Origin of the sequence: Halobacillus massiliensis (assembly GCF_900166625.1) — a bacterium.
GTDB classification, from domain to species: Bacteria; Bacillota; Bacilli; order Bacillales; family Halobacillaceae; genus Halobacillus_A; species Halobacillus_A massiliensis.
Map to the genome: position 1 here is coordinate 2,495,439 of NZ_LT800499.1, position 56,426 is coordinate 2,551,864.

63 protein-coding genes and 1 pseudogene (2 of these 64 cut by a window edge) are annotated in these 56,426 nt (G+C 40.1%); 26 read left to right on the forward strand and 38 right to left on the reverse strand.

Features of this window, described 5'->3' with window-relative positions; translation table 11 throughout:
- Positions 1-96 carry the 3' end of a hypothetical protein gene (locus tag B7E06_RS12440; protein ID WP_082234299.1) on the forward strand. 396 nt of this gene lie to the left of the window's left edge, so the window shows 96 of its 492 coding nt (coding positions 397-492); its start codon lies beyond the left edge, outside the window; it ends in the stop codon at positions 94-96.
- A 111-nt stretch (positions 97-207) separates the two neighbouring features.
- Positions 208-786 (forward strand): YhcN/YlaJ family sporulation lipoprotein, encoded by a 579-nt coding sequence (locus tag B7E06_RS12445; protein WP_082234300.1) that lies wholly within the window; start codon positions 208-210, stop codon positions 784-786.
- A 28-nt stretch (positions 787-814) separates the two neighbouring features.
- Here B7E06_RS12445 and B7E06_RS12450 read toward each other — a convergent pair whose 3' ends face one another.
- Positions 815-1,099 (reverse strand): hypothetical protein, encoded by a 285-nt coding sequence (locus B7E06_RS12450; protein ID WP_082234301.1) that lies wholly within the window; start codon positions 1,097-1,099, stop codon positions 815-817.
- 119 nt (positions 1,100-1,218) lie between these two features.
- On the opposite strand from B7E06_RS12450, the gene B7E06_RS12455 reads away from it, so the two are divergent.
- A complete protein-coding gene (locus B7E06_RS12455) occupies positions 1,219-1,422 on the forward strand; it encodes a YlaI family protein (RefSeq protein WP_082234302.1) in 204 nt (67 codons plus the stop codon).
- A gap of 60 nt (positions 1,423-1,482) precedes the next feature.
- Here the strand turns inward: B7E06_RS12455 and B7E06_RS12460 are convergent, their stop codons facing one another.
- The gene (locus tag B7E06_RS12460) at positions 1,483-1,863 is read right to left on the reverse strand and encodes a YlaH-like family protein (protein WP_082234303.1); all 381 of its coding nucleotides are present in this window, start codon (positions 1,861-1,863) and stop codon (positions 1,483-1,485) included.
- A 144-nt stretch (positions 1,864-2,007) separates the two neighbouring features.
- Between B7E06_RS12460 and B7E06_RS12465 the strand changes: the two genes are divergently transcribed.
- Positions 2,008-2,187, forward strand: coding sequence for a DUF5325 family protein (locus B7E06_RS12465; protein ID WP_082234304.1), 180 nt, complete (start codon positions 2,008-2,010; stop codon positions 2,185-2,187).
- A gap of 81 nt (positions 2,188-2,268) precedes the next feature.
- Positions 2,269-2,988: a potassium channel family protein gene (locus B7E06_RS12470; RefSeq protein WP_082234305.1), complete on the forward strand. Its 720-nt coding sequence runs from the start codon at positions 2,269-2,271 to the stop codon at positions 2,986-2,988.
- 89 nt (positions 2,989-3,077) lie between these two features.
- Here B7E06_RS12470 and B7E06_RS12475 read toward each other — a convergent pair whose 3' ends face one another.
- Both B7E06_RS12475 and B7E06_RS12480 read right to left on the reverse strand, forming a co-directional pair.
- Positions 3,078-3,884, reverse strand: a complete 807-nt coding sequence (locus tag B7E06_RS12475) for an inositol monophosphatase family protein (protein WP_082234306.1) — start codon at positions 3,882-3,884, stop codon at positions 3,078-3,080.
- Positions 3,885-3,976: 92 nt separating this feature from the next.
- A complete protein-coding gene (locus tag B7E06_RS12480) occupies positions 3,977-4,165 on the reverse strand; it encodes a hypothetical protein (protein WP_082234307.1) in 189 nt (62 codons plus the stop codon).
- A 179-nt stretch (positions 4,166-4,344) separates the two neighbouring features.
- Here B7E06_RS12480 and B7E06_RS12485 point away from each other — a divergent pair, with 179 nt between their 5' ends.
- Positions 4,345-4,974, forward strand: coding sequence for a YktB family protein (locus B7E06_RS12485; protein WP_082234308.1), 630 nt, complete (start codon positions 4,345-4,347; stop codon positions 4,972-4,974).
- Between the two features lie 26 nt (positions 4,975-5,000).
- On the opposite strand, the gene B7E06_RS12490 is transcribed toward B7E06_RS12485, so the two are convergent.
- Together B7E06_RS12490 and B7E06_RS12495 are read right to left on the reverse strand one after the other, a co-directional pair.
- On the reverse strand, positions 5,001-5,273 hold the full coding sequence (locus tag B7E06_RS12490; protein ID WP_082234309.1) for a UPF0223 family protein: 273 nt from the start codon (positions 5,271-5,273) through the stop codon (positions 5,001-5,003).
- Between the two features lie 16 nt (positions 5,274-5,289).
- Entirely contained in the window at positions 5,290-6,246 is a 957-nt protein-coding gene (locus B7E06_RS12495; RefSeq protein ID WP_082234310.1) for an NAD(P)H-dependent flavin oxidoreductase, read from the reverse strand.
- Between the two features lie 120 nt (positions 6,247-6,366).
- Between B7E06_RS12495 and B7E06_RS12500 the strand changes: the two genes are divergently transcribed.
- Positions 6,367-7,833: an aminotransferase class I/II-fold pyridoxal phosphate-dependent enzyme gene (locus B7E06_RS12500; protein ID WP_082234311.1), complete on the forward strand. Its 1,467-nt coding sequence runs from the start codon at positions 6,367-6,369 to the stop codon at positions 7,831-7,833.
- Positions 7,834-7,870: 37 nt separating this feature from the next.
- Here the strand turns inward: B7E06_RS12500 and B7E06_RS12505 are convergent, their stop codons facing one another.
- Positions 7,871-7,984 (reverse strand): GapA-binding peptide SR1P, encoded by a 114-nt coding sequence (locus tag B7E06_RS12505; RefSeq protein WP_082234312.1) that lies wholly within the window; start codon positions 7,982-7,984, stop codon positions 7,871-7,873.
- A gap of 215 nt (positions 7,985-8,199) precedes the next feature.
- The gene (locus B7E06_RS12510; protein ID WP_082234313.1) at positions 8,200-9,012 is read right to left on the reverse strand and encodes a polysaccharide deacetylase family protein; all 813 of its coding nucleotides are present in this window, start codon (positions 9,010-9,012) and stop codon (positions 8,200-8,202) included.
- Between the two features lie 517 nt (positions 9,013-9,529).
- On the opposite strand from B7E06_RS12510, the gene B7E06_RS12515 reads away from it, so the two are divergent.
- Together B7E06_RS12515 and B7E06_RS12530 are read left to right on the forward strand one after the other, a co-directional pair.
- Complete coding sequence (locus B7E06_RS12515; protein ID WP_082234314.1) at positions 9,530-11,056, forward strand: glycine betaine uptake BCCT transporter; 1,527 nt, start codon at positions 9,530-9,532, stop codon at positions 11,054-11,056.
- A 1,085-nt stretch (positions 11,057-12,141) separates the two neighbouring features.
- On the forward strand, positions 12,142-12,534 hold the full coding sequence (locus B7E06_RS12530; protein ID WP_082234317.1) for a hypothetical protein: 393 nt from the start codon (positions 12,142-12,144) through the stop codon (positions 12,532-12,534).
- A gap of 48 nt (positions 12,535-12,582) precedes the next feature.
- On the opposite strand, the gene lpdA (B7E06_RS12535) is transcribed toward B7E06_RS12530, so the two are convergent.
- Positions 12,583-13,992, reverse strand: a complete 1,410-nt coding sequence (gene lpdA, locus B7E06_RS12535) for a dihydrolipoyl dehydrogenase (protein ID WP_082234318.1) — start codon at positions 13,990-13,992, stop codon at positions 12,583-12,585.
- Between the two features lie 3 nt (positions 13,993-13,995).
- A pseudogene (locus B7E06_RS12540) lies at positions 13,996-14,697 on the reverse strand (dihydrolipoamide acetyltransferase family protein); the annotation flags it as partial.
- A 584-nt stretch (positions 14,698-15,281) separates the two neighbouring features.
- On the opposite strand from B7E06_RS12540, the gene B7E06_RS12545 reads away from it, so the two are divergent.
- Positions 15,282-15,674, forward strand: a complete 393-nt coding sequence (locus B7E06_RS12545) for a hypothetical protein (protein ID WP_082234317.1) — start codon at positions 15,282-15,284, stop codon at positions 15,672-15,674.
- Positions 15,675-15,722: 48 nt separating this feature from the next.
- On the opposite strand, the gene lpdA (B7E06_RS12550) is transcribed toward B7E06_RS12545, so the two are convergent.
- The 5 genes from lpdA (B7E06_RS12550) to B7E06_RS12570 all read right to left on the reverse strand — a co-directional run bounded on the left by lpdA (B7E06_RS12550) (position 15,723) and on the right by B7E06_RS12570 (position 21,597).
- Positions 15,723-17,132, reverse strand: a complete 1,410-nt coding sequence (gene lpdA / locus B7E06_RS12550; protein WP_082234318.1) for a dihydrolipoyl dehydrogenase — start codon at positions 17,130-17,132, stop codon at positions 15,723-15,725.
- A gap of 3 nt (positions 17,133-17,135) precedes the next feature.
- The gene (locus tag B7E06_RS12555) at positions 17,136-18,449 is read right to left on the reverse strand and encodes a dihydrolipoamide acetyltransferase family protein (protein ID WP_082234319.1); all 1,314 of its coding nucleotides are present in this window, start codon (positions 18,447-18,449) and stop codon (positions 17,136-17,138) included.
- A 27-nt stretch (positions 18,450-18,476) separates the two neighbouring features.
- Positions 18,477-19,454 (reverse strand): alpha-ketoacid dehydrogenase subunit beta, encoded by a 978-nt coding sequence (locus B7E06_RS12560; protein ID WP_082234320.1) that lies wholly within the window; start codon positions 19,452-19,454, stop codon positions 18,477-18,479.
- Between the two features lie 3 nt (positions 19,455-19,457).
- Positions 19,458-20,501, reverse strand: coding sequence for a pyruvate dehydrogenase (acetyl-transferring) E1 component subunit alpha (gene pdhA / locus B7E06_RS12565; protein WP_179134133.1), 1,044 nt, complete (start codon positions 20,499-20,501; stop codon positions 19,458-19,460).
- 442 nt (positions 20,502-20,943) lie between these two features.
- Positions 20,944-21,597, reverse strand: a complete 654-nt coding sequence (locus tag B7E06_RS12570) for a YkyA family protein (RefSeq protein ID WP_245807728.1) — start codon at positions 21,595-21,597, stop codon at positions 20,944-20,946.
- Positions 21,598-21,761: 164 nt separating this feature from the next.
- On the opposite strand from B7E06_RS12570, the gene def reads away from it, so the two are divergent.
- Positions 21,762-22,316: a peptide deformylase gene (gene def / locus B7E06_RS12575; RefSeq protein ID WP_082234323.1), complete on the forward strand. Its 555-nt coding sequence runs from the start codon at positions 21,762-21,764 to the stop codon at positions 22,314-22,316.
- Positions 22,317-22,411: 95 nt separating this feature from the next.
- On the opposite strand, the gene B7E06_RS12580 is transcribed toward def, so the two are convergent.
- Positions 22,412-23,185 (reverse strand): Cof-type HAD-IIB family hydrolase, encoded by a 774-nt coding sequence (locus tag B7E06_RS12580; protein ID WP_082234324.1) that lies wholly within the window; start codon positions 23,183-23,185, stop codon positions 22,412-22,414.
- Between the two features lie 418 nt (positions 23,186-23,603).
- On the opposite strand from B7E06_RS12580, the gene B7E06_RS12585 reads away from it, so the two are divergent.
- Entirely contained in the window at positions 23,604-23,813 is a 210-nt protein-coding gene (locus B7E06_RS12585; protein ID WP_082234325.1) for a DNA-dependent RNA polymerase subunit epsilon, read from the forward strand.
- Between the two features lie 3 nt (positions 23,814-23,816).
- Positions 23,817-25,484 carry a ribonuclease J1 gene (gene rnjA, locus B7E06_RS12590; protein WP_082234326.1) on the forward strand — a complete coding sequence of 556 codons (1,668 nt, stop codon included), beginning with the start codon at positions 23,817-23,819 and terminating at the stop codon, positions 25,482-25,484.
- 42 nt (positions 25,485-25,526) lie between these two features.
- Here the strand turns inward: rnjA and B7E06_RS12595 are convergent, their stop codons facing one another.
- From B7E06_RS12595 to B7E06_RS12630, 8 genes are all read right to left on the reverse strand, one after another.
- Positions 25,527-27,248, reverse strand: coding sequence for a pyruvate oxidase (locus tag B7E06_RS12595; RefSeq protein ID WP_082234327.1), 1,722 nt, complete (start codon positions 27,246-27,248; stop codon positions 25,527-25,529).
- Between the two features lie 136 nt (positions 27,249-27,384).
- Positions 27,385-28,050 (reverse strand): potassium channel family protein, encoded by a 666-nt coding sequence (locus tag B7E06_RS12600; protein ID WP_082234328.1) that lies wholly within the window; start codon positions 28,048-28,050, stop codon positions 27,385-27,387.
- Positions 28,051-29,007: 957 nt separating this feature from the next.
- The gene (locus B7E06_RS12605) at positions 29,008-30,021 is read right to left on the reverse strand and encodes a cytochrome d ubiquinol oxidase subunit II (protein WP_179134134.1); all 1,014 of its coding nucleotides are present in this window, start codon (positions 30,019-30,021) and stop codon (positions 29,008-29,010) included.
- On the reverse strand, positions 30,021-31,382 hold the full coding sequence (locus B7E06_RS12610; RefSeq protein ID WP_082234330.1) for a cytochrome ubiquinol oxidase subunit I: 1,362 nt from the start codon (positions 31,380-31,382) through the stop codon (positions 30,021-30,023). The genes B7E06_RS12605 and B7E06_RS12610 overlap by 1 nt, the downstream gene beginning before the upstream one ends.
- Positions 31,383-31,598: 216 nt before the next feature.
- Positions 31,599-33,431 (reverse strand): ABC transporter ATP-binding protein, encoded by a 1,833-nt coding sequence (locus B7E06_RS12615; protein ID WP_082234331.1) that lies wholly within the window; start codon positions 33,429-33,431, stop codon positions 31,599-31,601.
- Between the two features lie 18 nt (positions 33,432-33,449).
- Positions 33,450-35,204, reverse strand: a complete 1,755-nt coding sequence (locus tag B7E06_RS12620; protein WP_082234332.1) for an ABC transporter ATP-binding protein — start codon at positions 35,202-35,204, stop codon at positions 33,450-33,452.
- A 240-nt stretch (positions 35,205-35,444) separates the two neighbouring features.
- Positions 35,445-35,897, reverse strand: a complete 453-nt coding sequence (locus B7E06_RS12625) for a TlpA family protein disulfide reductase (RefSeq protein ID WP_082234333.1) — start codon at positions 35,895-35,897, stop codon at positions 35,445-35,447.
- A gap of 92 nt (positions 35,898-35,989) precedes the next feature.
- Entirely contained in the window at positions 35,990-36,532 is a 543-nt protein-coding gene (locus tag B7E06_RS12630; protein WP_082234334.1) for a peroxiredoxin, read from the reverse strand.
- A 407-nt stretch (positions 36,533-36,939) separates the two neighbouring features.
- On the opposite strand from B7E06_RS12630, the gene B7E06_RS12635 reads away from it, so the two are divergent.
- On the forward strand, positions 36,940-37,782 hold the full coding sequence (locus tag B7E06_RS12635) for a mechanosensitive ion channel family protein (protein ID WP_082234335.1): 843 nt from the start codon (positions 36,940-36,942) through the stop codon (positions 37,780-37,782).
- Positions 37,783-38,188: 406 nt separating this feature from the next.
- Here B7E06_RS12635 and B7E06_RS12640 read toward each other — a convergent pair whose 3' ends face one another.
- From B7E06_RS12640 to cbpB, 4 genes are all read right to left on the reverse strand, one after another.
- Positions 38,189-39,304, reverse strand: a complete 1,116-nt coding sequence (locus B7E06_RS12640) for an N-acetyldiaminopimelate deacetylase (RefSeq protein ID WP_082234336.1) — start codon at positions 39,302-39,304, stop codon at positions 38,189-38,191.
- 63 nt (positions 39,305-39,367) lie between these two features.
- A complete protein-coding gene (dapD, locus tag B7E06_RS12645) occupies positions 39,368-40,087 on the reverse strand; it encodes a 2,3,4,5-tetrahydropyridine-2,6-dicarboxylate N-acetyltransferase (RefSeq protein ID WP_082234337.1) in 720 nt (239 codons plus the stop codon).
- Positions 40,088-40,152: 65 nt separating this feature from the next.
- Positions 40,153-41,607 carry an MDR family MFS transporter gene (locus B7E06_RS12650; RefSeq protein WP_082234338.1) on the reverse strand — a complete coding sequence of 485 codons (1,455 nt, stop codon included), beginning with the start codon at positions 41,605-41,607 and terminating at the stop codon, positions 40,153-40,155.
- Between the two features lie 99 nt (positions 41,608-41,706).
- On the reverse strand, positions 41,707-42,156 hold the full coding sequence (gene cbpB / locus B7E06_RS12655) for a cyclic-di-AMP-binding protein CbpB (RefSeq protein WP_082234339.1): 450 nt from the start codon (positions 42,154-42,156) through the stop codon (positions 41,707-41,709).
- 257 nt (positions 42,157-42,413) lie between these two features.
- Here cbpB and trhA point away from each other — a divergent pair, with 257 nt between their 5' ends.
- Positions 42,414-43,049: a PAQR family membrane homeostasis protein TrhA gene (gene trhA, locus B7E06_RS12660; protein ID WP_082234340.1), complete on the forward strand. Its 636-nt coding sequence runs from the start codon at positions 42,414-42,416 to the stop codon at positions 43,047-43,049.
- 102 nt (positions 43,050-43,151) lie between these two features.
- Here trhA and fadH read toward each other — a convergent pair whose 3' ends face one another.
- Positions 43,152-43,919: a 2,4-dienoyl-CoA reductase gene (gene fadH / locus B7E06_RS12665; protein ID WP_082234341.1), complete on the reverse strand. Its 768-nt coding sequence runs from the start codon at positions 43,917-43,919 to the stop codon at positions 43,152-43,154.
- A gap of 122 nt (positions 43,920-44,041) precedes the next feature.
- Here fadH and B7E06_RS12670 point away from each other — a divergent pair, with 122 nt between their 5' ends.
- The 4 genes from B7E06_RS12670 to B7E06_RS12685 all read left to right on the forward strand — a co-directional run bounded on the left by B7E06_RS12670 (position 44,042) and on the right by B7E06_RS12685 (position 46,377).
- A complete protein-coding gene (locus B7E06_RS12670) occupies positions 44,042-44,902 on the forward strand; it encodes a metallophosphoesterase (protein ID WP_342743631.1) in 861 nt (286 codons plus the stop codon).
- A gap of 85 nt (positions 44,903-44,987) precedes the next feature.
- Entirely contained in the window at positions 44,988-45,557 is a 570-nt protein-coding gene (locus B7E06_RS12675; protein WP_082234342.1) for an SCO family protein, read from the forward strand.
- A 72-nt stretch (positions 45,558-45,629) separates the two neighbouring features.
- Positions 45,630-46,097, forward strand: a complete 468-nt coding sequence (locus B7E06_RS12680) for a YkyB family protein (RefSeq protein WP_082234343.1) — start codon at positions 45,630-45,632, stop codon at positions 46,095-46,097.
- Positions 46,098-46,161: 64 nt separating this feature from the next.
- Positions 46,162-46,377, forward strand: coding sequence for a hypothetical protein (locus B7E06_RS12685; RefSeq protein WP_082234344.1), 216 nt, complete (start codon positions 46,162-46,164; stop codon positions 46,375-46,377).
- 66 nt (positions 46,378-46,443) lie between these two features.
- On the opposite strand, the gene B7E06_RS12690 is transcribed toward B7E06_RS12685, so the two are convergent.
- From B7E06_RS12690 to B7E06_RS12700, 4 genes are all read right to left on the reverse strand, one after another.
- Entirely contained in the window at positions 46,444-46,836 is a 393-nt protein-coding gene (locus B7E06_RS12690) for a hypothetical protein (protein WP_082234345.1), read from the reverse strand.
- 55 nt (positions 46,837-46,891) lie between these two features.
- The gene (locus B7E06_RS12695) at positions 46,892-47,272 is read right to left on the reverse strand and encodes a DNA alkylation repair protein (protein WP_281249083.1); all 381 of its coding nucleotides are present in this window, start codon (positions 47,270-47,272) and stop codon (positions 46,892-46,894) included.
- A 13-nt stretch (positions 47,273-47,285) separates the two neighbouring features.
- On the reverse strand, positions 47,286-47,522 hold the full coding sequence (locus tag B7E06_RS22240; protein WP_281249084.1) for a DNA alkylation repair protein: 237 nt from the start codon (positions 47,520-47,522) through the stop codon (positions 47,286-47,288).
- Positions 47,523-47,606: 84 nt separating this feature from the next.
- Positions 47,607-47,753, reverse strand: a complete 147-nt coding sequence (locus B7E06_RS12700; protein ID WP_082234346.1) for an FbpB family small basic protein — start codon at positions 47,751-47,753, stop codon at positions 47,607-47,609.
- A gap of 102 nt (positions 47,754-47,855) precedes the next feature.
- Between B7E06_RS12700 and B7E06_RS12705 the strand changes: the two genes are divergently transcribed.
- Positions 47,856-49,013, forward strand: coding sequence for an aminotransferase A (locus tag B7E06_RS12705; protein ID WP_082234347.1), 1,158 nt, complete (start codon positions 47,856-47,858; stop codon positions 49,011-49,013).
- A 104-nt stretch (positions 49,014-49,117) separates the two neighbouring features.
- Positions 49,118-49,639 carry a signal peptidase I gene (gene lepB / locus B7E06_RS12710; RefSeq protein ID WP_082234348.1) on the forward strand — a complete coding sequence of 174 codons (522 nt, stop codon included), beginning with the start codon at positions 49,118-49,120 and terminating at the stop codon, positions 49,637-49,639.
- Positions 49,640-49,676: 37 nt separating this feature from the next.
- Here the strand turns inward: lepB and B7E06_RS12715 are convergent, their stop codons facing one another.
- Genes B7E06_RS12715 through B7E06_RS12725 form a run of 3 tightly spaced genes read right to left on the reverse strand, consistent with a single transcriptional unit; the run spans position 49,677 to position 50,339 of the window.
- Complete coding sequence (locus B7E06_RS12715; RefSeq protein WP_082234349.1) at positions 49,677-49,808, reverse strand: YvrJ family protein; 132 nt, start codon at positions 49,806-49,808, stop codon at positions 49,677-49,679.
- A gap of 58 nt (positions 49,809-49,866) precedes the next feature.
- A complete protein-coding gene (locus B7E06_RS12720) occupies positions 49,867-50,079 on the reverse strand; it encodes a DUF2922 domain-containing protein (RefSeq protein WP_082234350.1) in 213 nt (70 codons plus the stop codon).
- Positions 50,080-50,114: 35 nt separating this feature from the next.
- Positions 50,115-50,339 (reverse strand): DUF1659 domain-containing protein, encoded by a 225-nt coding sequence (locus B7E06_RS12725; protein WP_082234351.1) that lies wholly within the window; start codon positions 50,337-50,339, stop codon positions 50,115-50,117.
- Between the two features lie 482 nt (positions 50,340-50,821).
- Here B7E06_RS12725 and B7E06_RS12730 point away from each other — a divergent pair, with 482 nt between their 5' ends.
- The 5 genes from B7E06_RS12730 to B7E06_RS12750 all read left to right on the forward strand — a co-directional run bounded on the left by B7E06_RS12730 (position 50,822) and on the right by B7E06_RS12750 (position 55,501).
- Entirely contained in the window at positions 50,822-51,322 is a 501-nt protein-coding gene (locus B7E06_RS12730) for a DoxX family membrane protein (RefSeq protein WP_082234352.1), read from the forward strand.
- A gap of 176 nt (positions 51,323-51,498) precedes the next feature.
- On the forward strand, positions 51,499-52,263 hold the full coding sequence (locus B7E06_RS12735; RefSeq protein WP_082234353.1) for a carotenoid biosynthesis protein: 765 nt from the start codon (positions 51,499-51,501) through the stop codon (positions 52,261-52,263).
- Positions 52,250-52,921: a lysophospholipid acyltransferase family protein gene (locus tag B7E06_RS12740; RefSeq protein WP_082234354.1), complete on the forward strand. Its 672-nt coding sequence runs from the start codon at positions 52,250-52,252 to the stop codon at positions 52,919-52,921. The genes B7E06_RS12735 and B7E06_RS12740 overlap by 14 nt, the downstream gene beginning before the upstream one ends.
- Positions 52,922-52,928: 7 nt before the next feature.
- Positions 52,929-54,035 carry a glycosyltransferase family 2 protein gene (locus B7E06_RS12745; RefSeq protein ID WP_082234355.1) on the forward strand — a complete coding sequence of 369 codons (1,107 nt, stop codon included), beginning with the start codon at positions 52,929-52,931 and terminating at the stop codon, positions 54,033-54,035.
- A complete protein-coding gene (locus tag B7E06_RS12750; RefSeq protein WP_245807729.1) occupies positions 54,032-55,501 on the forward strand; it encodes a phytoene desaturase family protein in 1,470 nt (489 codons plus the stop codon). The genes B7E06_RS12745 and B7E06_RS12750 overlap by 4 nt, the downstream gene beginning before the upstream one ends.
- A 12-nt stretch (positions 55,502-55,513) precedes the next feature.
- On the opposite strand, the gene B7E06_RS12755 is transcribed toward B7E06_RS12750, so the two are convergent.
- Both B7E06_RS12755 and B7E06_RS12760 read right to left on the reverse strand, forming a co-directional pair.
- Positions 55,514-56,350 carry a phytoene/squalene synthase family protein gene (locus B7E06_RS12755; protein ID WP_082234357.1) on the reverse strand — a complete coding sequence of 279 codons (837 nt, stop codon included), beginning with the start codon at positions 56,348-56,350 and terminating at the stop codon, positions 55,514-55,516.
- 1 nt (position 56,351) lies between these two features.
- Positions 56,352-56,426, reverse strand: partial view of a phytoene desaturase family protein gene (locus B7E06_RS12760; RefSeq protein WP_082234358.1) — the final stretch only. It continues 1,392 nt past the right edge of the window; the window shows 75 of its 1,467 coding nt (coding positions 1,393-1,467); its start codon lies beyond the right edge, outside the window; the stop codon is at positions 56,352-56,354.

Consider the following 56,426-nt stretch of genomic DNA (forward strand, 5'->3'; position numbering starts at 1 on the left):
CCATTATCGGAAAATGGACCAGTCCACGTCTATTTTAAAGACGAGGGTGAAGCACAGGTACCAATTAAAGGCGTCACACAAATTGTATTTAGCTAATATTCCAGTATAGCCGGTTTTAACCGGCTTTTTTTATTGCTTGCAACTATACAGCTTTTGTATAAAAAGGGTTGAACTCCACAAACTATATAAAAAAGTGAGGGTTCAGCTATGAAATACTTTTTTATATTAGCCGCTCTGTTTGCCCTGACTGCGTGCCAGCAGCAAGAACAGGAATCGCTTTTACAGGAAAGAGAAGGAAATACAAACATGCAGTATGTTTCCAATTCTGACCCTGTAAAACAGGAAAAGAAAAATACTCAGCAGATTGCCAGGCATCTTGCAAAACTGGCAGTTGAAGTTCCTGACGTTAAAGATGCTACCGCCCTTGTTGTCGGTAATTATGCAGTGGTCGGTATTGATGTTGACAAAGACCTCGATCGTTCAGAAGTGGGTGTCATTAAATTTTCTACAGCTGAAGCATTAAAAGACGATCCTTACGGGAAAGACGCATTAATTGTTGCGGATGCGGACGGTGTAGAAAGAATCCGGGAACTTGGCAATAAAATGGCAGAAGGCCATCCTGTAGAAGCCGTAACGGATGAACTGAGTCAAATCGTTTCCAGATATCTTCCCGAAGCTCCTATTCACCGCCAGCCATCCAATCAGGAAGAGAAAACCGAATCTGTTCCTGAAAATGAACAGAACGAGCTGGAAAACATTCAAAAGAAACAGTCTACCGACCAGTAAAATAGAAACAGCTAAATCCTAAGCGGATTTAGCTGTTACTTTTTTCAATAATTTCTCTTTCTTTCTCAGTTAAATCATTATAGTACTGAACTCCGAATTGGGAGCCTTCAGATACCATTTTAGCATTCTCGTGGTTCTGCTCTTCAGGATTTCCAGCCTCTTTTATTGGGAGATCCTCAGATTTTTTAAATTTACCCGGGAGAGCTTTCGTTTTCTCCATAACTTGCTGGCGCTTTCCTTCATCTTTCAAAAAGAAGGCAGCTGTACTTCCGGCTGCTGCTCCAATTGCAGTAATTATCCAACGTTTCTTCAAAAATATCATCCTTCCTTCTGTGCTATATGTAAAAGTGTTCCCCTGAGCGAAATTTTTGAAACATGAAATGCAAATCTGTAAAAATAATGTTATGATTACTGTAAGAAAGAGGTGATCATATGCGAGTAAAATGTGTATTGTGCGATTCTATAGAGAATATTGACAGCTTTAGTTTACAAGCCAAAAGACTTCGCAACCGCAGGATCACCACTTATATGTGCCCTTCCTGCAATGAGCGAATAAAAGAAAAGACAGAAAAACGTATAAGAACCGGCAATTTCAGATTTAACAGAGAAATTAAAAGAGAACATCATTTGTCGTAAATTATATAAATTTCAAATTATATAGAACCCCGGCTGTTTGTTTATATCAGCCGGGGTTTCTTATGCCTGCTCCTGATGTCTTCCAGATCTTTCCTTATGAAGTCGAAGTCTGTAAATCCCTAGAATGATAGCTGCTACAAGCAGACTTTCAGCAATAGGAAGATTTAACCCAAGAATTAAAGTTAAAAGGAAAGTTCCGATAATTAACACCGAATAGACTACGATGTTTTTGACTAAAGGAAGTTTACGTGCAAAACCTAATTTAAATGTAATAATCGCCAGGGCCGCAGTAACTAAGTATAGTAGAAAAAAAGAGCGGAATAGTAAGGCTACTTCCCCCTCATTATTTAAATTTACTTCATTCCCTAAACCTTGAAAGAATATATCGGCAATTGGCCATAGATCTGTCGGTACTTCTATCACAGACGTATTGCTGTTCATGCTGTTCCCCCTTATTACAACAATCATACTCTCCTAATCATACTAAAAATACTCTCTTAATTCCATAGGTACTGGTGATTTCCTGGAAGACCGTTTTCATATGAGATTATTTCCTCTATAATATGTCATAGAGGAGTGAAAGTCATGAAAAACATTAATGGTCGCAATCTTATTTTAGCCTCGATCGTCATCCTTTGTTTTGTTTTTGTCGGGTTTGCTCTCGGTCAGAGGAGCTTTTGGCTGGCCGGTTTATTTTTAGTACTAGGTTTTGCTCTTATGGGGTTAGGGATTTCTAGTAATAAAAAGCAGGAAAACGCTCATTGAGTGATACTTAAACAGCACCTCAATTTAATGAGGTGCTGTTTCGTTTTATTAAATTACTGAAGTAAACGGGCGGTCGATGATATGAAGAAAAAAATTCACATAGTTTATGAATTGTGCATGTTAATACTCATTTTTATTTCTTTGTTCTTTGCTTTCTCAACAAACGAGAACTTCCAGCTTTATGACCGTATAATCTGGATAATTTTCGTAATGGATTACTTAATACATCTATTACGCTCCAGGAAAAAATGGGCGTACATAAAAAGTCATCCGCTCGAGCTCATTGCCATCATTCCGCTTGACTCTATATTTCGCACGGCCCGTTTTGCAAGAGTCTTAAGAGTCTTAAGGCTTCTTTCTATGGGTGCCCACTATATTAAACCCTTGTATGGATTACTCAAAACAAATGGATTAGATAAAATTCTGATGGCAGCTATAATTTTATTGTTTATTATCCCGATTCCTATCATTCTAGTGGAACCAGAAATTAATACATTTCCTGATGCTTTATGGTGGGCGATTGTAACAACGACTACAGTTGGTTATGGGGATATATCTCCCACCACACCTTTAGGAAGAATATTAGCTGTTCTTTTGATGCTTGTGGGAATTGGGATTATTGGTACGTTTACAAGTGCTATTACAAGCTACTTCCAACGCAAGGAAAATCCTTCTTCCCATGAGGATGAGCTCAACAACATTATTATTTCTCTGCAAAAAATTGACCATTTAACAGAAGAAGACCGCGAGCTAATTAACCTCTATATTAAAAGAAAAAAGCACAGTTCCAGCAAACCGTGACAAAAGGCTCCCCTCATCATAATAGTTAAGATGAGGGGAGCCTTCTGTCTTGGATAAGACTCACGGACGGCGGTTGTATTCAGGTATTACTATTTAAGCTCTACAAATTCTTCTACTACTTCGTTATGGATATCAGAATGGGAAGCCATAATGGTTGTCCTATTTAACATATCAATTTCTTCCCCATCGGCTGTAGTAACAATTCCTCCTGCTTCCCGAACTATGATCACGCCCGCAGCAACATCCCATGGCATAAGACTTAATGATAAATACCCATCGATAATTCCTTCAGCTACATAAGCAAATTCCAAGGCTGCCGAGCCGTAGGATCTCGTACTGCGTATTTTTTTAACTAAGTCATGAATGCCGGTATGCTGCACAAGACGGTTTTCAGGAAGCATCCAAGTAGTATTCAAACAAAGAATCGACTGTTCGATTGGTTTTGAATACGAAGAAATATCTAGTTTCTTCCCATCTTTATAAGCCCCTTCACCGTGAAGCGCAGAGTATAAAACATCTTCCATCACATCATAGATCAAACCAATTTCTCCGACTCCATCTTTATATATCCCCACAGAGATGGCAAAATTCCGTTTCTGGTGAACGAAATTCATCGTACCGTCTATCGGATCCACAATCCATACCGTTCCGTCAAGATCTTCAATTTCATCTCCAAACCCTTCTTCACCGAATAAACGGTGTTGAGGAAAATGCGATCTGATTTTTTCTGCAAAAAAACGTTCAGTTTCCTGATCCATTTCAGTGACTAAATCATCGGCATTGGATTTCGTTTCAATCGTTCTTGGCTGATCAATTTTTTCCCTGATCGCAGTGCCCGCATCGCGAATAAATGATTTTGCTGTTTCAAATAGCTGGTTTCTTTCTATATTGTCCATAATCAGGCCGTACTCCTTAGATTTAGATTACTTTTATATTAACAGAAAAAATGTAGCAGACAAAAAAGAGCAACTCATAATCGTTGCTCTTACTATTCTGCCCACTCTACGAGCTGCTTGTGCAATTCATATAATCTTTCTTTACATTTCTTGATCTGATCCTGGTCTTCCGCCAGCATGGCATCATGTAAAGAAACCAATTCATAATCAATTTCCATACGGATTACTGGGAGCCTTTCTTCAGCTTCTCTCTTTCTCAATGCTTCCATGACATGTTTCAATGTTTCTTCCTCCCTTTCTTAATCCTTAGTTATATATATGAGGGTAAGCTACTGAAGTTTCAAATTTGATTACTTATTTATAACCTATTTTTCTGAATATAAAACCTGTCAGACACATTGTTTAAGGTTCTTTGAGGATTATGTTAAAATTCCTATAGACTATTGTAGGAGTTGAAGTTATGAGTCAGTTTACTGGATTTACCCAAAAGGATTTTGACGTTTTCTCTATTTCAGGACTGGATGAGAGAATGGAAGCATTACGGGAAAATATTTCGCCAAAACTTGAAGCCATTGCTTCAGAGCTGGCTCCTGATCTAAGTGTTCAGACGGGTGATGAAATGTTTGTGCATGTTGCCAGGCATGCGAGAAGAACGACGAATCCTCCGAATGATACCTGGGCAGCTGTCGCAGCGAATAAGCGTGGATATAAGAAGCTTCCTCACTTTCAGGTGGGCCTGTGGGGCACTCATGTATTTGTCTGGTTTGCTGTCATTTACGAGAGCCCAATTAAGGCAGAATTTGCTCATACATTACTTAAGAATAAATCTGAAGTTTTGTCATTAGTGCCTGATTCATTTGTCTGGTCATTAGATCATACAAAGAAGGATTCAATACCCCATAAAGAAGTAGATGCAGAAAAGTTTGAAGAAATGGCTGAACGATTAAAAAATGTAAAAAAAGCCGAGATCCTCTGCGGGGTTGAGATTGACCGCAACGATGAAATTTTGCAAAAGCCTGATGAATTTATGGCTCTCTGCAGAAATACTTTTGAAACACTGCTTCCACTCTATCGATTTACCCAAAAATAAAAGCCGTCCCATTATGGGATGGCTTTTTACATTTTGATTTTTTCATTTTTCCCGAGACTTTTTGCTTTTTTGACAGTTTTATAGCAGGAATAGCCTGATTCTTTCTCAAACTGCCCGCACAACTTCTTTTCCTCACTTTTTGAAGGAACTATTTGTTTGAACCGTGTATAGGCTAAAAGAAGTTCGTCCGTTTTCACTGCACCCTCATATGCTTTTTCGACCATAGAGTAGAAATTTACGACATCGATGATTTCTTCCTTTGACCAGTAAATTTCATCAATTGGATAGTTGTAACTCATATATATTTCTCCTTTGTCAGCACCAGGAACGCCGAATATTTTCTGCTTCTGCAATAATTCTCTGAATAAGGTTATGGGCAGAAGGGGCATCTTTTATCCGGCCAGCTACTTGTCCTGCCCATCCAAATCCTTCTGCTTCTGATCCTTCATAAATGTATTTTTTATTTCTTATGCCACTGATGTACTCTTTAAGCCCTTCGTAACCTGGTTCCTTTTTTTCAAGTTCTAATATTTGGTCAGTCCATATATTTTTCAATGCTCTTGCAGGCGCACCGAGCGACCTTTTAATGACTACTGTAGAATTTTCATCCGCTTCGATAAGCGCTTCTTTATAGGCCTGATGAGCATGGACACATTCTTCAGTTGCGATAAATCTCGTTCCCATTTCAATACCTTCCGCTCCAAGTGATAATGCGGCCATAAGCCCTTTTCCATCTCCTATCCCTCCTGAAGCAACAACAGGAATATTTACAGCTTCAGCTACCTGAGGGGTTAATACCATCGTACTGACATCTTCTCTGCCAATATGACCGCCCCCTTCCTGCCCGACTACCATTACGGCTGTCGCACCGAGCTGTTCAGCTTTCACTGCTTGTCTCTTTGCTGCTACGAGAACAAGAGTTTTTATATTCGTACCTTTAAGCATATCAAATATCGGTTTAGGATTTCCTCCCGTAATTGAGATCACAGGAACATCTTCATCAATCGCTGTTTGAACCATCGTTTCAAAAGGTCGTCCGTGCTGACCAATAGCAAAATTCACTCCAAATGGGGAAGTTGTCATTGATTTAACTTTATGTATTTCTTTTCTCAGCTGCTCCTCATTTTCCATACTCATGGCAGTCACTTGTCCGAGTCCCCCGGCGTTGGACACAGCAGCAGCCAGATCACTATAAGCTAAGTGTGCGAGTCCACCCTGAATAATAGGATACTTTATGTTTAATGCTTCTGTTAAACGTGTATTCCAATCCATAAATCCCCCTCCTTTTTTTAAGTGTATCACGAACGATCAGTAGTTTGAAAAGTGCTAGCCACAATCGACATATTCTGCTATAATTCATTTGCTTTAAAGAGAATCGAGAGGTGCCAATACATGAATCAAAATGATACGCCCCTGTTTACGGGGTTGAAGAAACACGCTGAAAAAAACCCATCCCAGTTTCATATTCCCGGTCATAAAAAAGGAAAAGGCATGGATAAGGAATTCGCAGAGTTTATAGGGAACGATGCCTTGTCTATTGACCTGATTAACATAGAACCGCTGGATGATCTCCATCATCCTCATGGGATCATTCAGGATGCCCAAAATCTTGCTGCAGAAGCTTTCGGAGCAGACTATACTTTTTTTTCTGTCCAAGGAACCTCTGGTGCAATTATGACTATGGTGATGAGTGTCTGCCACCCTGGTGATAAAATTATTGTCCCGAGAAATGTTCATAAATCTGTGATGACAGCAATTATTTTTTCCGGTGCAGTCCCGGTTTTTGTTCACCCTGAGCTTGATGAAAATTTGGGGATCTCCCATGGGATTACTCCTGAAGCTGTCGAAAAAGCCTGTGAGTCCCATCCAGATGCCAAGGCTGTTCTAGTTATAAACCCGACTTATTTTGGAGTTACCGCAGATTTAAAAAAAATTGTCGAAATTGCGCACAGTTTTTCTATACCCGTTCTCGTCGATGAAGCTCACGGTGTTCACATTCATTTCCATCATCAACTTCCCGTTTCTGCTATGGAAGCAGGAGCCGATTTAGCGGCAACAAGTGTTCATAAGCTAGGTGGAGCCATGACCCAAAGCTCTGTTTTGAATTTACGGGAAGGTTTAGTTTTCCATGAACGCGTTCAATCAGTGCTGTCAATGCTGACAACGACATCCACTTCTTATATTCTTTTGGCTTCACTCGATACGGCACGCCGTCAGCTGGCGATGCACGGAAAAGAAATGTTGGAGGAAACCTTAAAATTAGCAGATTACGCCCGGAAGTCCATCAACGAAATACAGCTGCTTTCCTGTATTGGTGATGAAATCTTAGGAAGTTCAGCCACTTTTGATCTTGATCCCACAAAATTAATTATCTCCGTTAAAGGGCTTGGGGTAAGCGGATATTTTGTAGAAGGCTGGTTGAGAGATCATTACAATATTGAGGTTGAGCTATCTGATTTGTATAACATTCTCTGCTTAATTACTCCGGGAGATTCAGAAAAAGAAGTGAACCTGCTAGTACAAGCATTGAAACAACTGGCAAATGAAACCGGAAACTTATCGTCAAAAACATCGGCTGTTAAAATTCCGGAAATTCCCCTTCTTGCTCTAACACCAAGAGAAGCATTTTATTCACAGACCGAAACAGTAAGACTTGAAAAGGCAGCAGGAAGGATAAGTGCAGAATTTATTATGATTTACCCGCCTGGCATTCCTATTTTTATTCCGGGTGAAATAATTACGCAAGATAACTTACAATACATTCAGGAAAACTTGGAAGCCGGTCTCCCTGTCCAAGGTCCTGAGGATGACACATTGGCTACCATTCGGGTGATTCAAGAAAAAAAAGCTATACAATAAAAAAAACCGCCATTTGGCGGTTTTTTTATTTTCCGTTTTATTTTTCTGCAGGCTGATTACAAGATGGACATGTACTGTAAAGAGTTGCTACCTTCTCATTGTCGTAATGCTCAATAATTTTCTGACAATCTTGACATACGATTGTACCCATTAGAATCCCACCTTTAAATTATTTGGTATCGCTTTCAATGTAATTACATTTTAATATGACACATTGTATTTTTCAACCCCTTTAGTATAACTTTTTAAAAAATGTGCCATACTAATGAGTTTACTCTTATTACTATATGTCTTTCATTAAGTAAATAAGACCATCTTTTTTTGAGCATAAAAAAGGCTGACAAGATCTCTCGTCAGCCTTTCCACTTATTCAGGGGTTTGTATCAGAGCCGGGTCTAACAATTCATATCCCTTCTCTTTCAGTCCTTTTACAATGTCAGGGACCGCAGCGGCCGTCCATTCTCTGTCATGCATCAGCAGATTTCCTCCTGGACCAAGTAATTCTGTATTGACCATAATGTCTGCAAGAGCTTCAGAATTTTGATACTGAGACTCCCAGTCATAACCATATGTCCAATTCATAACAAGCATACCTTCTTGTTTCGCTACTTCTTTTGAATAATCGGTATTTTGTCCAAAAGGTGCTCTGAAAAATTTAGGCCGTTCTCCGATAACCTCCTCTATTAGATCGTTTAAATTCACTATTTCTTCTTTTTGCTGCTCTTCAGAAAGCTCAAGCAGGGAAGCATGAGTCATCGTATGATTTCCAATTGGGAATCCCATCGAATGGATCTCTTTTAATATTTCCTTTTTTTCTACCGTATCAATAAAATGGCCATTCACAAAAAATATGGCCGGGGCATTTAGTTCTTTTAATTTTTTCGCAATTTCTAAGGAATGCTTATCTGGTGCGTCATCAAATGTTAAAAGCACTACTTGTTCATTCGCATTATGTATCGGAACAAATGTTTCAGACTCCGTCAGTTTATATTGTGGCTCAGTTTCTTTTTCTTCCTGTTCATCGCTGCTTGCTGCAGCTTCTTCGGCTTTCGGTTCTTCCTCCGGCTGCACCTCTTCGCTCTCCATTGTTTCTTCTTTTGACTTTTCCTGTGCATCTTCGGCCTGTGTTCCACAGCCGGCAGCGAACACTAATAACAATAAACATAGCCAATATCTCATCAAAAAACTCCTTTATTTTCTGTATATCCCATATTATAGGTGATTCACCAGACTGATTTCATCGTTTTTTTACTTCTTTTTCTATTTTTTTATTACTTCATTACTTTAGACCTATATTAAATGATTTCCAATGCTTTACTGTTGACAACATGCAAGAGATAGATTTATTCTAATCAAGTCGCATTTTTCAAGGGAATTAAAGCGCTAGCGACTAAAAGTATCCGATAAAATCCCCTATAATTCGACATAATAAAGTTTCATTCTTATTCAGTTAGGTTATATAGTTATTGGTACGTTCTTCTCAGATGACTTGATATATCCCCTTGAAAAACCACGGAAACATTGTCCTTTCTTGGCGCATGAAAGGCAATTTCCTACAAATAATAGTAGGAAGACCTCTAAAGACATGATAAATCTACTCATAATGACGAGAGAGTTTTCAATCATACTTAGATTTGAGAAGAGCAGTGCTTATGGGGAAGATTGAAAATAAAACAAGTAGGAAAGGATGTATGATATGCAGAAAGTAACTAAAGTTTTTTACATTTCTGTAGTAGTAGCTGCCCTTTTCATTATCTGGGGCGTGCTGCCAGAATCACTAGTAGGAGGGGGCAACCTTGCAGATGTTACAGCCAGTATACAAGGCTTTATTACGGATAAATTTGGCTGGTTTTATTTATTGTCTGCTACTGGTTTCCTGATCTTTGCTATCTATTTAATATTTTCTAAATACGGCAAATTAAAACTTGGCGAACCTGACGACGAACCCGATTATCCTTATATTACTTGGTTTGCCATGCTGTTTAGTGCTGGAATGGGGATCGGCTTAGTATTCTGGGGAGCCGGAGAGCCTATTTCCCACTTTCACACACCGCCAGGGGTAGAAACAGCACCTACAAGTGAGGAAGCAGCCAGAGAAGCAATGAAATACAGCTTTTTCCACTGGGGGCTGCACCCTTGGGCCATTTACGCGATTCTGGCTCTTGCACTTGCTTATTTCAAATTCAGAAAAAATGCACCAGGCGTTATCAGCGCTGCTCTTGTACCGCTGTTTGGAGAAAAACGACTTAAAGGACCTTTAGGAACACTTATCGATTTCATCGCGGTATTTGCTACAATCTTTGGAGTCGCTACTTCACTCGGTTTTGGGACACTTCAAATTGCAGGTGGTCTTTCCTTTAGCTTTGAAGGGATAGAAAATACGTTCACCCTGCAGCTTATTATCATTATTGCAGTAACTATTCTATTTATGACTTCAGCCATGACTGGATTGAACAAAGGGATTAAATATTTAAGTAATACAAATATTGTGTTGGCATTACTCCTAATGTTCTTCTTACTGTTTGCAGGTCCTACGAACTTTATTATGGATTACTTTACATCTACTTTTGGTTCCTATATTCGAGATCTGCCGTACATGAGTTTTCGAATGACTCCATTTGCTGAAGACAATACGTGGGTCGGCGACTGGACGATTTTCTACTGGGCATGGTGGATTTCCTGGGCTCCTTTCGTAGGTACCTTTATTGCACGTGTATCTAAAGGACGTACTATCCGCGAATTTATCATTGGAGTTCTTCTAGTACCTACAATCTTTGGTGCTCTATGGTTCTCCGTATTTGGCGGAACGGCTATTAACCTTGAGTTTTTCGGTGGACAAGATATTTATACGGATGTCAGTAATATTGGTGAAGAGGTAGCACTATTCTCAATGCTGCAGCATGTACCGCTTGGTACCGTAATGTCGATTATTGGTTTGCTTTTAATCAGTACATTCTTCATTACATCTGCTGACTCGGCAACCTTTGTATTAGGGATGCAGACAACAAACGGAAGTCTCAATCCTCCATTGATTGTAAAGTTTGTTTGGGGTATTATCCAAGCAAGCGCAGCTGCTATCCTACTATGGCAGGGCGGCCTTGGCGCTTTACAAACAGCAGCGATTATCGCCGCATTTCCATTCACCATTATTATGATACTGTTATGTTTCTCCCTATTTAAAGCATTTCAGGAGGAAGGTAAAAAAGTCGGAATTAAAAAATAAAAGCTTTTAAAAAAGCCTCTCTGGTATAGAGAGGCTTTTTTTGGTTTTTGTAAAGATAACTACAATAAGGTACCTTGTACCCTTTATCTTGATAAAGAGGGTCGGGCCTGGGGAAACAACTCGCTTTCCATGGGCGAACGGTGAGCTTCCTCGGGCTTTTAGCCCTCCGGGATCTCACCCTGTTCTATCCTCCCATAGGAGTCTCGCCATCTCCCCCGGCCCTTTATGTTTTTTAGAGTGACGGGACAGTGGAATAGTGAGGACAAATACGATAGAAAGTTGAAGGGAATTCCCTTGTTCCGTTTCCCTTGATAAAGAGAGGCGGGCCAGGGGAAACAACTCGCTTTCCATGGGCGAACGGTGAGCTTCCTCGGGCTTTTCCGCCCTCCGGGATCTCACCCTGTTCTATCCTCCCATAGGAGTCTCGCCGTTTCCCCCGGCCCTTTACGTTCTTTTGAGTAACGGAACATTTAAGAAGAGAGGATCGATCCCATGAGAGGGCTTATTGAGATTATAGCGTTCCGTTTAAACTATAAAATTTAAAGAGGCTGGGAAATGGCGAGACTCCTGCAGGAAGATAGAGCCAGGGTGAGATCCGCGAGTGCAACGAGCTAGCTCACCGGTTCCCCGCGGAAAGCGAGTCATTTCCTTGCCTCGTTCCTCTTATTTAGTAAACGAAACAGCTCATTCTCTTTATTAAGTAAGAAAGAGACACGGAAATGACGAGCCTCTTTCAAGAAGATAGAGCCAGAGTAAGATCCGCGAGTGTAACTAGCTAGCTCGCAGGCTTACCGTGGAAAGACAGCTGTTTCTCAGCCGTTTTTCTCCTACTCCAAGGCATTTCCCTCTCTAAAATAGCAAAATAAGGCGGCTGACAGTCTCCTTGCTTATAAACGAGCGACAGGATGATTTTATCCCTCCCCTCCTTATCTAACTACCTTTGTTTTTTACAACTGTTTATAGCTTTATAACGAACGGGTTAAACACAACACAATCGCTTATCATGTTGATTACATTTTAATAACATTAAGTTTTTCTGCGGACCATTTTGATACAATCACTCTTGTGAGAAGGAGTGAGCAGAAGTGATGAAGTCTCTCTATTTAGGATTGGGGATTATTACCCTTATTCTTATGACAGGATGTGTATTTAACGACGAGAAGGTGGAAGTTATTAGTGCTGAACCTTCTGATTATAAGATATATTTGTATAATCACTTAGAAGACAAAGAACAGTCGAAACACTACTTGTCAGCTCTGCTCGACTGGAAGCTTAAACATGAAAATAGCGACAATGATACTTTATCTTTTAAAGAATCAAAAATAGGAATTAAAGATATAAAATTTGAGAAGGACCAGCTGCCTGCGTTAGTTATTTCAAAAAATGGAAAAGCGGTTGAAATTATTTACGGAAAACATAGTGATGAAGAAGAAATTCGGGCAACACTTGAACGTACAGTAGTTTCTCATTCAAAATAAAGACTCCTAAGCCATTGCTTAGGAGTCTTTATTTTTTATAGCATTTTTTTATTTTACGATGTGGATAGGTTGTCCCATAGCCACTTCTGCAGCTTCCATCGTGATTTCACCTAGTGTAGGGTGAGCATGGATAGTTAAGGCAAGATCTTCAGCAGTCATACCTGATTCGATAGCCAACCCAAGCTCTGCAATCATATCGCTAGCGTTAGGTCCGGCGATTTGTGCACCGATAACTAAGCCATCCTCTTTACGAGTAATTAGTTTCAGGAACCCGTCACTGTCATTTAAAGACAATGCACGGCCGTTAGCACCAAATGGGAATTTAGAAGCCTGAACTTCATATCCCGCATCTTTAGCTTCCTGCTCAGTGTATCCAACGGAAGCAAGTTCTGGATCAGAAAATACTACAGCTGGAATTCCGAGATAGTCAATTTCAGCATTTTCACCTGCAATTACTTCTGCTGCAATTTTACCTTCATAAGAAGCTTTGTGAGCTAATGGAGGACCATCTACAATGTCACCAATTGCATAGATATTATCAATGCTTGTGCGACACTGCTTGTCGATATTGATGATTCCTTTATCGCTCATTTCAATTCCAAGCTCTTCAAGGCCGATTTCATCTGTATTTGGACGGCGTCCAACAGTCACAAGTACGTAATCTGCATCGATAGTTTTTTCTTCGCCTTTTACTTCATACGTAACTGTTACTCCATCTTCTTTTTCTTCTACGCCTTTTGCCATGGCATTCGTTACAACATCAACGCCTTTTTTCTTAAGACGACGTTTAACTAGTGAAGACATCTGTTTCTCAAATCCACCAAGGATATCCTTAGTACCTTCAAGAATTGTAACTTCCGTATCAAAGTTTGCATAAGCTGTTCCCAACTCTGTACCGATATAGCCACCACCGATGACTACCATTTTCTTAGGCACATCTTCAAGGGCTAAAGCGCCTGTTGAATCAAGCACACGGTCGGAAAATTTGAAATTTGGAATTTCAATCGGACGTGAACCAGTTGCAATAATTGCATTTTTAAACGTGTAAGTCTGTGAGTTTTTATCATCCATTACACGTACAGTGTTTTTATCAACAAAGTAAACTTCACCTTTTACGATGTCTACTTTGTTACCTTTTAACAGGCCTTCAACACCGCCGGTAAGTTTTTTAACAACGCCGCCCTTCCATTCTTGCACTTTAGAAAAGTCAACTGTTGTTTTTTCAGATTGAATTCCCATATCTTCTGCACCTTTAGCGTGCTCAAAACGGTGTCCTGCTTGGATAAGAGCTTTAGATGGTACGCAACCAACGTTTAAGCAAACTCCTCCAAGGTTTCCTTTGTCAACAATCGTAACTTTCTGACCAGTCTGCGCAGCACGGATGGCAGCAACATAGCCGCCAGGACCCGCACCAATTACTAATGTGTCTAACTCGATTGGAAAATCTCCTACTACCATACTTTACGCCTCCATCATAATTAGTTGTGGATCGTTCAGTAAACGCTTGATGTTGTTCATTGCATGCTGAGCTGTTGCACCGTCAATCATTCTATGGTCAAAGCTTAGAGAAATCGCAAGGACAGGAGCTACTACAACTTCTCCATCACGAACGACCGGCTTTTCTGCGATACGACCGATACCTAGAATAGCTACTTCAGGGTGGTTAATAACCGGTGTAAACCATTGGCCTCCCGCAGAACCAATATTCGTAATTGTAGTAGATGCGCCTTTCATGTCATCAGAACCAAGCTTACCGTCGCGAGCTTTAACTGCAAGCTCGTTTACTTCGCTGGAGATAGAGAAGATTGATTTACGATCGGCATCTTTAACAACGGGTACAAGCAGGCCTTTATCAGTATCAGCCGCAATACCAATATTATAGTAGTGTTTTTGGATAATTTCATCTGTATTGTCGTCTAATGACGTATTTAATACAGGGAACTTCTTAAGAGTAGAAACTAGAGCCTTCACTACATAAGGCAGGTACGTTAACTTGATATCCTGCTCTGCCGCCACTGCTTTAAATTTCTTGCGGTGTGAAACAAGTTCAGTAACATCCACTTCATCCATTAGTGTAACATGGGGAGCGGTATGTTTAGAATTAACCATGGCTTTAGCGATTGCCTTACGAATTCCGCTCATCTTCTCACGAGTTTCAGGATATGCCTCANGATTATAGCGTTCCGTTTAAACTATAAAATTTAAAGAGGCTGGGAAATGGCGAGACTCCTGCAGGAAGATAGAGCCAGGGTGAGATCCGCGAGTGCAACGAGCTAGCTCACCGGTTCCCCGCGGAAAGCGAGTCATTTCCTTGCCTCGTTCCTCTTATTTAGTAAACGAAACAGCTCATTCTCTTTATTAAGTAAGAAAGAGACACGGAAATGACGAGCCTCTTTCAAGAAGATAGAGCCAGAGTAAGATCCGCGAGTGTAACTAGCTAGCTCGCAGGCTTACCGTGGAAAGACAGCTGTTTCTCAGCCGTTTTTCTCCTACTCCAAGGCATTTCCCTCTCTAAAATAGCAAAATAAGGCGGCTGACAGTCTCCTTGCTTATAAACGAGCGACAGGATGATTTTATCCCTCCCCTCCTTATCTAACTACCTTTGTTTTTTACAACTGTTTATAGCTTTATAACGAACGGGTTAAACACAACACAATCGCTTATCATGTTGATTACATTTTAATAACATTAAGTTTTTCTGCGGACCATTTTGATACAATCACTCTTGTGAGAAGGAGTGAGCAGAAGTGATGAAGTCTCTCTATTTAGGATTGGGGATTATTACCCTTATTCTTATGACAGGATGTGTATTTAACGACGAGAAGGTGGAAGTTATTAGTGCTGAACCTTCTGATTATAAGATATATTTGTATAATCACTTAGAAGACAAAGAACAGTCGAAACACTACTTGTCAGCTCTGCTCGACTGGAAGCTTAAACATGAAAATAGCGACAATGATACTTTATCTTTTAAAGAATCAAAAATAGGAATTAAAGATATAAAATTTGAGAAGGACCAGCTGCCTGCGTTAGTTATTTCAAAAAATGGAAAAGCGGTTGAAATTATTTACGGAAAACATAGTGATGAAGAAGAAATTCGGGCAACACTTGAACGTACAGTAGTTTCTCATTCAAAATAAAGACTCCTAAGCCATTGCTTAGGAGTCTTTATTTTTTATAGCATTTTTTTATTTTACGATGTGGATAGGTTGTCCCATAGCCACTTCTGCAGCTTCCATCGTGATTTCACCTAGTGTAGGGTGAGCATGGATAGTTAAGGCAAGATCTTCAGCAGTCATACCTGATTCGATAGCCAACCCAAGCTCTGCAATCATATCGCTAGCGTTAGGTCCGGCGATTTGTGCACCGATAACTAAGCCATCCTCTTTACGAGTAATTAGTTTCAGGAACCCGTCACTGTCATTTAAAGACAATGCACGGCCGTTAGCACCAAATGGGAATTTAGAAGCCTGAACTTCATATCCCGCATCTTTAGCTTCCTGCTCAGTGTATCCAACGGAAGCAAGTTCTGGATCAGAAAATACTACAGCTGGAATTCCGAGATAGTCAATTTCAGCATTTTCACCTGCAATTACTTCTGCTGCAATTTTACCTTCATAAGAAGCTTTGTGAGCTAATGGAGGACCATCTACAATGTCACCAATTGCATAGATATTATCAATGCTTGTGCGACACTGCTTGTCGATATTGATGATTCCTTTATCGCTCATTTCAATTCCAAGCTCTTCAAGGCCGATTTCATCTGTATTTGGACGGCGTCCAACAGTCACAAGTACGTAATCTGCATCGATAGTTTTTTCTTCGCCTTTTACTTCATACGTAACTGTTACTCCATCTTCTTTTTCTTCTACGCCTTTTGCCATGGCATTCGTTACAACATCAACGCCTTTTTTCTTAAGACGACGTTTAACTAGTGAAGACATCTGTTTCTCAAATCCACCAAGGATATCCTTAGTACCTTCAAGAATTGTAACTTCCGTATCAAAGTTTGCATAAGCTGTTCCCAACTCTGTACCGATATAGCCACCACCGATGACTACCATTTTCTTAGGCACATCTTCAAGGGCTAAAGCGCCTGTTGAATCAAGCACACGGTCGGAAAATTTGAAATTTGGAATTTCAATCGGACGTGAACCAGTTGCAATAATTGCATTTTTAAACGTGTAAGTCTGTGAGTTTTTATCATCCATTACACGTACAGTGTTTTTATCAACAAAGTAAACTTCACCTTTTACGATGTCTACTTTGTTACCTTTTAACAGGCCTTCAACACCGCCGGTAAGTTTTTTAACAACGCCGCCCTTCCATTCTTGCACTTTAGAAAAGTCAACTGTTGTTTTTTCAGATTGAATTCCCATATCTTCTGCACCTTTAGCGTGCTCAAAACGGTGTCCTGCTTGGATAAGAGCTTTAGATGGTACGCAACCAACGTTTAAGCAAACTCCTCCAAGGTTTCCTTTGTCAACAATCGTAACTTTCTGACCAGTCTGCGCAGCACGGATGGCAGCAACATAGCCGCCAGGACCCGCACCAATTACTAATGTGTCTAACTCGATTGGAAAATCTCCTACTACCATACTTTACGCCTCCATCATAATTAGTTGTGGATCGTTCAGTAAACGCTTGATGTTGTTCATTGCATGCTGAGCTGTTGCACCGTCAATCATTCTATGGTCAAAGCTTAGAGAAATCGCAAGGACAGGAGCTACTACAACTTCTCCATCACGAACGACCGGCTTTTCTGCGATACGACCGATACCTAGAATAGCTACTTCAGGGTGGTTAATAACCGGTGTAAACCATTGGCCTCCCGCAGAACCAATATTCGTAATTGTAGTAGATGCGCCTTTCATGTCATCAGAACCAAGCTTACCGTCGCGAGCTTTAACTGCAAGCTCGTTTACTTCGCTGGAGATAGAGAAGATTGATTTACGATCGGCATCTTTAACAACGGGTACAAGCAGGCCTTTATCAGTATCAGCCGCAATACCAATATTATAGTAGTGTTTTTGGATAATTTCATCTGTATTGTCGTCTAATGACGTATTTAATACAGGGAACTTCTTAAGAGTAGAAACTAGAGCCTTCACTACATAAGGCAGGTACGTTAACTTGATATCCTGCTCTGCCGCCACTGCTTTAAATTTCTTGCGGTGTGAAACAAGTTCAGTAACATCCACTTCATCCATTAGTGTAACATGGGGAGCGGTATGTTTAGAATTAACCATGGCTTTAGCGATTGCCTTACGAATTCCGCTCATCTTCTCACGAGTTTCAGGATATGCCTCACCCGCTGCAGGAGTCTGCTGCTTAGAAGATTCTTCCGTTGTCTCTTCAGCTTTCGCTTCAGAAGGCTGCTCTGAAGCCGCTTCTTTCTGATCTCCGCTTAAGAAGCTTTCAACATCCTCTTTAAGGACACGGCCATTTTTGCCGGATCCTTCTACTCTGCGAATGTCCACATCGTTATCGCGGGCAAACTTACGAACAGAAGGCATTGCGATGACACGCTTGTCTTCATCAACCTCTTCATCAGCACCTGCTGCGGGCTGATCAGATGATGTCTCTTCTTGTGGAGCTTCTTCTTTAGATTCTTCTTTCTGCTCTTCTTTCGGTTCTTCCTTGCTTTCTTCTTCAGAAGCATCGGAAGAATTTTCAGAACCATCATCAATTGTGATGATAACAGTACCTACCGTCGTCGTCTCGCCTTCTTCTACATGGATCTCTTTGACCGTTCCATCTACTTGGGAAGGGATTTCTACAACGGCTTTATCGTTCTGCACTTCGCAAAGTACGTCGTCTTCTTTTACTTCGTCACCTTTTTTTACAAACCACTTAGCGATTTCACCTTCGTGGATACCTTCACCGATATCAGGTAATTTAAATTCAAATGCCACGGTTATTTCCCTCCTATTTTAGAGTGATTAAAAGTTCATTACTTTGTTTACTTTTTCCACAACATCATTGTGGTTTGGAAGCCAAACTTCTTCAGCTTGAGTAAACGCGTAAACAGTATCTGGAGCCGTAACACGAAGTACAGGAGCTTCTAAATGAAGAATAGCTTTTTCCTGAATTTCAGAAACAATATTTGCAGCAATTCCTGCTTGTTTCTGCGCTTCCTGTGCCACAACTACACGATTCGTTTTTTCCACTGATTTAAGAATTGTTTCATAATCAACCGGAGAAACCGTACGCAGATCGATTACCTCTGCACTTACTCCATCATTTTCAAGTTCTTCAGCCGCTTTAAGGCAAGTATGAACCATGGCTCCATAAGCGATGAGAGTTACATCTGTTCCTTCTCTCTTAACTTCCGCTTTTCCTAGTTCGATTGCGTAATCCTCTTCAGGTACTTCATCTCGGAAAGAACGATAAAGCTTCATGTGCTCAAGGAAGATAACAGGGTCGTTTTCACGGATAGACTGGATGAGAAGTCCTTTTGCATCGTAAGGGTTTGAAGGTATAACTACTTTCAGCCCCGGCTGCTGTGCCATAAGACCTTCTAAGCTGTCCGCGTGAAGTTCCGGCGTGTGAACACCTCCTCCAAATGGAGAACGCACAGTAATCGGCATGCTTTGAGAATTACCAGAACGATAGCGGTAACGAGCCATTTGTCCGCTGATGGCATCCATTACTTCATAAACGAAACCAAAGAATTGAATTTCTGGTACAGGACGATAGCCCGTCAATGCAAGTCCGATAGAAATGCCGCCAATTCCTGATTCAGCAAGAGGAGTGTCAAAAACACGATCTTCGCCGAATTCGTCTTGAAGGCCTTCGGTTGCACGGAATACACCGCCGTTTTGGCCGACATCTTCACCGAAAACGAGCACGTTTTCATCATTTTTAAGTTCTGTACGCATCGCGTCCGTGATGGCTTGAATCATTGTCATTTGTGCCATGATCTACTTCGACTCCTTTTCCTTGTATTCTTCATATTGCTCCTGCAAGTTTGAAGGAAGTTCTTCGTACATATTTTCCATTAATTCTGTAACTTTTTGTTTAGGAGTGCTGTCAGCTTCTTTAATTGCTGCTTTAACGTCAGCTTTCGCCTGTTCAATTACCTCGTTTTCATCCTCTTCAGACCACAGGTCTTTAGATTCCAGGAACGTACGGAAACGAACAATCGGGTCTTTCTTTTCCCAGTCAGTATCCATATCTTCCGTACGATAGCGTGTAGGGTCATCTCCTGCCATAGTGTGTGGTCCGTAACGGTAAGTCAATGTCTCGATAAGGGTAGGTCCTTCACCATCTACAGCACGCTTACGAGCTTCTTTAGTAGCTGCATAGACAGCAAGAACGTCCATACCGTCAACTTGAATTCCTTCAATACCAGCTGCTACCGCTTTTTGAGCAATTGTTTGAGCTGCAGACTGCTTCTCTACAGGAACAGAAATTGCAAAACGGTTATTCTGCACAACAAATACCGTTTGAGCACCGAACGCTCCAGCGAAATTCAAACCTTCATAAAAGTCACCTTGTGAAGCACCACCGTCTCCAGTATAAGTAATAGCAATGGCATCTTCTTTACGCTTTTTAAAACCAAGACCAACGTCAGCGGCCTGCGTAATTTGCGCCCCGATGATAATTTGAGGACTTACTGCGTTAACCCCTTCAGGCATTTGGTTTCCTTTAAAATGTCCACGGGAGAATAGGAAGGCTTGTGTTAATGGAAGTCCGTGCCAGATAAGCTGCGGAACATCACGATATCCCGGTAAGATAAAGTCAGCCTTTTCCAGTGCAAACTGACTGCCAAGCTGTGAAGCTTCCTGTCCAGCTGTAGGAGCATAGAAACCTAGACGGCCCTGTCTATTTAAAGCAATAGAACGCTGGTCTAGAATTCTTGTATACACCATTCTCTTCATAATTTCTTTTAGATCTTCATCTGAAAGATCAGGCATGGCGTCTTCGTTTACGATTTCGCCTTTTTCATTAAGGATTTGAAACATTTCAAATTGATTTTCGATATTCTCGAGAACACGTTTCAAAATAATCCACCTCTTCCTTTCTATTTTTAAAATTGGATGCTGAGTTTAGCCTTCCCAAAATTGCAAAAAAACTGTACCGATTTACTCCTATAGGATTTACCCTCTGTGATTCTTTATTAATCATAAGGGAAACTAACGGAAACTGTTATAATTTTCACCTGAAGTTAATTGATACAATATATTTTCCTATTGTAGTTTAGCTTAATCTGCATTGAGCGTCAATAAATCAAGAAATAAAATAATTCTATAGTCATAATCTTACTGTATGAGACTGGAAACAGCATACCAATTGTTCTGTGAATCCCTCTTCTGTACTAATCATTTTTAGCACCTGTATTAATTTTACGTTTTTTCTATTCTACATGCAAATAAAAAAACCAGCCTCTAATCGGCTGGTTCCTTCTTAACCTTCATAAGTGACGTCAAGTTCTGCTTTTTCATAGAATTCTTTCTTTAAATCATTATATTCTGTTGTGTACTGATTGAATTTCTCATTAGCTTCCATAATGGCCGTATAGCTTTCATTAATTTCTTCCACTTTACCTTGAAGTTGATCTTTAGTTAAATCTTCATTTTGAAACATTTCATAAAGTTCCTTATCAAGGTTTAATGCTGTTTGATAATTATCATACAGCTCCTGATAAGACTCATATCGCTGATCCATTTTCTCGATAAGCTGGTCAGCTGACTTTTGAGCTTCTTCTGATTCCAAATCATCCGCTGCCCCTTCTGCTTTATCGAATTCTTCTTTTGCCTCGTCTATGCTTTCTTTTTCCTCAGCTAGAAGATCTTTTCTTTCATTTATAATCGAAAGTGCCTCTTCAGACATTTCATTAATCTTCTTCTGCTCTTCTGAAGTCAGCTCAACGATTTGATTATAAATTTTTTCTTCCTCAGCTTCCAGCTCTTGAAGCGGCTGCTGCTGTTCTCGGAAAGTTTCCTCCAAATTAACCGCTTCTTCCAAGTGATCATACATCTGTTCTTTAGGCTCTCCCGAACAAGCAGCCAACAAAAAAGGCGCTCCCATTAGAAGCGTCAGCAACTTTAAATAACGCAACTTCTCTTCCCCCTCCATCTCATACCTACCTAATTATGTAAATTCCTATATACCATAGTATACCAAATGAATATAATTGAAAAGTAAGGATTATTTCTGTAATCTTATGAAAGTTCATGTATGTTAAAATGGTTGGGGAATGTGTTAAAGAAAGGATGTCGAAGATGATTACGATGGAAGATATCGTACGAGAAGGCCATCCCGCTCTTCGCAAAGTAACTGAAGAAGTGGATATGCCCCCGTCGAATGAAGATAAAGAAACACTCAACGAAATGCTGCAGTATTTAAAAAACAGCCAGGACGAACAAGTCTGTGACCGCTACGGGTTACGTCCAGGAGTAGGTTTAGCAGCCCCTCAAATCAATGTGAATAAAAGAATGATGGCTGTACATTTTGAAGATCTTAATGGAAAGATTTACAGCCACGGCATATTTAATCCGCGAATCATCAGTCACTCTGTTGAAAAAACATACCTTTCTACAGGAGAAGGTTGTTTATCAGTAGATCGGGAGGTTCCGGGTTATGTGCCTAGATATCGCCGCATTACTGTCAGAGGAACTGACTTAGAAGGAAATGAACTTAAAATAAGACTAAAAGATTACGCGGCTATTGTTTTTCAACATGAAATTGATCACCTTCACGGCATAATGTTTTATGATCATATTGATCAGGAAAATCCTTTTAAAGAACCAGAAGAGGCGAAACCTGTAGACAGGTAAAAGGACTGCTTTTTATTAAGCAGTCCTTTTTGTGTCCGGAAATATAGGCTATTACAGCCTGTATTTTACTTATTAAATTTTGGAAATTTTACTTCCTATAATAACTTTAAGTGGCGGATAGCTTTTACTAAGCCATCATCGTTTACATCAGTTGTAACATAATCACTAACTTGTTTAGCAGCATCTACTGCATTCCCCATGGCTACACCCGTGCCTACTTCCCTAATCATTTCTATATCATTTAATCCATCTCCGAAAGCGTAAGTGTTTTTCAGCTCAAGGCCTGCAGCATCAATCATCTTCTGAATGCCTTTAGCTTTTGAACCGCCAGCCGGCAGGATATCGCATGAGTATTCATGCCAGCGGATATAGTCAAACGCTTTATGCTTATCTCTATAATAATCAATTTCATTTCCTTCACAGAAAACAAGTGATTGAAAGAGCTCTGTTTCTTCATGAAATTTATCATTCACTTTGGGGTACTCAAAGTTCAAAGAACCGAGAGATTCTCTTATAAATGAATGGTTTGGATCTGACGCCCGCATCCCTTTTTCGTTCATAAAAACTAAGGGATGATTTTTTGAATGGGCATCATCATATAGTTTCTCCAGTTCAGAATAAGGAAGGGGATTCTTATAAATAACTTCTCCTTCAAATACTACATACTGACCATTAAAGCTTACAAAGGAATCGATTCCAAGCGTTTCTCTAATATCCTCATACATAAATGGTGCTCTCCCTGTAGCGATCGCACAGTAAACTCCGCTTTTTTGCAGATCCTTTACTGCCTTCACTGTAGCCTCAGGCAATTTTTTCTGGTGATTTAGAAGTGTGCCGTCAATATCAAAAAAAGCGATTTTTTCTGTCATAAAATATTCCCCCAAAAACAAATTTATCCATTCTGTATATGACTCTATCTAACATTGGATATACTGTAGCATGAGTGGATATATTTGAGAAGTTTTACGAAAGATAATATAAATTGATCTAAGCTAATTGTTTCTTTCTGATGCAATCCGTATTATACTATAAATAACAGGGATTGGCCGGTTTAACGTTTTTAGTGTCTTTCTTCATCGGTGAAAGGAGATGGATGCGCATGATGAAGCGTCTAAGAAGGAAGCTTAGAAAACGTTGGAAAAAAATCATGGAACGTAAAAGCTATGCTTGAAAAGCAAAGTCATTTAGCGGAAAATGACTATTTCACCTTTGCAATTTAATCGAATACCAAGTCATACTATTGTCAGTAATGATTGGAATTTATATCTAGTAAGGAGAGATTGTTGAATGGTTTTTAAGGTTTTGTATCAGGAGCTTGCACAAGAAGTTCCTGTACGCGAACGTACTAAAGCTTTGTATGTCGAAGCAGAATCAGAGCAAGAAGTACGTACTAAATTAGTCGAAAAAAATATTAATATTGAATATATTCAGGTGTTAAATGAGGAACACCTGGAATATGAAAAACAAAATGAAGATTTCCAGTTGGAGAACGTGTAACACATGAAGTTTGTAAAAAATGACCAAACAGCCGTATTCGCCCTTGGCGGACTCGGTGAAATCGGTAAAAACACATACGCTGTACAATTTCAAGATGAAATTATCCTCATTGATGCAGGAATTAAATTTCCTGAAGACGAATTGTTAGGAATAGATTACGTAATTCCTGATTACACTTATTTAGTACAAAATGAAGACAAAATAAAAGGCCTGTTTATTACACACGGGCACGAAGATCACATCGGAGGGATTCCCTACCTTCTGCGTGAGATCAACATCCCAATATACGCTGGCAAGCTGGCTGCTGGTTTATTACGCAATAAGTTAGATGAACATGGCTTATTACGCAATACAAAAATGCACACAATTCAAGAAGACGATGTTATTAAATTCCGCAAAACATCGGTTTCATTCTTCCGTACTACACACAGTATTCCTGATTCTTTCGGAATTGTTGTTAAGACACCTCCTGGTAATATCGTTCATACAGGAGACTTCAAATTCGATTTCACCCCTGTTGGAGAACCAGCGAATATTGCGCGCATGGCAGAGATTGGAAAAGAAGGTGTACTTGCCCTCTTATCTGACAGTACAAATAGTGAAGTCCCTGGGTTCACAAAATCTGAACGTGTGGTCGGCCAGAGCATACAAGATATTTTCTCTCGCGTAGATGGCAGGTTGATTTTTGCCACTTTTGCCTCAAACATTTACCGTTTGCAGCAAGTGATAGAATCAGCTGTTAAATACAATAGAAAAGTTGCAGTTTTTGGCCGAAGCATGGAAAACTCTGTGAGGATCGGGCAGGAACTAGGCTATATTCGTGCGCCAAAAGATACGTTTATCGAGCCAAACCAAATTAACCGCCTTCCTGCACATGAAGTAACGATCTTATGTACAGGGTCTCAAGGTGAACCAATGGCCGCTTTATCAAGAATTGCAAATGGCACTCACCGCCAAATTCAAATTCAACCGAAGGATACAGTCGTGTTTTCCTCTTCCCCAATCCCTGGTAACACGATTAGTGTCAGCCGTACGATTAATAAATTGTATCGTGCAGGTGCCGATGTTATACACGGTCCGTTAAACGACATTCATACTTCCGGGCACGGCAGCCAAGAAGAAATGAAACTTATGCTTCGCCTGATTCAGCCGAAGTATTTCATGCCGATTCATGGTGAATACCGCATGTTAAAAGAACACGTTAAACTAAGTGAAGACTGTGGACTTGATCCTGAAAATTGTTTCGTAATGGATAACGGTGATGTGCTGGCTCTTGGAAAAGATGAAGCTATGATCGCTGGTAAAATTCCTTCTGGCTCTGTTTATGTCGATGGAAGTGGTATTGGCGATATCGGAAACATCGTTCTAAGAGACCGTCGTATTCTTTCTGAAGAAGGACTTGTTATTGTAGTTGTAAGTATCAACATGAAAGAGTTTAAGATTGCTTCAGGTCCTGATATCATTTCTCGCGGATTCGTATATATGAGAGAATCTGAGGACTTAATTAAGGAAGCACAGAAGCTCGTCAGCTCTCATGTGGAAAAAGTAATGCAGCGTAAGACGACTCAATGGTCTGAAATTAAAAATGAAATTACAGATACGATTGCTCCATTCTTATTTGAAAAAACGAAGCGTCGCCCAATGATCCTTCCAATTATTATGGAAGTGTGATTTAAAAAATCCCGCTCAATAATCGAGCGGGATTTTTTTATGCTAAAATAATCGTTTAACAGATTCTTTCATATCCGGAATGTCCAAATCGCCATTCTCAAAGAAGTTTTTAATAATATATTTTGAAAAATTAGCAGCAGACTGGTAATCAATATGGCCAGGCAGAGGAGCCTGCTCTTCAACGACCACATCAATAATGGCAGGTTTATCTGATAAAAATGCCTGCTTCATTTTTGTTTCCAACTCTTCATACGATTGGATACGGTATCCCTCTCCCCCGCATGATTCAGCAAATTTAGCGAAGTCCATGCCTCCAAGCTCTGTCTCATAATCCAAGTGACCCATCTGAGCTTGTTCATATTTAATCAGCCCAATTTTACTGTTATTAAGAATAATCATCTTTATCGGGAGTTTATACTTAACTGCTGTTGAAAAGTCATGCATTACCATGGCAAAACCGCCATCACCACTAATGCCGATTACTTGACGGTCAGGATAGGCAATTTGACTAGCGATCGCCCCGGGCAGTCCGCTGCCCATTGTTGCGAGCCAGCCGGAGATAATAAATTTCTGATCGACTAAAGGCAAATATCGGGAGACCCAGACAGTATTGTTCCCTACATCTGCTGAAATAATGGCCTCAGATTTCATCACCTTTTCCAGATGATACAATACTTGAGGAGCATGCAGCGGATCTTCTGTCGACCTTTTTTCTTCTTGAAGGAAAGTGCTCCATCGCTTCATTTTTTCCTGATATTTCACTAAAAACTCATCTGAAGGGTTATTAGAAATCTTTGAAATTAATTCATTTAAAGTTTCTTTTGCATCACCGGCCAGACCTACGCTTATAGGATAATACTTCCCTAAGTGTTCCGGTTTATTATCAATTTGAATGGCCTTAACATGATCAGGCAGAAAGTCCCGATAAGGAAATTGCGTACCGATTAATATAAGCAGATCACATTCCTTCATAGCATGATAAGCTGGTTTCGTTCCAAGTTGTCCAGTCTGTCCTAATACATATGGATGATGATCAGGTAAAACCCCTTTTCCAAGCAGGCTTAAGATAATTGGAGACTTCATTTTTTCTGCAAAAGTAACGAGCTCTTCTCTTGCATGAACAGCGCCCTGACCTGCTAAAATCAATGGTTTTTCCGCCTGTTCCAGCAGTTCAGCAGCCTCGTCCAAGTGTGTCGGCTTTGGCTGTATTTTAGGTTCATAATAGTCATTTGATCTTAATTTAACTTCATTATTATTAATCTTGCTGAATAAATCATCCGAAACAATAAGTACAGAAACCCCTTTTTTCGAGTACGCCTCTCTTATAGCCTGGTTTAATAAGTCAGGAAGCTGTTCCTCTGTTTGAGCTCTTTTGCAATATACAGCTACATCATCAAAGATCTTCTCTAAATTGATCTCCTGAAATGCTCCTGTGCCCACAAGTTCGCTGTCTACCTGTCCGACAATAGCTAATACAGGGGCACTGTCACCTTTGGCATCGTATAGACCGTTTAAAAGGTGAATACCACCAGGACCTGCGATAGATAGACATACTCCAAGCTTTCCTGTCAGCTTAGCATAGGATGAAGCTGAAAGGGCTCCGGTCTCTTCATGTCTTACCTGATAAAACTTAATTTCCTCTTGTCTTTTTCTTAAATCTTCTACAAACTCATTAATGGAATCTCCCGGGAGTCCGTAAATATGGTCGACTCCCCAATCTATAAGTAAATCAATTAAAATCTGACCGGTTCGTTTTTCGCTCAACGTGTCCACCCTTTCTAAAAATCACTTACCCCATTAAGTTTCCTTAAACAGGAGATTCTAAACCTGGAGGGATCACCAGACAAAAGTTTAATAAAAAAACTTTCCTTCATTAATTGGCTGAAGGAAAGTGAATTTTTTAATCTTCGACTACTAAGTTTTTCTCAAAGCGGCTAATATCTTTATCCGCTCCAATTACGATAAGGACATCATCTTCTTTAATGGTTTCTGTGGCCATGGGTGATACAATTATATCTTTTTGTCTCTTGATAGCCACTACGTTACATCCGTATTCTGCCCGAATATCCAAGTCTACCAGGGATTTGCCGCTCATCTTATTTCCTGCTTTCACCTCTACAACGCTATGGTCATCAGATAATTCAATATAATCAAGAATGTTATTGGAAATTATATTGTGGGCAATTCTTTTGCCCATGTCTCTTTCGGGGTGTACGACATGATCGGCTCCAATTTTATTTAAAATCTTCTCATGATAATCATTTTGGGCTTTTACTGTAATCTTTTTAATTCCTAATTCTTTAAGCATTAATGTAGTCAGCATGCTCGCCTGGATATTATCGCCGATAGCTACAATTACATGGTCTATGTTTCTTATTCCAAGTTCCTTTAACACGTGCTCATCTGTAGAATCTGCAATCACCGCATGTGCTGCAATATCTCTAAATTCATTTACTTTATCTTCGTCTAAATCAATTGCCAGAACTTCCATGCCTTCCCTGCTGAGTTCACGGCAGATGCTTCCGCCAAAACGTCCTAAGCCTATTACTGCATAATCTCTTTTCATGACTACTCCTCCAGCATCCTATAAATGTATCGTTATTTTAACACACTCTTACTAAAAAACACTAGATAGATTGAAAAGCCATTATCGCATACGGCTGGGAAATGACTCCCTTTCCGCAGGGAGCCGGTGAGCTAGCTCGTTACATTCGCGGATCTCACATTGGCTTTATCTCACTACAGGAGGTATAGCATTATCCCTTACTAAGTCTTTAAGAGAAGGAAAAATCAGTTCCATTTTACTGGAATAATAGAAAAGAGGCTGGGAAATCGCTCGCTTTCCGCGGGGAGCCGATGAGCTAGCTCGTTCCACTCGCGGATCTCATCCTGGCTCTTTACCTTTGGTCGTATAAACGGAACGCTGTAATTTCAGTAAGGAAATAGACATTTCTTACTCAGTGTTCCGTTACCCCAAAAAACATAAAGGGCCAGGGGAAACGGCGAGACTCCTATGGGAGGATAGAAGAGGGTGAGATCTCGGAAGGCTTTAGCCTGAGGAAGCTCTCCGTTCTCCCATGGAAAGCGAGTCTTTCCCCAGGCCCGTTTTTCTAATACATAGTAAACGGAACTTTCTTCCCCTTTAAGTGAGAATCAAAAAAGCTTCCTTGGAAGTAAAGAACAGAGGAGATCCCAGAAAGCTTTAGCCTGAGGAAACTCACCGTGCGCCCATGGAAAGCGAGTTGTTTCCCCAGGCCCGGTTTTCTATATCAAGGCAAACGGAACAATAATCTCCTTAATCTATGAAACCTTTATAGGAGTATAGAACAAGTGTGAGATCCCGAAAGCTTTAGCCTGAGGAAGCTCACCATTCGCCCATGGAAAGCGAGTCTTTCCCCACACCAGGCCCCGGTTTTCTAATAACAAAGTAAACGGAACTCTCTTCCCCCTCTAAGTGAGAATCAGGAGAAAACAACAGTGAGAGCTTTCAGGATTAGACTACCGAGCAATAACTCCCTGCTCTCTATTTATTCCCTTTCACATAATCAGCATCAAATAAGAACAGACGCATCAGTAAATATAATGAAGGAATCAGTAAGCAAAGACCTCCAATAAAGGCAATAATTAAAGTGATACCCATTGTTTCATTTGTAGCACCGCTTGTAACCGTAATATGCGGCTGTAAGATATATGGCAAGTGAGAGGCTCCATATCCAAAAAAGGCAAAGAAGAATTGAAGCATCACTGCACAAAAGGCCCATCCATAATATTTTTTAAAGTAAATTAAAAGAACAGCAACCATAAAGAAAGCGACGGATAAACCAAACACCCACCATAGATCAATTGCTTTCTGGTAGTGCTCCGGATTGTGCTGGCTGAGTGCAATAAAAGTAGTTAAACTTGCGATTATCGTAGGAGAACTCCAAAACAGTGCAAATTTTCGAACCTGCTCTAAAGCTGGCTGGTCATTGGCTTTAGAAGCATAATACGCAAGAAACATTGAACTGATATAGAGCACGGAAACGATAGCCAGTAATACTACACTCCAGGAATACGGGCTTGTAAACAGCTCTCCATAAAGGAGCTGTACCCCATCAGCCGTTTCTTTAATAAAGCCTCCTTCAGAAATTGTTAATGTTGTTGAAAGCGAGGCCGGAATCAACAATCCCGTTGCTCCGTAAAGGAACATATATAAGTGGTTATCTTTAGAGCCATAATTTTCAAAAGCATAAAAGGAGCCGCGGATCGCCAGCAGGACAATCGCTATACTGCCGGGTATTAACAAAGCCTGCCCATAATAGAAGGCTGAGTCGGGAAAGAAACCGACAATCCCTACAAAAAAGAAAACAAAGAATACGTTGGTTACTTCCCATACAGGAGAAAGATATCTGGAAATCAGCTGATTCATAATGTGATCTTTTTTCGTCAATTTTGCATAATAGGCATAAAAGCCGGCTCCAAAATCGACAGAAGCCACAATTAAATAACCATAAAGAAATATCCAAAGCACGGTAATGCCAATATATTCGTAGCTCATCATCGTTCACTCTCCCCTGCAGCTGCCGCTTCATCAGGATAGCGGGCTTCAAATTCAGCCTCAGCCGGGTGATTTTTAAACATTTTTCTTAAAACAGTTAAACAGCCGGCACCAAGAATGGTGTACAACCCGATAAATAATATGAACATCAGTCCAACATGGTCTGACGTGGTAGCCGCTTCTGTTACTGTCATAAATCCTCTTAATATCCAAGGCTGACGTCCTTCCTCCGCAAAGAGCCATCCAAATTCAATGGCAAGCATCGCTAGTGGTCCTCCAGCTGCAAGAGCATAAAGCAGCCAACGATTTTCTTCATTCCATTTTTTCACCTTCCAAAATAGAAGAAATAAGGCTGATATCCCCAGCAGGTAAAAGCCGATAGATACCATTAAATCAAACATATAATGAATCCATAATGGAGGCTGTTCATCTACGGGTGTTTCATTAAGTCCTTCTACTTCGGCATTAAAATCACCGTGAGCTAAAAAGCTTAATGCTCCCGGTATCCGCAAAGCAGCCTGTGGTTCATTATTTTCATCGATATAACCGAACAAAACTAAATCTGCTCCCTCTTCTGTTTCAAAATGCCACTCACCAGCAGCTAATTTCTCAGGCTGGTGTTCAGCCAGGAATTTTGCCGATAAGTCGCCTGCTACAGCGGTCAGTAGAGCAAAAATAAAAACGGCAGACACTGTCAGCTTTAGAGCTTTTTTGTGATACTCGGATCCTTTTTTCTTTAATATCATAACGGCAGCGATTGTGGCCAGAATCGCCGCTGATGTTAAATAAGCAGAAGAAACGACGTGAAAAACCTTAGTAGGAGTAGCTGGATTAAACATCGCAGCCAGCGGGCTGATAGCTGAAAGGTTGTCTCCATTCATTTCAAAACCTTGAGGGGTGTTCATAAAACCATTTACTGTTGTAATGAAAAAAGCAGACATGGTGGAACCAAGAATTATTGGTATGGAAAGCAGCCAATGATAAATCGGCTTCTTAAATCGGTCCCATGTATACAAGTAAATTCCTAAGAATATAGCTTCAAAGAAAAAAGCAAAAACTTCCATAAATAATGGAAGGGCGATTACGTTACCTGCCAGCTGCATAAAGTTTGGCCACAGGAGTGATAGCTGGAGACCAATTGCCGTACCGGTAACAACTCCCACGGCAATAGTCACTGTCATTCCTCTCGTCCATCGTCGTGCAAGCAGCTGTAAATGCTGATCTTTCTTTTTAATACCAATGAGTTCGGCAATAGAAATCATTACTGGAATTCCAACGCCGACAGTAGCGAAGATAATATGAAAAATAAGCGTCAGGGCTGTTAGGAGACGGCTCATTAATACCGGATCATCAAAAAACATTTTCATTCCCCCCATTTAAAACTTTCTCACTCATTATAAAACGTGGCAGCGTTTTATATTTTCTCCAGTGATGACTATTTTGTGACAAACTTCACAAACTTTATTTATAATTATTTTAACGGATCAAAGAACCATTTGTCGAAAGAAAAGATTTATCTACCAGTCCTATACCACAATGCGCACAAAAAAATGCCGCTGTTTATTAACAGCGGCTCTTTATATTGCATCAAGCATTTGAAATTGTGCCTTAACTAATTCAAAATACTCACCTTTTTGCTCCATCAGTTCGTCATGAGAACCATGTTCTAATATTCTGCCCTGCTCAAGAACATATATCGAATCCGCTTCTCTTATTGTTGACAGTCTGTGGGCGATAATAATGGCTGTTCGTCCTTTTAGCAATCTACGGAGAGCATCTTGGATTTTCATCTCTGTTTCTGTATCGATACTTGCAGTAGCTTCATCCAGTATTAAAATTCGTGGATTGGCAAGCAGTGCTCTAGCAAAAGATAAAAGCTGTCGTTCTCCTGCCGAAAGAATGCTGCCTCTTTCCTCTACTTCTGTTTCATAACCGCTACTTAGACGCTGGATAAATTCATCTGCGCCTACTACCTTAGCTGCTTCCATAACTTCTTCATCAGAAGCTGTCGGACGACCAAATCGAATATTTTCCATGATTGTACCGGAAAAGATAAACGTATCTTGTAGCACTACGCTAATCTGCTGACGCACACTATCAATTGTAACATCCTGTAAATTGTGGCCATCAATCTTAACTGCGCCTTTTGTAGGATCATAAAAGCGGCTGATTAAGTTAGCAATGGTTGATTTTCCAGAACCGGTATGTCCGACAAGTGCTACGGTTTCCCCGGCGTGCATATGGAGGCTAATATCATGCAAAGCAATCTGCTTATTATCGTACGCGAACTGAACATGGTCAAAATCAATTTCTCCCTGCATGTCTTTTAATTCTTCGGCATTGTCTTTTTCTTTTACATTTGGTTTCTCATCAAGAAATTCAAATATTCGTTCAGAAGCAGCCATAGCCATTAAGAGCTGATTGTACATCTGGCCAAGCCTGGATATCGGTTCCCAGAACATACCAAGAAAAAAAGCAAAAGTAACAAATGTACCGTTCGTAATATCTCCTTGCAGTATTAAAAATGCACCGTATGAAATGAGGATTACTGTACCAACCGCATTACTCATTTCCACAAACGGTCGAAACATTGCACTCTTTCTAGTAGCTGTATTCCACGATTGAAAGTTATCTGTATTAACTCCATCAAAGTATTCCGCATTCTCTCTTTCCTGTGAGAATGACTGAGTAATACGAACTCCCTGGAGACTTTCATTTAAATGGGAGTTCAGGCGGGACTGCTGAATACGTACTTGCTGCCATGAGCGTCGGATGTTACGGCGGAGTTTTGTCGAGATATAAAACATTATCGGCATGATGACGAGAATCGCAATGGCGAGCTTAGGACTTAAAGCAAATAGTATCACTATAATTCCAGTCAACATGACAATGTCCATCAAGACATTAATAATTCCATTGGTGAAGAGCTCCTGCAGCGAGTGAATATCATTCATGATCCGGACAAGAATTGATCCTGCCGAACGCTTATCAAAAAAGTTATGACTTAACCGCTGGACATGGGAAAACAAATGCTGGCGTAAATCGTAGATCACGTTCTGTCCCAGAATATTTACGTATTTTATCCTCAGAACATTGGCAATGTAGCTTAATAAGTAAAGAATGGCGATCCCAACAACAAGCTGAATGAGCAGATTGGTATTTCCATCAGCAATCGCTACATCTATTGCCACTCGGCCAATTAAAATTGGAACAACAAGCCTTACAAGTGTTGATACAAGCATGGCTATAATTGAGATCGGTATTAATGTTCTGGAATACGGTTTAACATATTGGAGAAGCCGAACCATCTGTCCCCAGTTAAACGGCTTTTCAATCGCCTGGTCCTGTGTATATTTAAACCGGTTTAGGTGCTTGTTGGTTTCAGGTACATGTTTCGGTTTACGTGCCACAATTTTTACCTCCCTTGCTTAAATATTCGATGAGTTCATGATTTTCTCTTTATCCTGATACTGGATATCATAAATTCTCTGGTAGGGACCGCCATTATGAAGCAGCTGATTATGATTTCCCCTCTCTTTCACCTTTCCATCTTCCAAAACTAAAATCTCATCGGCATGCTTTAATGAAGATATTCGGTGGGCGATAATAAACGTCGTCCTTCCTTTCATAATTTCTTGTAAAGCTTTCTGGATTTTGAATTCTGTTTCCATATCGACTGCTGAAGTCGCATCGTCAAGTACTAAAATCGCCGGATCTATTAAAAGCGCCCGTGCAATCGCAATCCGCTGCTTTTGGCCTCCTGAAAGACCCATACCACGCTCACCAAGTAAAGTGTCATAACCATCTGATGTTTTCATAATAAATTCATGCGCCTGAGCCCTTTTTGCTGCTTGTATAACATCTTCTAATTCGGCATCAGGATTCCCATAGGCGATATTCTCCTTAATAGTCGTGGAAAACAAAAAGGATTCCTGTAATACAAAACCAATATTTTTTCTTAATGTTTTTAAACCATAGTCTGATACAGGCCTTCCATCTACCAGCACCCTGCCCTTTTCCGGCTCATAAAATCTCGTAATCAGCTGGGTAATACTTGTTTTTCCTGATCCTGTAGAGCCGATAAGTCCTACTGTTTTACCTGGAGGTGCATCAAAACTAATGTCTTTTAAAGCTGCATCGTCATCTTCCATATAAGTCAATGTAACATTATCAAAAGTGACATGGCCGTCAAGGCGGTCTGCGACAATAGCACCTTCTTTCTGCTTAATATCTTCTGTAGCCTCTAATATTTCAAGCAGACGCTCTCCAGATGCTTTGGATTGGGAAAATAAGTTGATTACAAATCCTAAGTTCATTAAAGGTCCAAGAATATACCAGACGAGACTGAAGAAAGCAACGAGTTCTCCTAATTGCAGCGACCCGTCAACTACAAGATATCCTCCGTAGGCAAGCAGTGCGACCACACTTACATTTCCGATAAACTCCATTAATGGGAAATACTTCGCCCAAATATTAGAGGTATAAATGTAATTAGAGCGGTAATTATCGCTGCGGTCGAGAAAACGGCCGACTTCAAAATCTTCACGAGAGAGAGACTTAACTGTATTCATACCGCTTATGTTTTCCTGGACCCTTGTATTCATCTTCCCGAAAGACTTTCTGATCTTTCGAAAAGCCGGATGTACTCTGCGGTCAAATTGAAAAACGACAGCTGCGAGAAATGGCATAGCCGCCATAGTTACTAATGCAAGTGGAATCGAAAAATAAAACATAACGCTTAAACTAATGACAATCAGTAAAGTAATACGTATTAGCTCCGAGAACCCCATAGAAAGGAAGAAACGAAAACCTTCTACATCAGCCGTCAAACGCGACATAATATCTCCGGTCTTTGCGTTATCATAGTATTTAAAAGAAAGCCTTTGAAGCTTTTTATAAAGTTCGTCTCTAAGTGTATATACAGACTTAATTCCAAAGAATTCCCCTAAATACTGATGATAATATGTCGCGATTCCTTTAATAATCATAAGGAAGATGAATGCCGCGCTGATGTATGGAATCAAGTTATATCTATTTTGACCGATAACCTCATCAATCGTAATCTTCAGTACGATCGGGTAAATAACCGTGATTCCTGTAACAAAAAGCAAAGCAAAAAGCGACCATAAGAAATAGGACTTATATGGCCAATAAAACCATTTTAACTTTTTAAATACTTCCATCAGATTTCCCTCCCTTTCTTATAACGTAATTACTAATATATCGGGTATCGAAATAAATTACCACCTATTTGACTGAAATTTTTAAAATTTTTGAAGGATGTGCAAAATTTCTCTTCATTAGAGTTCTTTTGAGCTTTTTTATTAATTTTTTTGTGTGACACTTCCCCATTCCTTTATCTCCATTCTCTATCAAAAGGTAATAAAAAAGCTGCCGAGAATCTCTCGACAGCTTTTAAATATTTATTTTGTATTAACACCAAGTACGCGATTTACACGTTTGCGAAGCATTTTCATTCCGCCGCCTCCCGCTTGGAAGTGACGAAGGTTTCCTTCTTCATCAAAAACGTAATACGCTGGAACATATTGATTTTCAAATGCATCTGTAAGTGCATGGGCATTATCTACATAGATCGGTTGTGTAATCCCATGTTCTTCAGCAACCTCTTTAATCTGATCAAGATCTAAATCTTTTTCAGATCGTGGCATATGAACGGCAATAACATTCAGATCTTCTTTATATTCATCTCTGAACTCATTCACATTTGGCATAGCTTCTTTACAAAGTCCGCAGCTTACAGACCAGAAATGGATAAGCGTCGGCTTTCCGCCGACTAGATCTTCTTTAGTCAGTGGTTCACTGTTATACCATGTAGTTGCTTCAGGTAGTTCAGGCATTGGTGATCTTAGCTTCATCTTATTTCCTCCTTATTTCGTACCATTCCTTAATGGAAAAAATGGTCTAACGTAAAAGTTAGACCATTTAAAAGCAATTTATTTGGAAGCTATTATAGAGTTTCTTGACCTGGCTTCCAGTTTGCCGGGCAAAGCCCGCCAGTTTGAAGAGCTTGAAGTACACGAAGTGTTTCCTCCACGTCACGGCCGATGTTGTTGTGGTTAACTACTTGGTACTGTAGTTCGCCTTCTGGACTGATGATGAATAGTCCGCGAAGTGCAACACCTTCATCTTCTATTAATACTCCGTAATCTTTAGCTACCTGATGGTTCGTGTCAGCAGCTAGAGAATAGTTTAAGTCACCTAGTCCGTTATCTTCACGGGAAGTGTTGATCCAAGCTAAGTGTGTGTGAATAGTATCAGTAGATACTCCAATTACTTCAGCGTCCAAGTCTTCGAATTCATCGAAGCGGTCTGAAAGTGAAGTAATTTCTGTTGGACAAACAAAAGTAAAGTCCATTGGATAGAAGAATAATACTGTCCACTTGTCATTTTTCATGTTCTCTTCAAGAGATACTTTTCCAAATTCTTTGTTTGGAAGTACTGCATCCATTTCAAAGCGTGGTGCTTGTTTTGCTACCATACGTTCTGCCATTAAGAATCCCTCCATATGTTTTTAAACATTGATCATTGATTCAATCTTCACATCCATCAGTATAACGGGAACTCAGTTAATAGTCAATGTTAAATTACAATTAGTTTAATCTGGACTATTTGAGTATGTCTTTACTAATATAGACAATGTCATGTCCTATTAAACATGATCAAAAACGTAAAGTAAAATGATATGCTTTTATCAATTCGCTTGTGTGGATGGTAATGGGGGATTTAAGCCAACACAGAGGCGTTTAGTTTTTTCTTTATTCTTTCAGTCAAAAATATACTCTTTCCATCAAAACAATATCGGGCTATCCAATGTTGTTGGAAAGACTGTAAATAATTGAAATTATCGTGATTTTTCAGCTATGATATGTAAGTAACATTGTCGAAAGGAGCTCGTATATGAATTTATTTGAAGAAGGTTTTGATTTCAACCCTACTGTATTAGTAGAATGGCTGATTACGGCCGGTCTCAAGATCCTGGTTATTTTAATTGCTTTTGCAATAATTGGCCCTTTAGGAAAAAAAGCTATCAGCGCTGCTCTTACAAAAATGGGAAAACAGCGTAAGCTTTCAGAAGGAAGAACGAAAACTTTAGAAAAACTTTCTGTTAACATTTTCTCCTATGCCCTTATATTTATAGCGATCATTATGATATTAGGTGCCATTAATATTAACATCGGACCTTTACTTGCAGGTGCAGGGATTATTGGTCTTGCTATCGGATTTGGAGCTCAAGGGTTAGTATCCGATATTGTTACCGGTTTCTTCATTCTGCTGGAGCGCCAGGTAGAGGTAGATGATTATGTGACAACTGCAGGGTATGACGGAATTGTGGAAGAAGTAGGGATTCGCACAACTAAGATTCGCAGCTTTGATGGAACTCTAAACTATGTACCTAACCGCTATATAGAGGGGGTCAGCAACCATTCTCGCGGCAATATGCAGGCACTTGTTGATATTGGCATCGCATATGATGAGAATATTGATGAAGCTATGGTCGTTCTTAAAGGAGTGGCTGATCAGTTCCGGACAGACCCCCGGTTTGTAGAAGGCCCAGATGTACTGGGTGTTCAAAGTCTGGGCGAATCTGACGTTGTTATTCGTATTCTTGGGAAAACCAAAAATATGGAACAATGGGGAGTGGAAAGAGATTTAAGAAAAGCGTTGAAAGAAGCATTAGAAAAAGCAGGAATCGAAATTCCATATCCTCACCAGGTCTTCGTATCTAAAACAGGAGAATAATGAAAAGTCCAGCTTTCAGTAAAAGCTGGACTTTTTTCATTCTATTTTTCCAGGAGGACGGTACCTTTTACTGGTGTAAGAGAAAAACGGCCGGGAAATGCCTCGCTTTCCTCAGGGAGCCGGTGAGCTAGCCCGTTTCACTCGCGGATCTCACCCTGGCTCTTTACGATTGCAGAACGCTTTAGTTTCAGTAACTTTTTTAAAGAAAATAGTCTTCTCTTACCTAATGTTCAGTAACTTCCAAAAAACATTAAGGACCGGGAGAAACGAACTCTCTTCCCTTTTAAGTGAGAATCCTTAGCCTTAGGAAGCTTACGGTTCAACCTTGAATAGCGTACTGTTTCCCACCAGCTCGATTTTCTGTACCAAATGGCCCCTATTTCTATAACTAAAAATTAAAGCTAGCTTACAATTGATATAAAGTCTTCTTTACAATTTCCGCTCCAACAAAAAGGGCATCTTCCTTTGGTTTCAGTTCGGAATGGTGTAAGCCTGCCTCAGAATCGACACCAAGCCAGAACATAAAGCCCGGTATGTCTCTTAACATATAGCCAAAATCCTCACCTGTCATTGCTGCATTAGCCTGTTTAAAGGTATATCCTTCCTCTTGAACAAGACGGGAAAATCTTATAACAGAAGCTTCGTCATTGAAGACTTGGTAATAGTTCGCCCCATAATCAATGGAAACTTCACAGTCATTGGCAATTTCAATACCTCTCGTTATTTTTTCAATTTCCTGCTTCACTTCTTTCATTGCCTCAGGGGACATTGTGCGGATAGTACCTTCAAGTCTCCCTTCTTCTGCTATGATGTTCTGCACCGTTCCTCCAGTAATTTTCCCAACGGTAATAACGGCACTGTCTAATGGATCGACTCTTCTCGCAACTATTTGCTGAAGCTGTATGACAAGTGAACTTGCAGCTACGACCATATCTTTTGTATGGTGAGGATAAGCTGCATGACCACCTTTTCCTTTTAAATCTATAAACAGCTCGCTCGTGTTGGCAAACAGCAGCCCTGACTTAGAGGATACGGTGCCTACCGGCAGTTCAGGAGCAATGTGTAAAGCAAAGATAGTATCGGGTTTCCAGCGTTTCATCGGTAATGAAGCAAGCATAGGTTCTGCTCCGCCAGGTCCTTCTTCTGCCGGCTGAAATAAAAATAATATATTATTTTCAGCCGGACGTTGGGCAAGCTCTTCCAAAGCGGCGAGTGCTATCGTCATATGAAAATCATGACCACAGGCATGCATCTGCCCATGATGCTCTGAAGTAAAGTCATACCCCGTCTTTTCTGTCAAAGGCAGACCATCAATATCTGCCCGGTAGCCTATGGTTTTCTGAGGATGAGTACCGGCGATATAAACAAAGATTCCTGTTTTCCAGGTTTCTACTGTAATATGTTTTTGCGGAAGTTTTTCAATAAATTCAAGCAGGTAGGCCTGGGTCTTAATTTCCTTAAAACCTAGTTCAGGAATACGGTGTAATTCTCTTCTTATTTGGATCAACTGTTCTCGTTTCATTTGTTCCTCCGTGTGCAACAAAGACCTTGCTTTAGCAAAGCAAGGTCTTTGGAGTGCTCAAATTTAATTATCAAGCTTTCTTAATTCCTGCTTAATTTCTGTCTTAGACTTAGTCTGATCATCAATTTCTTTAATTACTTTCGCAGGGGTACCTGCAACAACCGTATTAGGCGGGACATCTTCAGTAACAATGGCACCTGCCGCCACTACTGCACCCTCTCCAACTGTGACACCTTCAAGAATTACGGCATTAGCTCCGATAACAACTCCGTCTTCAACTACAACAGGTTTAGCTGAAGGAGGTTCAATGACGCCTGCAAGGACAGAGCCGGCACCGATGTGGCAGTTCTTCCCGACAGTGGCACGGCCTCCAAGAACAACGTTCATATCAATCATTGTCCCTTCACCAATAACAGACCCGATGTTAATGCTTGCCCCAAGCATAATAACAGCACCGTCACCAATTTCTACCTGGTCACGGATGATGGCACCCGGCTCAATACGAGCATTAACTTTCTTAAGATCAAGCAAAGGAATCGCAGAATTTCTGCGGTCATTTTCCAGAACGTAATCCTCAATCTGATCACTGTATTCTTCCAGAAGCGGTTCAATTACTTTCCACTCGCCGAAAATAACTCCTGTATTTCCAGTGATGAAGTCTTGCACCCCTTCTCCAAAACTAATTCCAGAAAGGTCCTTTCCTTTTATATAAACCTTTACAGGTGTTGATTTTTCTGCGTTTGAGATAAACGAAATAATCTCGTTTGCATCCATTTGTTTCATATGTATCCTCCTTTACAAGATAACTTTCCCCCTTTACTTTATCAAAGCCGATAATATGTGACAAGTTACGAACCTTTTGGAAGACGAAGAATTAACAACAGACTAATGACTGACAAAAGAAGCAATCCTATATAAACACTGTGAAGTCCTATTGTAAGACCGTCTTTAAATATATCCATTGCCCTGCTGCTCAGTTGGTTTCTCGTCTGCTCATTTAACAATAGATTAATAGAATCCACAGAATAATCACCGTCCATATCGGCATCTTCAAGTTTTGCCTGGATTCTATTATTTAAAATACCCCCGAATAAAGCTGCACCGACAGCACTTCCGAGTGTACGCATGAACATATTTGTTGCTGTAGCGATTCCACGTATTTTCCAATCTACAGACTGCTGGATAGAAACGATAAAAGATGTACTTGAAAACCCCATCCCTATACCTATAAATAATGAGCCAGCAGCTGCAAACAAGGGGCCTTTTTCAGGTGATAAGAATGTAAAAAGAACAGCTCCTATTACTAAAGACATCCCCCCGAAAATGGAAGTTAACCGGAAACCAACTCTTAGCAATAGTCTGCCTGCCAAGGTAGAAGCTATCGGCCAGCCGATCGACATGGCTGTCAGCGTAAACCCTGCCACGGTAGCTGACTGTTCCATCACTCCTTGCACAAAAGCAGGAAGATAGCTTGACACGCCAATTAAGATCATTCCGGTAGTTAAAGATGTTAAATTCGCATATCGAATGGCCGGACTGCTCCATAAGCGGATAGGAATCATCGGTGAATCAGTTCTTCGCTGCGATTGAATGAATAAATACAGACTAATCGTTACACTTATAAGAAGCAGAACCATCGTTGAAGAAATCCAATCAATTCTTACTCCGCCTTCTACTAACATAAACATTAAAATAGAAACCGCTGCTGTTAAATAGAGGGACCCTCTTATATCGATCGAATTTGTTTCTCTGCTTTTATTCTCTTTAAAGAAAAATAGAACGCCGCTTAATGCAAACAGTCCTAAGGGTATATTAATCCAAAATACATAAGGCCAACTGAGTACATCTACAAAAAACCCTCCGATTAAGGGACCTGCCACCGCTGAGATACCCCAAACACTCGAAAGATATCCTTGAATTTTCGCTCTTTCTTCTTTTGTATAAATATCTCCTACAATAGTAGTAGCAATGGGCATGAGTGCACCGGCTCCAAGTCCTTGTACAAACCGCGCCGTAATCAGTACGCCCATAGATGGTGCCAGTGCAGCAACCACTGAGCCTGCTAAAAAAAGTGAAATTCCAATCATAAAGATAGGTTTTCTGCCAAACTTATCAGACAGCTTCCCAAATACAAGCACTGTAGCAGCGTTGGTTAGCAGATAAGCTGAAAACACCCAGCTGTAAAATCGAAATCCACCTAAATCAGCTACAATGCTCGGCATAGCCGTAGAAACAATGGTAGCTTCCATGGCCGCTAAAAACATGGCCAGCATAATTGCCGCCAATACAAACCCCCGCTTCATAAACACACCTCTTCCACGACCTCTATGTACTTCCTAAAATAAAGAAATGGCGCCCATTAAAGGCGCCATGCTAAAACTTACTAAAATTCACCGTTTCTTCTAAGCTCTCTTCAGGACTTCGTGATAATACTTACTGAACTGCTTTAGAATAGTCCGTCTCGTTATAATTCCATCAAATTCGCCTTCATCGTTTGCCACACAAATAAAGGGGTGGTCAATCAGTTTGTGCAAAGCGTCAATCATAGATTTTTCTCTTTTCAGGCAAGGGACTTTAGTATCCATCACTTCTTGAACCGTCATATCATTTAAATGGTTTAATTCAAATTGCTCAACTCCGAGAGTCTCTTCAAGGATCATAGATTTACTGATAACTCCCTGAAACTTAAATTTCGGATCTAGTACAGGAACTGCCGAGTATCCTGACTTTAACAATACGAGAAGGGCATGATCCAGCGGGTTCCCTATTTGCACATGTGCAACTTTCTCCGCGGGTATCATTAGTTCTTCAACCTTTGGAAAGTCCAAATCTTCACTTTGTACGCTAATCATTACTTATTCACACTCCTTTTAAATCCATTGCCGAAGGAGCTAAGAAACGCTCGAACACATACATTATTATGGTAACATACTTTCACTGTCCATAGGAATGTATTCTCCAAAATTTTCTTGCTGCCTTATCTTTTGTTTGTTCACCTTTTTCTACCCCTATTAAAATAGTAATCAAACCACTATTATTGTCGAATTCTTTATAAATTTGTTAATTAGGGCTATACTTGTCCTAACTAAGATTGCGGGGCTGATGAAATATGATTACACATACTTTTTCGAAAAGAGAAGAAATTGCAAATGCGGTAACGCACGGAATCGGTGTTATCCTAAGCATTGCAATGCTGGTGGTATTAATTGTATACGCTAGCCTCAACGGCACAGGGTGGCATATCATCTCTGTTTCCATTTATGGCGGAACAATGGTTTTACTGTATGTATCCTCCACACTGGTTCACAGCTTTCCTGCCGGAAAAGCAAAGGATCTATTTGAAATCTTTGATCATTCGGCCATATACTTATTTATTGCCGGCACGTATACGCCTATGCTGTTAATTCCTTTACGGGGGCCGCTGGGCTGGACACTCTTTGGTATTGTGTGGGGAATGGCGGTGCTTGGTATTATATTTAAAGTGTTCTTTGTAAAACGCTTTGTCATACTTTCGACTATTTTTTACATTATTATGGGCTGGCTGATTATTTTAGCCTGGGGGCCATTAACAACAGAAGTGCCAGCAAGAGGGATTACGTATTTAATCATAGGTGGAGTTTTATATTCCATTGGTGCCATTTTCTATGTTTGGCGCAGCTTCACTTATCATCATATGGTATGGCACCTGTTTGTGCTAGGCGGTTCAATCTTTCATTTTTTCACTATATTTTTTTATATAATATAAAAAAGCTGTCCCCGATATATGGACAGCTTTTTTGCTGTTTAAAAAACTATTTGAATATAGGTGATTTCCTTCTTTAATTTCTCACTGATTACCAAAGTCGACTTAGAACGGAAACTTATTCAGCCATTGACCTCCATCTAGTGTAACGACTTCTCCATTCATATAGGCAGCGTCCTCGGATAAAATAAATTTTGCCAATCCAGCAATTTCTTCAGGTGTACCTAACCTTCCAAGTGGAACTGATTTAAGTGTGCGTTGAGCCGCTTTTTCAGATTGGAACAATTTATCGGCTCCTCCTGTTCTTTCAATGGGGCCTGGGGCAATCGCGTTTACACGGATACCATATTTACTTCCCCACTCAACTGCCAGGGTCCTGCTTAATGTGAGCACTCCTGCTTTTGCAGAGGCTGAATGAACGACCCCTGCGCCCGCACCCCAGGCATATGTGGCGACCATATTTAAAATTGAGCCTTTTACATTATGCTCAATCCAATACTTCCCTACAGCCTGACTGCAGTAAAAAGTACCATTTAGCACTATATTTATTACGGAATTCCATCCATTTGGTGACAGTTCCTCAGCAGGAACTATAAAATTCCCGGCAGCATTATTCACTAAATGATCGATTGTTCCATATGTATTTACGGTCTGCTCTACCATCTGTTCCACTTGTTCAGGCTCTCTTACATCCATTTCAATTAACAGAAGGCGTTCTTCTCTTCCTTCGGCAATTTTTTCTCTTGCCTGCTGAAGACGTTCAAGGCTGCGGCCAGTTATAGCTACTTTAGCTCCTTCGTTGAGAAATCTTTCAGCCATGTAAAGTCCCATTCCACTGGAACCTCCGGTAATAATAACAACTTGATCTTTCATTTTATCAATCCTCCCTTTTAATTAATTCCATAAAAGAAAATGAATTCCTGTTCATTTTTCAAATTAATCATAACAAAAAAAGAAAGGTGATATAATAGATTAGCAGAAAAGGAGGACAACTTATGAAAATGACCAGACGCAGCTTTCTAAAAAAGATGCTTTACAGCTGCCTTGGACTTCTTGGTTTATCCGGCAGCGGTTATTATTACGCTCGTCATATTGAACCAGGCATGCTTAGAAAGCAACGTTATGTACTTAAACATCCAAAGATTCCTGCCTCCTTTAACCAATTAAATATCGTTCAATTTTCTGACTTGCACCTGGGTTTTAATTACAACCTTGAGCAGTTTCGGGAATTAACAAAAAAAATTCAGGAAGAAACTCCTGACTTGATTCTTTTTACTGGAGATTTAGTCGACGAGCCCCAAACCTACCATTTTTCCGGAGAACTTCCGGCGATTTTAAAAGGACTCCATGCTCCACTGGGAAAGTATTGGATATATGGAAATCATGATCACGGCGGCTACGGCACAGATACAATTAAAAACATTATGACCGATGGCGGCTTTACACTGTTAAAAAATGATGTAAAGTCCATTGAGAAAAATGGGGAAGAAATACTACTGGCCGGACTTGATGATATAATGCTGGGTGCTCCTAATATTCCTGGAACTCTGGGTAAGCTTGATGTTGAAAAATTCACAATTCTTCTCGTACACGAACCCGATATAGCTGACGACATTAAAGACTATCCAGTTGATGTACAGCTTTCCGGTCACAGTCATGGGGGACAAGTCCGGTTCCCATTAATCGGTTCTTTGATAACCCCGCCTTATGGCGAAAAGTATGTAGAAGGGAAGCACCTATTAGGTGACCATATGACTCTCTATGTAAGTCGCGGAATTGGCACAACCCGAATGCCTTACCGCTTTCTATGCCAGCCGGAGTTTTCCGTATTTACATTACAAAATAATACCCCTTAACCTTTCACTTGTCACAGAAATGTTAAGGGTTTCTTACTTTAAACCGTGATACACTATCTTTAAGGCTAATACCGGAGGAAGATTTATGAAATTAAACACAGCCCTTATTTTTATCATCCTGGCTTTACTCAGTGCATGTGGTTCTCCTATCGAAGAAAACATGTCAAGGGAAGTGGAGCCTTTCACAGCTACTAACCAATCCGGTGAAATCATTAACCTTCCGGACGATCTTGAAGGTGAATACTGGATAGCCAACCATGTTTTCACGCAATGTGAAACAGTTTGCCCGCCTATGACGAATAACATGGCACGTCTGCAGCAGTTAACAGATAAAGATGATATCGATGTTCACTTTGTGTCTTTTTCTGTGGACCCTGAATATGATACGAAACAACGTTTGACTGAGTTTGCTGAACAATTTAATGCAGACTTTGATAATTGGTCCTTCCTTACAGGTTATAATTTTCAAGATGTTAAAGAGTTATCCATTAAATCCTTTCAATCACCATTAAAAAAAATGGAAGGCACCAATCAGGTTACTCATGGAACTGCATTTTATCTTGTAACCCCTGAAGGAAAAGTTATAAAAAGTTATGATGGCACAAAAGCAGAGGAAATGACTGTTATTGTCGAAGATTTAAAAAAATTACAATAAAAGCCATTTCTCCTTTGCAAATTTCCCCTTTATTGGGTAGGATGGAATAAAATTCAAGAAAGGAGTCCGGCAATGAAAAATATAGATGTCTCTAATCGAGAGCTTGCCGAGTCACTTTTTATCGTCAACCGTCACGCCAAGACAGCCCCGGAGCCTCAGCATCTGTATGAAATAAAGAAAAAAGCCATCTCAAAGCTTTTAAAAGAAAATAAAGCGAAAAAGATTGGTCTTCATTTCTCAGACCATCCTAAATATAGCAAACAGCATTCCACCCTTCTAATTGAGGTGGGCGGCTACTACTTTCATATCCCCGCAGAGAAGAAGGATTTTGAACAGCTTGAGCATTTAGGCAGTGTCGATCAGTCTTACCGGAATCCAAAACCAAAACTCTCCTTGTCGCGAGCAAAAAAGATACTCTACAGCTATCTCGGCTGGAACCCTCAACGTACAACTGTAGCCTCAGGAGCCCGTCCAAGTCCGCCAACGTTTTTAGGCCAGCAGAACATTGCTCCTTGGAATCAAAGGCAGAAAAGAAAGTAAGGTGTGTTTTAACAGGTTTTAGAACAGGATAAAAAAGGTAAACAGCTATCAGGAGGGTGATAGCATGACGATGAATGCAATGGAAGACTTTCTCTATCATTTGAACAGATACGTGGAGGCCGGTACAGAAATGAGGTCCTCTTACGAACATTTAACGGCAGCTGAAAAAGAACGTGTAAAAGAAGCTCACCCGGTCGGAAGAAGTCCGGAGGAAATATCAAAGGACGTATATAAGTGGCATGATAACTTATTTGACAAAATGGATAAAACAACAAAATAAATAAGGAGCCTATAACAGGCTCCTTATTTATTTTATATTAATTTTCCACTCAGACTGATAAAGTTATTAAGCGGCTCTTCGCTTATTGCGTTTGAACAACATCCGTGTAACCTTACGTAAACTTCTAAATAAAATGATTCCCCCGCCATAAGAGCTGATTGCCAGAAGGCTGACTGCCCAGAAGTATTCTGGGAGAACAGATTCCTGCTGAATCATCGCGTAACGATCAATAATTTGCAGGAATACTAGAGCAATCAGCAGACTTCCTAGATAACTGAGGAAAGTCGTCCAATTTTTAGCGATTGCCCATTCAAGAAACGGACGGAACAGCCACATACAGGCAGCGACCAATAAAAAAACTAAACTGAATAATACCTGCCATGCCTGAAGACCAAAAATTTGGAGAAGATTTGGGTCAAACCAATGAAACAGTGAATCCATGAATACGTACCCTACCATGATTCAGAAGCTCCTTCCTCTTCTTTTTCATCAGTCTCGACACTGAGCAAGTATTTTATACCGGTGGACTCCCGTCTTTTTCCTTTATCCACTTTAACCCTTCTCTACGGCTGAGCGGACGTAGTTCATTCTGTTCTATGTAATTTAAAACAGCTGCTGGATTGGTTTTGCTATACTCCCGCAAAGCCCAGCCAATAGCCTTCTCAATAAAAAACTCCCGCTCTTCGCAGAGATGGCTGATCGTGGAAAATAACAAACGTTCATCCGTATTCTCTTTCTTTTTAAGCTGAAGTAATATACTGGATCGGCAAACCCATAGGTTATTGGATCGCCGCCAATTTTCTATAATAGGCTCAAGAAGTGCCGGGTATTTTTCGAAATAACCTCCGCAAAGCTGAGCAGCAACAGTATCTACAGTATCCCACCATGGCCGCATATAAAGAAAATCTTTATAGAGAGCAATACCGGATATATAGAAGATAAGCTGCTTCGACCTTTTCTGTATAGGAGAGATTGATGAAATCCGAAAAAATTTCCTTTAACAATTTTGTGCGCTGCGGTGTTTTTATACCATAGAAAGGAAAATGATTTTTCAAATACTTCTCCATTGGCTCCCTATTATCTTCCTGCCTATGTTTATCGAAAGCTTGAACTACTGCATTGCGAAGCTGTAGGCTTGATTCCATATGCTCCCCCCTCACTTTTTATACACGTAGTGAATCAAAAATAAAGCAACCACGCTATGCGGCTGCTTTTCTCCTGTGATATGATCAGTTTATCATTTTCTTTTTATCTAAAAGGCTCATTCGTTTTTCATCAATTATGTCATCTATTTTATCCATAGCCTGCTGATCTTTAAGTAACTGTTCTTTATTCTGACTAACAAGCTCTTCAAAGGAAGGTCGGTTAGGTCTCATAATGGCAACTCCTTTCGTTGTTGTTCATTTTTATTATACCCATTAAATTAAAAGATAAATCTAAATTGTTTGAACATTTTGTTAAAATTGCTGGAGGTTATTATGGAACATAAAATCAATAAAAATTTATCGACTATTCAGATCTCAGGAATCCGTCAATTCTTTAATATGATAAGTAATTATGATGATGTAGTATCGCTAACTATTGGCCAGCCCGACTTTCCTGCACCGGATCATGTGAAAGACGCGGCAAAGCGAGCATTAGACAATAACCATACAGTCTATACTCACAATGCGGGAATTTTTGAACTCCGCAAATCTATCAGCGAGCATGTCGCTGAGAAATACGATCTTAATTATAATCCGGCAACTGAAATAATTGTTACAGTAGGTGCTTCTCAAGCGATTGATATTGCTCTCAGAACTATTATTGAACGGGGAGATGAAGTTCTTCTTCCAGGGCCCGTCTATCCAGGTTATGAACCTTTAGCCAAGCTGGCAGGAGCAGATGTTACTTACATAGACACTACTTCTCATAGCTTCAAACTCACTGCTGACCTGCTCGAACAGTCAATAACTGAACATACCAAATGTGTCATTCTTCCTTATCCTTCGAATCCTACGGGAGTTTCTCTAACAAAGGAAGAACTAAAAGAAATGGCTGAAGTGATTCATAAGCATGATATTTTTATGATCGCTGATGAAATCTATAGCGAACTTGTCTATGAGCAGCCGCATACCTCTATCGCTTCGTTTGAAAAAATAAGAGATAACGTCATTGTTGTAAACGGAGTTTCAAAATCACACTCGATGACAGGCTTTCGTATCGGCTACCTTCTCGCACCTGAATGGCTGGCAAAACACATTTTAAAAGTTCATCAATATAACGTTTCCTGTGCTTCATCTATCAGTCAGTATGCTGCACTAGAAGCTATACAAAATGGAAAACTTGACCCTGAATCTATGAAAGAGCAATATAAGAAAAGAAGGGAATATGTTACAGACCGACTGGATAAGATGGGATTAGAGTATGTTATTCCAGACGGTGCATTTTATGTTTTTCCTAAGTTTCCTCTCAATGGGAAAACGACCTTTGACACTGCAGTGGAACTTGTTAAAACTGCAGGTCTCGCTTTAGTTCCTGGTGATGCTTTTTCAATTCATGGAGAAGGCTTCATGCGTTTATCTTATGCTTATAGCGAAGAGACCTTAAAAAACGGGCTGGACAGACTGGAAAATTATTTAAATCAAATTCACTAACTTTAAAGACATTGTGTTTGCATAACCCAGCTCAGCCAAAAATATGGTAAAATAAATTTAAGGAACGTTGCATCTTTGTTCTAAGTTAGAGAGGAAGATTTAAAGTGTCGGAATACACTAAAAATGAATGGATAGAATGGATTAAAGCAATTCTGATTGCTGTCATTCTTGCATTTATACTGCGGACTTTTTTCTTTGCAACCTCAATTGTAGAAGGCGCCAGCATGAACCCTACGCTTGAAAGCGGAGAGCGTGTAATGTTTAACAAAATTATTTATTATATTGATCAGCCTTCATACAATGATATCGTTATTATTGAAAAGCCGTCGAAAAACTACGTAAAACGGGTTGTCGGTCAGCCTGGTGATACGATTGAGATTAGGGAAAGTCACTTATACGTAAATGGACAGGAGCACGATCAGCCTTACCTGGATCAAAGTGCTATAATGGGCACACGTGATTTCGGCCCTATAGAAGTTCCAGAAGACCGGTACTTTGTAATGGGAGATAACCGCTCTGTTAGTAAGGACAGTCGTAACGGTCTCGGATTTGTAGCAGAAGAAGAGATAATTGGACGAACGGAACTCGTAATCTATCCGTTTAATGAAATAGAGCTTACTAAATAATTTAACCACCGCAGCTATGGTAACTGCGGTGGTTTTTTTACAGCTTATTTGGAATTTGGTTTAATGCTTCAATTAATACATCGAGTTTCCCTTCAATACGGTGCAGCAAATAAAAAGTGACAGCAGCAGGGAATCCCAAATCAGTAATTAATGGCAGCCACTGTTCCACATTACTTCCCTCCTTTGATTTAAGAAAAAAAGCCGCTGTAACAGCGGCTTTCATTTATTTAAATTTCGATACTCGTAACGTTGCGCTCTACGATACGCGCTTCTTTCTTTTCGACAATATCCCCTCCGCTTGAAGTAAAACAGTTTTGGGCAATAATCATATCCATTGCAGTGTTTACATCTGCAGGTGAAGCTGGTTCAATCGGGTTGTCCAATGACACGGTTACCGTTTTCCCTTCTTCATTTAAAAATTTCAGTTCCAGCTTTTTCATTTCAGCACCTCCATTCTTTTTATTTTAGCTGTTTTCTAAAGGTCCACAATTAGAGAGCGGTCTGTTTTTTCTATAGTAGAAAGTAAATGTTGCTGCAAGGACTCTAGAGAAACGGCTACCTGGTAAAGCTCATCGGCTGTAGCATCCATCTTTACATTTCCAAAGGTTTTACGTCGATAAGTTACATTCCCCTCATCATCTACCCCGTTTTCAAAAACGAGCTGAAGCTGTGTGTTTATCTTGTCTGCTGTTACGGCCATGCTGATCACCTCCTTTCACTTCTATAATCGACGGAGCTCTTCAAGGAGGTGTCGTTCTATCATTAAAAATTTAATATGGATTCCCTCTCTGTAAAAGCAAAAAAAGATGAACACCCGGTTGGGTGTTCATCTTTTTAAGCAAATAATTTTTAAACGTGCGGCTTAGCCTCGATCGAAGAGACAAAACCCCATAAGCGTAATACAAGTACCGATTAAGACAATAAACATAATAACTTCAGACATACGCTCACCTCCTCATTCTTCTTACAGTTTATCAAAAAATTCATAGAATAGCTTTAATTTTTCTATTTTTATCATCTCTGAACATTTCAAAGTTATACTCCTTCCTTGAATGACACAATTTAGACAAATAAAATTGTACTATTTGTGAAATACTGAGCAAACTATTCCAATTGTTATAAAAAAGGAATATATTTTAAGTGTAAAGAGATTGTGAAACACTGAACATAAGGAGGGTTTAAATGTTACGTAAATGGTTTCAAGAGCATTATAGTGCTGCAGTTTTATTAACTTTTATTCGATTTTATTTAGGGTTTGTCTGGATCAGTTCAGGTGCAGGAAAAATAACCGGTGGTTTTGATGCCAGCGGCTTTATCCAAGGGGCTATAGCAAAATCCCAAGGGCAAGAAGCCATTGTTCAAGGTTGGTGGGCCGCCTTTCTGGAGAAAGCAGCCTTACCTTACAGCGATTTGTTCAGCTTCCTCGTAATGTGGGGGGAAGTGCTTGTCGGATTAGCACTACTGTTAGGTCTATTTACAAAAACGGGTGCTTTCTTTGGAGCCGTTATGAATTTGGCATTTCTATTAAGTGGTACGATCAGCTCTAATCCAGAGATGCTCATTATGGCTGCATTGCTTCTTGCCGGTGGTATCAATACAAGCCGAATTGGACTCGAACCTTATGTGAAGCCTCCCTTCAATAAACCAAACATATTTAAAACTGAACATCAAAAAGCTTCTTAGCACAGCTTCCTTCAGCTGTGCTTTTTTATTTTTAGCTTGGACCCGGCTGATTGGGCAAATCTTTGTTTGCAGAATTAATTTTTGAGGTATGATGAAAGAGTATCTCCCTTTACTTCTCACACTAATCCCTATCATAATACTATTCAATCTATCATGCATGAAGAGGAGCAGTACTTATGCCTACTTATATCTTTCGTTTCTTTATTATTTGGTACATATGTGGAGTGATAATTTTAAGCTTTGACATTTTGCCTAGCTGGTTGGAATGGGCAAACAGCGTATTCTTAATTACCGCCGGCTTAATTGGCGGTATTTATTTTACTCAGTTGTACGGTTGGATCCGGGGAACCATTTTCAGTCTGTTTGTTATTATAGTGAGTATTTACGTTGAGCATCTCGGAGTGAAGTCGGGCTTCCTCTTTGGGAATTACAGCTATGGAGAGAATTTCGGGTTGAAAATAGTCGATACTCCGATTACGATTGGGTTCGCCTGGCTTCTGATTATAGGGTGTTCTCATGAATTAGCTCGTGGAATAACGCAGCAATTGTCTTTAGTTTTTCAAAAGTTGACCTTCCTTTTTACAGGCAGTTTAATAGCTGTAACTATGGATCTGATCCTTGACCCTGTTGCTTTTAAAGTACAGCAATACTGGATCTGGGATGAACCGGGAATTTACTATGACATTCCTTTCTCTAATTTCTTTGGGTGGTTTGTCTTATCTTTATTTTTCCATCTTCTCTCACTTATTGTGTTTAATAAGGAAGAGGCATGTTCAAAAACGTGGCATGGAAGAATGGCATTTATGTATGGAGCAATCATCTTTATGTTCAGTCTGCTTGCAGTAATTGGAGGAGTCGGCGGAGCCGCTCTTTTTGTATTCATATTAAGCATTATTTGGTACGGACTGTATGCATGGGGGAATAATTATGCTAAAAGCTAAGAAAAATAATACGCTCATGTGGGGCTTTACTCGTTATAACCGGCAATTTATCCGGAGAAACTTTGAAAACATTTACATTCGTTGTGAAAGTAATCAGCGACTGAATAAAAAAAAATTATTTATCGCAAATCATTCCAGCTGGTGGGACTCCCTTGTTATTTACTTTTTAAATGACCAGGTTATACAATCGGATGCTTATGGAATGATGCATAAGGAAGGCATGGAACGCTTTCCATTTTTTCGTGGGATTGGAGTCTACTCTGTAGATTCAAAAGACCGCAATCATCTATTAGAATCTCTTCGTTACAGCTGTGACCTGCTAAACAACAATAAAACCGTCTGGATTTTCCCGCAGGGTGAAGAACAGCATTTAGAAAAACGTCCCCTTCACTTTTCAAATGGAATTTCTTATATTATTCAAAACTCAAAGGAGATCGAGGTAGTTCCGGTATCTATCTACTATTCTTTTGGCCATACGAAAAAGCCGGATATTTATATTAATGTTGGATTCCCGGTAGAAACAACTAAGCTTATACCCCTGCAGCGCAAGGAAATCACAAGGTATTTGGAGAAAGTTTCTACCGAACAGTTAGACAGCCTGAAAGATTGTGTGATACAGGAACGCAACGACTTATTTATTAATTTTGGAAGGAGCTGAAAAAGTTATGGTCTTAACTCTAGCTTTAATTGTTACTATACTGCTTAATGTCTGGACAGTCATTAACAGCTTCTTTCTGCCTTCCCTTGAACGTTCTAAACCGATTATTCATAAGCCGCTCGTCTCTTTTTTAATTCCGCTGCGTAACGAAGAAGCTCAAATCGAGGGCCTGATTGAATCTTTAAAAAAAGTCACATATGAAGAGGTAGAATTTTTATTATTGGATGATCATTCAGATGATCGTACAGCTGAGCTACTAAAAAAATACATAAACTCAGACAGCAGGTTTTCCATCCTGAAGGGAAAGCCACTGCCATCTGACTGGAATGGAAAGGTACATGCCTGTCACCAGCTTTCCCTGAAGGCTGAAGGAGAATACTTTTTATTTCTAGATGCAGATGCACGGGTAGCTCCTGCTATCATAGAGCGCAGCCTGTTGACGCTGTGGAAATATGATGCTTCTATGCTGAGCGGATTTCCGAACTATCCGAGCAGCAGTTTTTTATCTCACATGCTCGTTCCTTTGCAGCATATGGTCGTCTGGCTGCATCTTCCGTTAATGATGGCTAATTACACTACAAAACCTGCGTTTACAGCGGCATGCGGAATTTTTATCTTTATAAAGAAAGAGGCTTATGAAGCTATAGGCGGCCACGAGTCTGTCCGCTCCTCCTTAGTCGAGGATGTCCATATTGCGCGGGAGGTAAAAAAACACGGTTATAAAATGGTGTTGTGTAACATTACGGATTCGGTTATCTCTTATATGTATGACTCCTCCAAAGAAACGTGGGAAGGTTTTAAAAAGAACATCTTCACAGGGCTGGGGCGCTCCAGCTTTCTAGCATTTAGTTTAATGATTTTTTACTTTTTCCTGTTCCTCTTCCCTGTCATTCTTGCAGCGTACGGGGCAGTTGCCGGACAGTGGCTGTTTCTACTTCCTTTTTTATTAAACGTATCTTTTAAGATGTATATAGACGTTAGAACAAAACACCCTTTATGGCTTTCCTGGCTGCTGCCCGTGTCTATTATCTGTTTAATTTCGATAATTGCGGCATCCATGATGGTCAGCTTGAAAGGGAAATCCTATCAATGGAAAGGCAGGTCATACGATTGAAAACAATTATTGTAGGTGGAGGACTAGGCGGGTTATCGGCCGCTGTCACCCTTGCCAAAGAGGGTGGAGAAGTTCAACTCTTTGAAAAAAATCAGCACTTTGGCGGTAAAATGATGCCAGTTGATGAAGACGGCTATCATTTTGACTTTGGACCAAATACAATTACAATGCCCCATGTCTTTCAAAATGTAATGGATCAAGGAGGAATTCCACGTTCTGCCCAGCCTGATTTTCATAAGATTAAGACACATACAAGAAATCAGTGGGAGAATGGTGAAGTATTTGACCTTTCTACAGATCCTTCTTACATGAAGCAGCAGCTTTATAAATTAGATCCTAAAGCCGAGGATCTCTATGGTGATTTCTTACAGGAAGTAGAGCGTCTTTATCAATTATCAAACCGCTATTTTATTAACCGTACGTTTCTTAATTTTAAAGACTATTTATCAGGAGAATTAGCTCTTAATACGATGAAAGTCCGGCCCTTTCAATCCATGAACGCTTTTTTTTCTAAATATTTCACCCACCCGGGTATTATTCAGGCTCTCAACAGATATGCGACGTATATTGGTTCAAATCCTTATCGCTGTCCAGCCACGTTTGCGATGATTGCCCACCTTGAATTAAATGACGGAGTTTACTATGTAAGAGGCGGTAATACGAAGATTGCTGAAGCTTTCGTCAAAGCTGCCAGAAACCAGGGTGCACAGCTTCATTCAGGTCATGAAGTTACAAGACTACTAACAACGGACGACAAGATAACCGGTGTGCAGCTTAAAAACGATGAAAAAATATCAGCTGATCAGGTAATAATAAATGGCGATCTGTTACATACAATTCCCCGGCTGCTTGAAAAAGAGCAAAGAAGATCTCTTAATGATGATATTATCGAAAATTACGATCCTTCTGTTTCCGCTTTTGTTATTATGGCAGGCTTAAACACCCGGATGGAAAATCTTCACCACCACCATGTGCTTTTTTCATCCGATTACAGGAAAGAATTTAATGAACTTACTCAAGGGAAGTACAGCAGTGACCCTACAATTTATATCTCGACATCTTCTAAAACTGACCGGGAGGTTTCTCCACATGGAGATAATTGCTTTATCCTCGTGAATGCACCAGCAGTGGGAGGCGGAGGCATAAACAAGGAGTCTTACAAAAAATTGATCTATGAGAAATTACAGAGAAACCAAATCAACATAGAAAAATACCTATCCTATGAAAAAGTAGTGGCCCCCCAGGATATAGAATCAAAGTTTTATTCGTTTAAAGGGGCTTTGTATGGGCCCAGTTCCAATACTAAGCTCCAGGCATTCAGAAGGCCTTACAATCGATCACAGGACTTTTCAAACCTCTATTTCTGCGGAGGAAGTACACATCCTGGCGGCGGTTCTCCCATGGTCGTTTTAAGTGGACAGAACATTGCCAACTATCTTGTAGGGAAAAAAACTTCTTATGAATAATAAAAAAGCAAATTATTGCATATCAGCAATAATTTGCTTTTTTTGCTTGTCCGTCACATAGTTTTTCTGGCGAAAAACGTCATAGTGGTTATCCCGTACGGAAGGAAGAATAGCCCTATAAAGATAAGCTGCTCCTTTTACAGGGGTCCGGGAATATACCGGGTATCCGGGAAGGGAAGCAATCCCGCTTGTGTAATAGTACTCAGCATCTGCAGCAAGCTCTTCCCATAAGTTAATAAAAGAAGCATTAACCATTTTATTTTGTAAATTTTCATAGGAATAATGGTGTCGTTCAAACAGTTCTGCGGGAATATAAACTCGGTCTCTCTCTAAATCCTCACCCACGTCTCTGAGAATGTTTGTTATTTGCATCGCATAGCCAAGGTGGATGGCTCCTTGGCGAAGTTCTTTCTCACGTCCGGGGGCAATCGCAGGGAGAAGCATTAAACCAACAGTACTTGCCACATGATAACAGTAGTCCAGAAGATCTTCTTTAGTTTGAATAATTCGTGGTTCAAGATCCATCCACTGCCCCTCAATCTGTTCATAAAAAGGGGCGGGGTCCATAGGAAACTTCTTAAATACATCGGCCAATGCTACCCATGAAGGATGTCGGCTCTGGAGCCTGCCTTGAATAAACTGATCAAATTCCTGGGTAAACTTCGTTAACTCTTTTTTAGGATGTGCCCCTTCATCAACGATATCATCAACTTGCCGGCAAAATGTATAGATAGCCCATACTGCTTGCTTCTGGTCTTTTGGGAGCAGGGAAAAAGCTTTGGAAAATGTTTTGGAGTGTTTATAAATAATACTTTTGCAATATTGGTAGGCTTCGTTTAATTCCGTCATCTTATCCACCTCGCTTATAATAACGACTATTATTAACTGAGGGCTTTAAGTGGTCTGTCAGCAGCTTTGCCCCTTG

Coding starts and splice junctions, on each gene's coding strand:
- B7E06_RS12625 (WP_082234333.1), bottom strand. CDS start 35,897: ATGAAGCTAAGATCACCAATGCCTGAACTACCTGAAGCAACTACATGG.
- dapD (WP_082234337.1), bottom strand. CDS start 40,087: ATGAAACAAATGGATGCAAACGAGATTATTTCGTTTATCTCAAACGCA.
- B7E06_RS12745 (WP_082234355.1), top strand. CDS start 52,929: ATGGTCTTAACTCTAGCTTTAATTGTTACTATACTGCTTAATGTCTGG.
- B7E06_RS12725 (WP_082234351.1), bottom strand. CDS start 50,339: ATGGCCGTAACAGCAGACAAGATAAACACACAGCTTCAGCTCGTTTTT.
- B7E06_RS12510 (WP_082234313.1), bottom strand. CDS start 9,012: ATGAGATATTGGCTATGTTTATTGTTATTAGTGTTCGCTGCCGGCTGT.
- B7E06_RS12640 (WP_082234336.1), bottom strand. CDS start 39,304: ATGAAACGAGAACAGTTGATCCAAATAAGAAGAGAATTACACCGTATT.
- B7E06_RS12730 (WP_082234352.1), top strand. CDS start 50,822: ATGTTACGTAAATGGTTTCAAGAGCATTATAGTGCTGCAGTTTTATTA.
- lpdA (WP_082234318.1), bottom strand. CDS start 13,992: ATGGTAGTAGGAGATTTTCCAATCGAGTTAGACACATTAGTAATTGGT.
- B7E06_RS12585 (WP_082234325.1), top strand. CDS start 23,604: ATGGTTTTTAAGGTTTTGTATCAGGAGCTTGCACAAGAAGTTCCTGTA.
- B7E06_RS12475 (WP_082234306.1), bottom strand. CDS start 3,884: ATGGACAATATAGAAAGAAACCAGCTATTTGAAACAGCAAAATCATTT.
- B7E06_RS12470 (WP_082234305.1), top strand. CDS start 2,269: ATGAAGAAAAAAATTCACATAGTTTATGAATTGTGCATGTTAATACTC.
- fadH (WP_082234341.1), bottom strand. CDS start 43,919: ATGAAAGATCAAGTTGTTATTATTACCGGAGGTTCCAGTGGAATGGGA.
- B7E06_RS12675 (WP_082234342.1), top strand. CDS start 44,988: ATGAAATTAAACACAGCCCTTATTTTTATCATCCTGGCTTTACTCAGT.
- B7E06_RS12560 (WP_082234320.1), bottom strand. CDS start 19,454: ATGGCACAAATGACAATGATTCAAGCCATCACGGACGCGATGCGTACA.
- rnjA (WP_082234326.1), top strand. CDS start 23,817: ATGAAGTTTGTAAAAAATGACCAAACAGCCGTATTCGCCCTTGGCGGA.
- B7E06_RS12600 (WP_082234328.1), bottom strand. CDS start 28,050: ATGAAAAGAGATTATGCAGTAATAGGCTTAGGACGTTTTGGCGGAAGC.
- def (WP_082234323.1), top strand. CDS start 21,762: ATGATTACGATGGAAGATATCGTACGAGAAGGCCATCCCGCTCTTCGC.
- B7E06_RS12495 (WP_082234310.1), bottom strand. CDS start 6,246: ATGGATTGGAATACACGTTTAACAGAAGCATTAAACATAAAGTATCCT.
- B7E06_RS12690 (WP_082234345.1), bottom strand. CDS start 46,836: ATGGTAGGGTACGTATTCATGGATTCACTGTTTCATTGGTTTGACCCA.
- B7E06_RS12740 (WP_082234354.1), top strand. CDS start 52,250: ATGCTAAAAGCTAAGAAAAATAATACGCTCATGTGGGGCTTTACTCGT.
- B7E06_RS12485 (WP_082234308.1), top strand. CDS start 4,345: ATGAGTCAGTTTACTGGATTTACCCAAAAGGATTTTGACGTTTTCTCT.
- B7E06_RS12700 (WP_082234346.1), bottom strand. CDS start 47,753: ATGAGACCTAACCGACCTTCCTTTGAAGAGCTTGTTAGTCAGAATAAA.
- B7E06_RS12605 (WP_179134134.1), bottom strand. CDS start 30,021: ATGAGCTACGAATATATTGGCATTACCGTGCTTTGGATATTTCTTTAT.
- B7E06_RS12670 (WP_342743631.1), top strand. CDS start 44,042: ATGAAAATGACCAGACGCAGCTTTCTAAAAAAGATGCTTTACAGCTGC.
- B7E06_RS12720 (WP_082234350.1), bottom strand. CDS start 50,079: ATGAAAAAGCTGGAACTGAAATTTTTAAATGAAGAAGGGAAAACGGTA.
- B7E06_RS12635 (WP_082234335.1), top strand. CDS start 36,940: ATGAATTTATTTGAAGAAGGTTTTGATTTCAACCCTACTGTATTAGTA.
- pdhA (WP_179134133.1), bottom strand. CDS start 20,501: ATGTTTCAAATCCTTAATGAAAAAGGCGAAATCGTAAACGAAGACGCC.
- B7E06_RS12685 (WP_082234344.1), top strand. CDS start 46,162: ATGACGATGAATGCAATGGAAGACTTTCTCTATCATTTGAACAGATAC.
- B7E06_RS12695 (WP_281249083.1), bottom strand. CDS start 47,272: ATGCGGCCATGGTGGGATACTGTAGATACTGTTGCTGCTCAGCTTTGC.
- B7E06_RS12460 (WP_082234303.1), bottom strand. CDS start 1,863: ATGAACAGCAATACGTCTGTGATAGAAGTACCGACAGATCTATGGCCA.
- B7E06_RS12630 (WP_082234334.1), bottom strand. CDS start 36,532: ATGGCAGAACGTATGGTAGCAAAACAAGCACCACGCTTTGAAATGGAT.
- B7E06_RS12755 (WP_082234357.1), bottom strand. CDS start 56,350: ATGACGGAATTAAACGAAGCCTACCAATATTGCAAAAGTATTATTTAT.
- B7E06_RS12650 (WP_082234338.1), bottom strand. CDS start 41,607: ATGAAGCGGGGGTTTGTATTGGCGGCAATTATGCTGGCCATGTTTTTA.
- cbpB (WP_082234339.1), bottom strand. CDS start 42,156: ATGATTAGCGTACAAAGTGAAGATTTGGACTTTCCAAAGGTTGAAGAA.
- B7E06_RS12610 (WP_082234330.1), bottom strand. CDS start 31,382: ATGTTTTTTGATGATCCGGTATTAATGAGCCGTCTCCTAACAGCCCTG.
- B7E06_RS12490 (WP_082234309.1), bottom strand. CDS start 5,273: ATGAGTTACAACTATCCAATTGATGAAATTTACTGGTCAAAGGAAGAA.
- B7E06_RS22240 (WP_281249084.1), bottom strand. CDS start 47,522: ATGGAATCAAGCCTACAGCTTCGCAATGCAGTAGTTCAAGCTTTCGAT.
- B7E06_RS12455 (WP_082234302.1), top strand. CDS start 1,219: ATGCGAGTAAAATGTGTATTGTGCGATTCTATAGAGAATATTGACAGC.
- B7E06_RS12505 (WP_082234312.1), bottom strand. CDS start 7,984: ATGGGTACAATCGTATGTCAAGATTGTCAGAAAATTATTGAGCATTAC.
- B7E06_RS12735 (WP_082234353.1), top strand. CDS start 51,499: ATGCCTACTTATATCTTTCGTTTCTTTATTATTTGGTACATATGTGGA.
- B7E06_RS12465 (WP_082234304.1), top strand. CDS start 2,008: ATGAAAAACATTAATGGTCGCAATCTTATTTTAGCCTCGATCGTCATC.
- B7E06_RS12620 (WP_082234332.1), bottom strand. CDS start 35,204: ATGGAAGTATTTAAAAAGTTAAAATGGTTTTATTGGCCATATAAGTCC.
- trhA (WP_082234340.1), top strand. CDS start 42,414: ATGATTACACATACTTTTTCGAAAAGAGAAGAAATTGCAAATGCGGTA.
- lpdA (WP_082234318.1), bottom strand. CDS start 17,132: ATGGTAGTAGGAGATTTTCCAATCGAGTTAGACACATTAGTAATTGGT.
- B7E06_RS12705 (WP_082234347.1), top strand. CDS start 47,856: ATGGAACATAAAATCAATAAAAATTTATCGACTATTCAGATCTCAGGA.
- B7E06_RS12500 (WP_082234311.1), top strand. CDS start 6,367: ATGAATCAAAATGATACGCCCCTGTTTACGGGGTTGAAGAAACACGCT.
- B7E06_RS12580 (WP_082234324.1), bottom strand. CDS start 23,185: ATGACAGAAAAAATCGCTTTTTTTGATATTGACGGCACACTTCTAAAT.
- B7E06_RS12680 (WP_082234343.1), top strand. CDS start 45,630: ATGAAAAATATAGATGTCTCTAATCGAGAGCTTGCCGAGTCACTTTTT.
- B7E06_RS12515 (WP_082234314.1), top strand. CDS start 9,530: ATGCAGAAAGTAACTAAAGTTTTTTACATTTCTGTAGTAGTAGCTGCC.
- B7E06_RS12445 (WP_082234300.1), top strand. CDS start 208: ATGAAATACTTTTTTATATTAGCCGCTCTGTTTGCCCTGACTGCGTGC.